Below are 54,723 nucleotides of genomic sequence, written 5' to 3' on the forward strand. Positions count from 1 at the left end.
TCCCGCTGAGCTAATCGCCCCGGTGTCCGGCCCGGTCTCCCCGGCGGAACGTCCTGAACAATACAGGTCGCAGGGGGTCTCCTTCAAACCGCCGAGTCCTCCTCCGACTCCTCCGCTGCCGCCAGTCGGGCGCGCAGCCCGCGCAGGCCGCGGCGCATCATCAGCGCGTGGTTGGCGCGGAAGAAGGGGCGGCCGGGGACGGCGAGGCGGCGCAGCAGGGCCTTGCGGGCCTCCACCTCCTGCTCGAAGAGGACGCGGGTGCCGCTGCCGTGGGCGAGTACGGTCCATCGCGCCCAGCCCTCCAGATCGCCGTGGAGAGCGACCTCCAGTACCCGCGCGACGGGGTCCTCGCGCACCCCGGTGGCGGTCAGCACCAGGTCGTAGGGGATGAGCGAGCGGATACGGGCGCTCCCGGTGCCGTCGGCGGTACGGGACGCCTGGCGGACCTGCGGCCACCAGCGGGGGTAGTCCTCGCCGGCCGCGAGTACCGCGTAGACGGTGTCCGGGTCGGCGCCGAGGTCCCAGTGGGTCCGGAAGCGGTAGCGGCACCAGTCCATCCACCCAGTGTGCTCCCGGCGCCCGGCAGGGGTCAGCCGTACGGCAAGGCCGCCGGCACCGATGGCCGGGAAGAGAGGCCCGCGGACTTCGGGAGACGGGAAAACGCCGAGGGGCCCGGAGGTGGAAACCTCCGGGCCCCTCGGCCTGGGTGGGCGATACTGGGATCGAACCAGTGACCTCTTCGGTGTGAACGAAGCGCTCTCCCGCTGAGCTAATCGCCCGGGCGCAGGCCCAACATTAGCGCATGTCAGGCCGTGCTCCTGACCAGCTGCGGCCGGTCGCCGGTCACTCGCTGATCTTCCAGGGCATCACGACGCCGAACTTCCAGATGTACACCGCCAGCGCGACCGCGCAGATCACCAGCGTGATCACGCTGAGGATGATGTTCCGCTTGCGCACCTTGGGGTCCAGCGCCCGCTGCGCCGCTTCCGTGACCTTGCGCTTGGTCCAGCGCAGCACCAGCTGGGCCCAGACGAACTCGGTCGCCCAGATCGCCATGCCGCCGAAGATCACGACCCAGCCGGGACCGGGCAGCGGCAGCATGATGATGCCGACGACCACGACCGCCAGACCCACGATGAAGACGCCGACCTGCCAGCTGCGGTGCAGCGCCCGGGAGCGCTGGATGAACTGCGGCGCCTTGGAGCCGAAAACCGGCTCTTCCTTGGCTCCGTCCCCCGTCGCGACAGTGGAGCCGGCCGCCGGGGCGGCTCCCCGCCGACCGTTACTCTCCGCATTCATATAACCCAACTTACCGGATTGGCTCGCCTCACCGGAACGGCGGTACCGGCGAGACGACGACTCGGCCGCCCGAGCTATCAGAACACCCACAAAACGGTCAGAGGGGTTTACAACGGCACCGTAGGTGGCATGTCGATTTCGCCGACGTGCGAATCCCCGAGCGCACACTGAGCGAAAGGCCCTGGCGCTTATGAACACCACGGTCAGCTGCGAGCTGCACCTGCGCCTCGTTGTGTCGAGCGAATCCTCACTGCCTGTACCTGCGGGCCTGCGGTATGACACGGCCGATCCTTATGCCGTGCACGCCACCTTCCACACCGGAGCCGAGGAGACGGTCGAGTGGGTTTTCGCCCGCGACCTCCTCGCCGAGGGCCTGCACCGGCCCACGGGCACCGGCGACGTCCGCGTCTGGCCGTCCCGCAGCCACGGTCAGGGCGTCGTCTGCATCGCCCTGAGCTCCCCGGAAGGCGAGGCATTGCTCGAGGCCCCGGCGCGGGCCCTGGAATCGTTCCTCAAGCGAACCGACGCCGCGGTGCCACCCGGCACCGAGCACCGCCACTTCGATCTCGATACGGAGCTCTCCCACATCCTGGCGGAGAGCTGAGGAGGCCCGCGCTGAGCTGAGACCGCCGTCCGACTCGGGGAGACGGCGGCAGACACAAGGCACAGCACAGGCGACGGTGCCGTCGCCGCGGAACACCGCGGCGACGGCACCGTCGTATGGCGAGCCGCTAGAGTCGGTCAGATCGAAGCCACCGCCGACCCGGCCCGGCCCGGCCAGGGAGCCAACCCGTGCTGATCAACCATGACACCCGGTGCGCGCTCGACGCGGTCGTCGACCTGGTGAACACCGCGCCGGAAGGTGAAGACCACGACGATCTCGCCGACCTCGACGGACTGCGCCGTTTCGTCGAGCGCAACAAAATCAGCGACGTCGGTTCCTTCGGCGATCGCGACCTGAGCGCGGTGCGGTCCGTCCGCGACCGATTCACCCAGGTCTTCCGCTCCCCGGACACCCGGTCCACCGCGGAGCTGCTCAACGCGATGGTCGCCGCCGCCGGCACCACGCCCCAGCTCACCAACCACGACGGCTACGACTGGCATGTCCACTACTTCGCGCCGGGCGCGTCGGTGGCCGACCACCTCGCCGCGGACGGCGGCATGGCGCTCGCCTTCCTCGTGGTGGCCGGGGAGCGCGAGCGGCTGCGGCGCTGCGAGGCGCCGGACTGCGGACGAGCCTTCGTGGACCTCTCGCGCAACCGGTCACGCCGCTACTGCGACAGCCGCACCTGCGGAAACCGGCTCCATGTGGCCGCCTACCGCGCGCGGCGCCGGGAAGCCGGGGAGTGACCACTGCCGGTTGTGCCGGCGCCGGCCCCTGCCCCGGGCCTTCACCAGCGGTACAGGTCGTGGACCGCGGTGAGCAGCAGCAGCCCTGCGATCACGCCGAGAAAGAGCATGAGCGGGGGCTGGGAGAGGGCGAACAGACAGCCGCGTGGCTCTCCGCTCGCCGGGACGGACGGTCGCTGAACGGGAGGTAGCTCCCCGGGTGTGTGCGGCATCTCGCCGAAGATCATCGCGTAGCGGTCCGGCGAGCCGCGACCAACACGCGGCGTTCGAGAGGTAGTTCGTCAGATCCCGTGTTTCTTCAGGATCGCCTCGATGTCGGAGAAGTCGTCCCCGCCGGTGCCCTTGGACGGCTTCTTCGCCTTGCCCCGGCCCGGCGAGCGTCCACCGCCGCGCTCGCCTTCCAGCGAGGGCGCCGAGGCCCGGGCGGCGAGCGCGTCACGGGTCCCCGTCTTGCCGTCCGGCTCGCCCTCACGGCGGCGTTCCACGGCGCGGGTCATGACCAGGAGCAGCCAGGCCAGGCCCAGCAGCACGAAGCCGAACCAGACGCTGGGGTGGAAGACGAGATCGGTGATCCAGTCGAGGATGCCGGTCAGGTTGAGGCCGATCGGGATCAGCGCGTACGCCGTGATCCGGGTGGCGGCCAGGAAACGCCTGCGGTAGGCGGTCATGAGGGCGATGCCCAGCCCGCCCGCGGACAGTGCGACGCACACGGTGTCGGTCAGCATCGGATCCTCCTGCCGGTGGTTGCTGTGCTTCCATCGTGCACCTCCCGGCGGCCGGCGGGCCACGAGGTCGCCCGGTCTCAGGGAGATCTCCGGGTCGTCCCTCCTCCCCCGGGACCGCCGCCGGGCCACCGAGGCGGTCCGCGAGTGCCCGGCGGGTGTCGGGCGGGTCCGACTGCCGGGGTGCCCCTACGGGCTGGAAGACTGGCCCCATGAACGACGCCGACCTGCCCCGCCCGCTCGTGCTCGAGGTGTGGTGCGAGCTGCAGTGCCCCGACTGCCGTACCGCGCTGGCCGACATCCACGCGCTGCGCGACCACTTCGCCGACCGCCTGGACATCCGGCTGCGGCACTTCCCGCTCGAACGCCACCGGCACGCCCACGCCGCGGCCCAGGCCGCCGAGGAGGCCGCCGCGCAGGGTCAGGGCTGGCGTTACGTCGAGGCGGTGCTGGAGCGCACCGAGGAGCTGGCCGAGCGCGGTGAGCAGCTGCTCGTCGAGGTGGCGGCGGAACTGGGCCTGGACGCCGAGGAGATGGACACCGCGCTGGTCGACGGCCGGCACATCCTGATCGTCGACGCCGATCAGGCGGAGGGCAAGGCGATCGGCGTGACCGGCACCCCGACGTATGTGATCGGCGGTGAGCGCCTGGACGGCGGCAAGAGCCAGGAGGGTCTGCGCGCCCGGATCGAGGAGATCGCCACCCGCCTGCTCGCCGAGTGACCGGCGGCCGCGGGAGATCCCCTAGATGAGCCGCTTGTACAGGTGGAACCGGGTCGGGCGGTACCCCAGCGACTGGTAGAGCCGCAGCGCCGGGGTGTTCCCGGCGAAGACGTGCAGCCCCAGGCTGTGCGCCCCGGCGATCAGGCACTCCCGCTCGGCGACCAGCATCAGGGTGCGGCCGTGCCCGTGCCCGCGATGCTCGGGGGCGACCTCCACGGAGTAGACGTACGCCTCGCCCGCGCCGTCCCGCCCGTCGCGCAGCGCGACCCACACGGTCCCCACGTCGGCGCCTTCGTGGGCGAGGACGCGCAGCACCGTCCCCGGGCCGGCCAGGCCCTGGGGCAGCAGCCGCGCGTAGTCGCCCTCGGCCTTGGCGCGGGCCTGCTCCTCGGGCACGCCGCGGGCCATCCACTCCCCGACGTAGCCCTCCCGCTCGTGCTCCAGCCACGCCGGGTACTCCGGCTCCCCCATGGCGCGGGCGGTGCTCTCCCGCGGCAGTGCCGGGAGCACGCCGAGCTGCTTGATCATGTTCCGGCCGCGCTCGCCGTAGCCGAGCGCGCCCGCCAGCCCCAGGGCCGTGGTCGCGGAGGCCGGGACGGTGATCTCGATCTGCTCGCAGCCCCAGCCGCGCAGCACCTCCTCCGCGGCGAGCGCGGCGATCGTGCCGCGGCCCCGGTGCCGGTCGGCCGGGTCGATGCTCAGTGACTCGATCCGGCCGACCGTGGGGCCGAAGCGGGAATCCGTGGTGAGGTCGACCCGGCCGACGGGGCGGCTGTTGACGCGGACCTCGTACGAGCGGGACCGCCCGCCGTCCGGTGTGGCGTGCTCGGGTGTGCTGGGCCGCAGGGTGGTGGTCACCTTCGAGTTGTACCTGCCCGGTGGCCGGGCGTCACCCCGATTACGCACATCACCAGCGGCGAACCGGCCGGTATCCGGTGGAATCAGGCGGGATCGGGCTCGGCGGCCGATCGCTCCGCGAAGATCCGCATGGCCTTGGCGGTCACCGGCCCCGGTGCCCCCGGCAGGCTGCGGCCGTCCACCCGCGTCACCGCCTGCACATCGCGCAGGCTGGAGGTGAGGAAGAGCTCCTGGGCCCGCTCCACCACCTCCAGGGGCAGGTCGGCCTCCTGGGCCCCGGCCCATTCGACCACCAGGGCGCGGGTGATGCCGGGCAGGCAGCCGGAGCTGACCGGCGGCGTGTACAGCTCGCCGTCGAGCACCACGAAGACGTTGGATCCGGTGCCCTCGCAGAGTTGGCCGACGGTGTTGGCGAACAGCGCCTCGGTGGCGCCCTGTTCGCCGGCCCGGGCCAGCGCGACGACGTTCTCCGCGTAGGAGGTGGACTTCAGGCCGGCCAGCGCGCCGCGCTCGTTGCGCGTCCAGGGGACGGTGATCACCTCGGTGGTCTCCGGGCGCCGGACGGCCGCGCCGATCGCGACGACCAGCGTCGGACCGGTCACGCCCCGGTCGGAGCCCAGCGGGGAGACCCCGCCGGTGTAGGTGATCCGCAGCCGTCCCAGGGGCATCGGGTTGGCCTCCAGTACGGCCGCGCAGGCGTGCCGCACCTCGTCCAGGTCCGGCTCGGGAAGCCCCAGGCCGCGAGCGGAGCGGGAGAGCCGCTCCAGGTGGCGGGTGAGGGCGAAGGGCCGGCCGTGCTCGGCCTTGAGCGTCTCGAAGACGCCGTCGCCGACGGTCATGCCATGGTCGAACACGGACACCGTCGCACTGTCCGCGTCACGCAGCGCCCCGTTGAGCCAGATCGTCACCGTGCAGTCCCCTCCGTCGGCTGATGTTCCGCCTCCGACGCTACCGCGAGCAGCCGCGCCGCCTTGAGTTCGGTTTCGTCCCATTCACGGTCCGGATCGGAGCCCCAGGTGATCCCGGCGCCGGTGCCGAAGCGGAGCACCGCCCCGGCCGGGTGGCCCGGGCGCGCCTCGGCCGTCCGGTCGATCCAGAAGGTGCGGATGCCGACGGCCAGCTCACCGCTGCCGCTGTCCGCGTCGACCCAGCCGATCCCGCCGCAGTACGGGCCGCGCGGGGCGGTCTCCAGCTCCTCGATGATCCGCAGGGCACTGGACTTGGGCGCTCCGGTGACCGAGCCGGGCGGGAAGGTGGCCGCGAGCAGCTCAGCCCAGCCGGCGTCCTCCGCCAGCTCGCCGCGCACGGTGGAGACGAGGTGGACCAGTCCCGGGTGCGGCTCGACGGCGCACAGCGCGGGGACGGTCACCGAGCCGGTGGCGCACACCCGGCCCAGGTCGTTGCGGACCAGGTCGACGATCATCACGTTCTCGGCGCGGTCCTTCTCCAGCAGATCGGCGGCGGTCCGGCCGGTTCCCTTGATCGGGCCGGACTCCACGGCCCGCCCGGTGCGCCGCAGATACAGCTCGGGCGAGGCGGTGGCGACCTCCACGCCGTGCGCGGGCAGCCGGACCGTCCCGGCGTAGGGGGCCGGGTTGCCGCGGGCCAGGAGCGCGGTGAGGGCGTCCACGTCCGCACGGTCCGGGTCGGGCAGCGGCGCGGAGAGCACGCGGCACAGGTTCGCCTGGTAGACCTCGCCGGAGGCGATGTACGCGCGTATGCGCCGCACCGCCGCGGTGTACGCGGCCCGGTCCAGCGAAGAGGTCCAGTCGGTCCGGGCCGGGCCGCGCCAGGCGCCGGGGACGGGCGCCGGGACCGGCTGGCTGCGCACGTCGCCGAAGCGCGCGCAGACCAGACCGCCCTCGAAGTCCGCGACCACCGCCCAGAAGCCGGTCGAATCCAGGGCCGAGGGGTCTCGGGTCACATCGCGCAGATCGGTGGCGACGAGGCCGCCGAACCTGGCCAGAGGCTCCGGCGCGCAGCGCCGCCGATCACGGGTGGTGGTGGGCGACAGGTGGTCCAGAGGGTGCAGGTCGTACACGTCTGCGAGTCTAGGTCGGAGCGGCCAGAGGCGCCCCGGGCGGGTGAACGAGAGGTGGCCGGCGAGCCTCCGGGGCAGCACGCTGGGCAAACGGAATTTGAGCTGGCCCAGGAATCCGCTAAAGTTCAACACGTCGCCGGGACGCGGAAGCGCCCCGGAAGAACGACACCTGCGGACGTGGCTCAGTTGGTAGAGCATCACCTTGCCAAGGTGAGGGTCGCGAGTTCGAATCTCGTCGTCCGCTCGAAGTGGGGGATTCCCGTCCCCCGCGATTGGTGGAGTGGCCGAGAGGCGAGGCAACGGCCTGCAAAGCCGTCTACACGGGTTCAAATCCCGTCTCCACCTCTGCGGACGATTAGCTCAGCGGGAGAGCGCTTCCCTGACACGGAAGAGGTCACTGGTTCAATCCCAGTATCGTCCACTGGGTCCGAGAGGACTCGCATGCGGGTCCTTCACCGGACCCACCCGCGCGATTAGCTCAGCGGGAGAGCGCTTCCCTGACACGGAAGAGGTCACTGGTTCAATCCCAGTATCGCGCACGCACCTGCGGTCTTCGTTTGAAGATCGCGGTCCCGAGGACGATTAGCTCAGCGGGAGAGCGCTTCCCTGACACGGAAGAGGTCACTGGTTCAATCCCAGTATCGTCCACACCGATCGGCCGAGGGCCGGAGCATCCGCTCCGGCCCTCAGTCGTATACCCGGGAAGATTCTCAGGAAGAGAAGAGCATGTGGCCCAGGGTCCGCCGGTGACCGTGGTGCCCGTGGTGGCCATGGTGCCCGTGGTGCTGCTGCGGGGCACCCCAGGCCGGGGCGGCGGGGTACGCCTGCGGGGCCGGGGCGGCCGGGGGCGGCGGGGCGGGCTGCGTCCACTGCGCCTCCAGCTGGGTCAGCGCCTCCAGCTCCCCGTAGTCGAGGAAGATCCCCCGACAGCCGCTGCACTGCTCGATCTGGACACCGCTGCGGTTGTACGTATGCATCGCAGCATGGCACTTGGGACACTGCATGTCCGCTCAACTCCTCATACATGGGACAGAACCGCCGCCGGGAACATCCTGGCGACGACGTCGAGTTCACCCTACGGCCTCAATCGAGGCAGATGATGCGGGCACAGGCGTCGACCATGGCCTGGGCCGCCTCCTCCAGGCCGGAGGGAGAGCCTTCGGCCTTGGCGAGGGCGGTGGCGGCGGACTGCACGGTCAGCGCCCGGGCGGGCACGTCCAGCGCGGGCCAGGGGTCGCCGTCCCGGCCCGCGCCAGGGCCGCCCGCCGCACGGTAGGCGGCGAGGAAGCGGTCCCAGTCGGCGGGCGCGAGCAGCCCGGCGGCGTACCAGGCGGCCGGGCGGGCCAGGTCCCAGGCGGGCACGCCGATGCCCAGGTCGTCGATGTCGATGAGCCGCCAGGGCCCGTCGGGCGCCGGGTGCCGCACCAGCTGGCCCAGGTGCAGATCTCCGTGGCAGACGACGTACGGCCCGGGGCCCGGGCCCTCGTCGCGGGCCCAGGGCGGCAGACCGGCCCAGGCCCGCAGCACGGTGCGGGCCGCGGCCGTGTCCCGGTTCGCGGACGCGGTGAGCCGGCGGACCGCCTGAGCGGCCTTGGCGGGGCCGCGCATCGGCGGCAGCGGCGTCGGCAGGTCGGTGTGCGCGAGGGAGTGCAGCCGGCCCAGGAGCGTCCCGGCTTCCGCCCAGGGCACCGCGTCCGGGTCCTCCGGGGAGACGGGCACGCCGTACGGCCACAGGGTCACGGTCCGCCCGCCGGGCAGCGGGGCGGTATCGGGGCTCAGGGGGGCCAGCAGGATGCCGGCGGCCCGGGGGTCCGCGGCGAGCCGGAGCCGGGCGGTGAGCGCGGCGGGCTCCTGGCCTCCGTAGGCCGCGGTGTCGGGGGCGTGTGCCTTGGCGACGACGGCCCCGCAGCGGATCACGGTGGCATCGGGCCGGTCGGCGAGCACCGTCGGCTGACCGGCGGGGGCGGTGGCACCTGCTGCGAGGCGGGGCGCCGCGGGGTGGCTGGGGGCGCTGGTGTCCTCCGCCTCGTCCGCCTCGTCCTCGGGTCGGTTGCCGGGAAGGCCGCGGTACGGCGGGGGTGGCGTGGGTTCGGCCCGCGCGGCCTGCGGGAACGCCCGGTGGGCGGCGTCGGCGAGCTGCCGTATGAGGGGCGGGGCGAGTTCGCCGGAGCCTGCGCGCACTGCTCCCCCAGGGTCGGTTGCCTCGTGTCGAGGGGATGCTACCTGGGGGCCCGATGGATCCCGTGGATTCAAGAGCTCGCGTGCGGACACGGCTCGATGCCCGGGCAGCCTCCCCAGGCCGCCCGGGCATTCGTGCCGTCCGCCGCACCCCCGTCCCCACGGGGTAATGGCCGGAAGTCCCCGGTCCGGGCCGCTCTCCCGGACCTGGGGCGCTCAGCGCCCCAGCATTCCCGCCACGGACGACGCTTGTGTGACGACGGCTTCCCAGCCGCCGAACACGACAGTGAGGAGGGTGGCCAGCGGCAGCACCATCGCCGCCGCGACCAGGGGATGACGCGTGCCCGGCTGCTGCCCGTGGCCGCTGAGCGAGCCCGTCCCGGCCACCGCCGGGGGAGCGTCGACGCCCTGGCGGCCTCGCGTCCTGAGGACCGTGCGTGCCGTGATGTCCGCCATCGCCCTCTCCTCCCTGTCACTTCCACAGCGGCGAGCGTCTGACCTCGGGGGACGAGTGCTGCGCCCGCCGCTTGATCTCAACAGTAGGCGCGGGGGCGGTCGTGGACGTCATGCCTTCGTACTGATTGCCGGGCCTCCAGGAGGATGATGTCCGGCCACTTCGCCTACTCCCCTGGGTGGAGACGCCCCGCCGGGTTCCCCGGGTCTTCCCGGAGGGGACGGCCGCCGCGGCGCGGAGGGCCGGCCACCGGTGCCGGGGCGGCCTCGGGCAGCGATGCCCGCAAGAGTGACTTCCCTCACGTGCGTTGTCCCTCGGCCGTGCTCCGCTCCGGCCCGTCGTCCGGGCCGACCCGGCGGCGGCCGATCCGTCCCCGCCAGGGCCCCGGACGCGCGGACGGCGACTGCCGGCTGATCCGCCATCCCGTCAACATCCCCTCCTTCCAACGGCTTTGAGGGGAGCGGTGGGCCAACCCCTCCGGCGGGTGGCCGATCGGCCGCCGGAGACGGCGGCGGGGGAACCTCTCTGACAATCCGTCGACCGACGCATGCGCGGCCTCGCAGCAAGCCGGGCGCTCAATCCGTAAGCTGGGGCACGTCAGACGCAGCGAAGGTTGAGAGTGGGGCCTCCCCACCGGAGGCAGGGGACGGACATGACGATGATGCGGCTCCGGCGCGAGGACCCGCGTGTCGTCGGCTCGTTCCGCCTTCACCGGCGGCTCGGCGCGGGTGGCATGGGGGTGGTGTACCTCGGCTCCGACCGGCGCGGGCAGCGCGTGGCGCTGAAGGTGATCCGCCCCGACCTCGCCGAGGACCAGGAGTTCCGGTCGCGGTTCGCCCGCGAGGTGTCGGCGGCGCGGCGGATCCGCGGCGGCTGCACGGCCCGGCTGGTCGCCGCCGACCTGGAGGCGGACCGGCCGTGGTTCGCCACGCAGTACGTGCCCGGGCCCTCGCTGCACGACAAGGTGAACGAGGACGGCCCGCTGCCCGCCGCTCAGGTCGCCTCGATCGGCTCGGCACTGGCCGAGGGGCTGTTGGCGGTGCATGACGCGGGTGTGGTGCACCGGGACGTCAAGCCCTCCAACATCCTGCTGTCCCCCAAGGGGCCGCGGATCATCGACTTCGGCATCGCCTGGGCCACCGGCGCCAGCACGCTGACCCATGTCGGCACGGCGGTCGGCTCGCCCGGCTTCCTCGCGCCCGAGCAGGTGCGCGGCGCCGCGGTGACCCCGGCCACGGACGTCTTCGCGCTGGGCGCCACGCTGGCGTACGCCTGCACCGCGGACTCGCCCTTCGGGCAGGGCAGTTCCGAGGTGATGCTGTACCGCGTGGTGCACGAGGAGCCGCAGTTGCTCGGGGTGCCCGACGCGCTGGCGCCGCTGGTCCACGCCTGCCTCGCCAAGGACCCGGAAGACCGGCCGAGCACACTCCAGTTGTCGCTGCGGCTCAAGGAGATCGCGGCCCGTGAGGCCCACGGGCACGGTCCGGCGGAGCCTCGTACGGATCTGCCCCGGCAGCAGCAGGAGCGGCCGACCGGGCGGCGCGCGGACGAGTACGCGCGGCAGCGCACCGAGCGGCGTGCCGCGGGCACGCCGACCTCGCGCCCGCATGCCACGCGTCCCTCCGCCCCGCGTACCGGCCCGGGCACGGCCGGGGGTAACGGCGCCCGCCCCTCCGGGCGGATTCCTCGCACGCGCCCCGCGGGCCGGACACCGTCCCGGCGCCCCGGTGGGCGGCCGCCGGCGCGCACCGGCGCGGGCGCGCGCCGGCCTGCCGGGCCGGACCGGCGGCTGCTGCGGCAGCGGCTGATCGTGTTCGTCGTGGTGACGCTGCTGGCCGCGCTCGGTATCGCGGCCGCGCAGGGCTGCCAGGGACCGACGCGCGGACTGGGCGACGAGCGGCCGCGGGTGCCGGCTCCGACGGCGCCGTCCTCGGCCCTGGCGGCTCCGGCCCTGGAGTTCCGGGCACCGGAGTTCCCGGCCGCGCCACTGCCGGACCCGGCCGCGGAAGCGGGCGAGGAGACCGGAGAGGTCTGAAGGCCCCGGTGCGGCCGGCCGAGGTGGCGACGCATGGTCACCTCCAGCGGCCGGCCGGGGTGGCGCCGTCGGGGTCAGCCCTGCGGCCGGCCGGTGGTGACGGCGTAGAAGGCGACGGCCGCGGCCGCGCCCACGTTGAGCGAGTCGACCCCGTGCGCCATCGGGATCCGCACCCATTCGTCGGCCGCCATCAGCGCCTGCCGGGAGAGCCCCTCGCCCTCGGCGCCCAGCATCAGGGCGACCCGGTCCAGCCGGTGCGGGGCGGCCTCGTCCATCGCGGTGGCCTTGGCGTCCGGGGTGAGGGCGAGCAGCGTGAGCCCGGCCTCGCGTACCGCGTCCAGTCCGCGCGGCCAGGTCTCCAGGCGCGCGTACGGCACCGAGAAGACGGCGCCCATCGACACCTTCACCGACCGCCGGTAGAGCGGGTCGGCGCAGTCCGGGGAGAGCAGCACCGCGTCCATGCCGAGCGCGGCGGCACTGCGGAAGATCGCGCCGATGTTGGTGTGGTCGTTGACCGATTCCAGGACGGCGACGCGTCGGGCGGTGCCGAGCAGTGACTCGGCCCCGGGCAGCGGCTTGCGCTGCATCGAGGCGAGGGCGCCCCGGTGGACGTGGTAGCCGGTGACCCGCTCGGCGAGCTCGGGGCTGACCGCGTAGACCGGCGCGGGCACCTCGTCGATGACGTCGCGCATCACATCGATCCACTTGGCCGACAGCAGCATCGAACGCATCCGGTAACCGGCCTGCCGGGCACGCCGGATCACCTTCTCGCCCTCGGCGATGAACAGGCCCTCGGCCGGTTCGCGCCGTCGGCGCAGGTCGACGTCGGTCAGGCCGGTGTAGTCGTGCAGGCGGGGGTCATCGGGGTCCTCGATGGTGATGAGTTCAGCCACGGGGTGATACTGCCTTGTCCTGGTTGTGGTGCCAACGACGCCTGGGGTCGGTCAACGGGTGGCTCGGCCGACGCCGATGCCGACGACGTCGCCGATCACGATGACGGCCGGCGGCCGCACGCCCTCGGCGACGACCCGCTCCCCCACCGTGGCCAGCGTGGCGTCGACCCGCCGCTGGGCGGCGGTGGTGCCCTCCTGGACGACGGCGACCGGGGTGGCCGCGTCCCGGCCGTGGGCCATCAGCGTGGCGGCGATCTTGCCGATCTTCTCGACGGCCATCAGCAGGACCAGGGTGCCGCGCAGCTTGGCGAGCGCCGCCCAGTCGACCAGCGAGGTCGGATCGTCCGGCGCGACATGGCCGCTGACCACGGTGAACTCATGAGCCACGCCCCGATGGGTGACCGGGATCCCAGCGGCGGCGGGCACGCTGATGGAGCTGGAGATGCCGGGCACGACGGTGCACGGGATGCCGGCCGCGGCGAGCGCCTCGGCCTCCTCCATGCCCCGGCCGAAGACGAACGGGTCGCCGCCCTTGAGACGCACCACGGCCTTGCCGGCCTCGGCGTGCTCGATCAGTGCGGCGTTGATGGCCTCCTGGGCCATGTACCGGCCGTAGGGAATCTTCGCGGCGTCGATGACCTCGACGTGCGGCGGGAGTTCGTCGAGCAGGTCGCGGGGGCCGAGCCGGTCCGCGATGACCACGTCGGCCTCGGCGAGCAGCCGCCGGCCGCGCACCGTGATCAGGTCCGGATCGCCCGGACCGCCGCCGACCAGGGCGACGCCGCCCGGCCTGGCCCGCCGGTGCGGCGCGCCGAGCGAACCGTCCCGCAGCCCTTCGACGACCGCGTCCCGGACCGCGGCCGAGCGGCGCGGGTCGTTGCCGGTGAGCACGGCGACCGTCACGCCCTCGCTGCGGCCGGTGGCCGGGGTCCATGCCGAGGCCGCCTCGGCGTCGTCGCTGCGCACGCACCACACGCGCCGCGCCTCGGCCTCCGCGGAGGCGGCCGCGTTGGCCTCCGGGTCATCGGTGGTGATCAGCGCGTACCAGGCGCCCTCGAAGTCGCCTTCCTGGTAGCGGCGGCGTTCCCAGCGGAGTTCACCGGCATCGGCCATGGCCTCGACGGAGGGGGTGGCGGACGGCGACACCAGCAGGACGTCCGCGCCCGCCGCGATCAGCGCCGGCAGCCGGCGCTGGGCGACCTGGCCCGCCCCGAGGACGACGACGCGCCGACCGGTCAGGCGCAGGCCGACGGGGTAAGCGAAGTTCTCGGGCATGGCGGTGCGGCTCTCCTCGTAAGGTCGCGCTGGCCGCTGCGGCACTGAAGCGGCTGGTCAACTGGGGACGACCGGCCCCCTGGCGCATACCCTACGACCTGCGGCGGCACCGTCGTATCCCCCCGCGCCTGCGGTGCGGATCACTCCGGGCACCGACCGGGCCGCGCGGCGTCAGGAGCCGGACCGGGCGGGGCGGGGCGGATGGTGCCGGATGGGCTGGGGGCAGGCCCGCGGGGGCCGGGGTGTCCAAGCCCATGCGGCCCCGGATCCGGCCGCGAGTCCGGGGCCGGATCCGTGTCCGGGCCGTGCGCCCGGCCCCCGCGGGAGGCCGCGGGGACGGGGCGGCTCGGGCGGTCAGCCCTTCTCGGTGACGCCGGCCGAGTCGAACGTCGCCACCTCGTGCATCGCCCGGGCGGCGCTCTGCACCACCGGCAGGGCCAGCAGCGCACCGGTGCCCTCGCCCAGCCGCAGATCGAGGTCGATCAGCGGCCGCAGCCCAAGCTTGGTCAGCGCCGCCCGGTGCCCGGGCTCCGCGCTGCGGTGACCGGCGATGCAGGCCGCCAGCGCCTCCGGTGCGATCGCGCGGGCGACCAGCGCCGCGGCGCCCGCGCTGACCCCGTCCAGGATCACCGGCGTGCGCAGCGAGGCGCCGCCGAGCAGCAGGCCGACGATGGCCGCGTGCTCCAGGCCGCCGACCGCGGCGAGCACGCCGATCGGGTCGGCCGGGTCGGGCTGGTGCAGCTCCAGCGCCCGGCGGACGACGTCGACCTTGCGGGCGTGCATCTCGTCGTTGATGCCGGTGCCCCGCCCTGTGACCTCGGCCGGGTCGGTGCCGGTGAAGACGGAGATCAGCGCCGCCGACACGGTGGTGTTGGCGATGCCCATCTCCCCGGTGAGCAGCGCCTTGTTCCCGGCGGCCACCAGGTCACGGGCGGTCTCGATGCCGACCTCGATGGCGCGCAGCGCGTCCTCGCGGCTCATCGCGGGCCCGACGGTGAAGTCGTCGGTGCCCGGGCGCACCTTGCGCGGCAGCAGGCCCGGCGTGCTGGGCAGCTCGCCCGCCACGCCGACGTCGATGACACACACCTCCGCGCCGACCTGGTTGGCGAAGGCGTTGCAGACCGCGCCGCCGCCCAGGAAGTTGGCCACCATCTGGCTGGTGACCTCCTGCGGCCAGGCGGTGACGCCCTGGGCGTGCACCCCGTGGTCGCCGGCGAAGATCGCCACGGCGGCGGGCTCCGGGATCGGCGGCGGGCACTTCCGGGACAGTCCGCTCAGCTGCGCGGAGATGATCTCCAGCATGCCGAGCGCGCCGGACGGCTTGGTCATGCGCTTCTGCCGCTCCCACGCCTCGCCGAGCGCCTTGGCGTCCAGCGGGCGGATGCCCCGGAGGGTCTCCTGGAGCAGGTCGTGCGGCTGCTCGCCGGGCAGCGCCCGCCGTCCGTACGTCTCCTCGTGGACGACCCACGACAGCGGACGGCGCTTGGACCAGCCGGCCTGCATCAGCTCGGGCTCGTCCGGGAACTCGTCGACGTATCCGACGCACAGATACGCCACGACCTCCAGATGCTCGGGCAGGCCCAGCTCGCGCACCATCTCGCGCTCGTCGAAGAAGCTGACCCAGCCGACGCCGAGGCCCTCGGCGCGGGCGGCGAGCCAGAGGTTCTCCACAGCCAGCGCGGAGGAGTACGGGGCCATCTGCGGCTGGGTGTGCCGGCCGAGGGTGTGCCGGCCGCCGCGCGTCGGGTCGGCGGTGACCACGATGTTGACCGGGGTGTCGAGGATGGCCTCGATCTTCAGCTGCTTGAACTGCTTGGCCCGCGCCTTGGGGAGGGACTTGGCGTATGCCTCGCGCTGACGGTTGGCCAGCTCGTGCATCGCCCGCCGGGTCTCCTCGGAGCGGATGACGACGAAGTCCCACGGCTGCGAGTGACCGACGCTGGGAGCGGTGTGCGCCGCCTCCAGCACCCGCAGCAGGACCTCGTGCGGGATGGGGTCGGCGCGGAAGCCGTTGCGGATGTCGCGGCGCTCGCGCATCACGCGGTGGACGGCCGCGCGCTCAGCCTCACCGTAGCCCTCGGCGGGCGGGCCGACCGGTGCGGCCGGCTGCGCCGGGAGGTCCTGGGGCGCCGCTGCGGCGTCCGCGCTCTCCGGAGCGGGCCGCGCCTGTGTCGGCTGCGGCTGGGCTCCCTCGACTTCCTGTGCCACGTCGGTGTCCGCTGCCGTCTCGCTGTCCTGAGCTGCCTCTTCTTGGTGGTCCGGTGCGCTGATCTCGGTGTCCTGGGTTGCCTCGGGGCTCTGCTGTGCCGGGGTGGCTTGCTCTGTCTCGGTGGCCTGCTCGGTTGCCCGGGCTTCCGGGCCCGGCTGGGCTTGCGGCTCCTGGGCCGCCGCCTCGGCGGGTGCCGGCTGGGCGGCGGGGCCGGCGTCGGCGGGTGTGCCGGCCGCGTCGGCGGGGGCGGCCTGGCCTGCGGCCTCTGCTGCCTCTGCTGCCTCTGCTGTTTCCGCTGTTTCCGCTGTTTCTGGGCCGTGCGCCTGGGCCGGAACCGGCTGCTCGGCGGCCGGAGCCGCCTCGACCACCGGCTCGGGTTCCGGCTGCGGGGCCGGACCCGGCGCGTCGGCGTCGGCCGGCCGCGGGGCAGCGGCCCCTTCGCCGGACTCGGCCCCGGCGGGGGCGGCTACCGGCTCGACGGCCGCGGGCACGACGGCTTCGGGCACCACGGTCGCGGGCACGACGGCTTCGGTCTCCGGTACGGCTTGGGGCTCCGGTACGGCCTCGGGCTCCGCGCCGGCTTCGGGCTCCGGTCCGGCGGCCGGGTCCGCGACCTCGGCCGACTCGGGTGCCACGGCCCCGGTCTGCTCCTGGGCCTGCTCCGCCGCCGCGTCCGGCGTGGTGGCCGCGTCGGCGGGCTGCTCCGCGACGAGGACCTGCTGTGCCACCGCGGGCTGCTCCTCCGCGGGCCCCTGCTGCTCGGCAAGCGGCTGCTGCCCGGTGGGGGTTCCGGGGGTCCCGTCGCCGGGCACCCCGGCCTCCGCGGTCTCCTCGACCGGCGCGGCCGGGGACTCGGCACCGGGGGCGACCGGCGCGGGCGCGTCGGGCGCCGCTCCCTGCGGGCCCTCGGCCGTCGCGGCCTCCTCGGCGCGCGGAGACGGGTCGGCGGCGGTGTGTATTGAATCGTCGGACCGCACGGGCGCAGGGGCGGCCTGCACGTCTGCCTGCTCGGCGTTGACGGCGGCGGGCGTGTCGGTGTCGACCTGCGCCGCGGCGGCATCCGGTTGCGCGGGTGCCACGGGCTGGGCGGCGTCGGCCTGCGCCGGAACCTGACCCGGGATCTGAGCCGGCGCCTGGGACGGGGCCGTGGCATCGGGCCGGGTCGGCGTGTCCGCCTGCGCGGCGGCGTCGGGCTGCCGCACCTGGCCGTCCGCCTGCGCGGCGGTGTCCGGCTGGACCGCGGCCTCCGTCTGTGCCGCGTCGCCTCCCGCCGCCGAGTCGTCGGCCTGCGCGGTGACACCCGGCTGCACGGTGACAACCGGCTGCACGGCGCTGCCGGGCTCTGCCGGGCCGTCGGCCGGGGACGGGCTCTCGGCCGTCGGCTCGCCGCCGGCCGCCGGGACGCTCTCCGCGCCTTCCGGGGTGGCCGGGGCGGCGTCGGGTACCGCGCCCGTACCCTCCGCGGACGGCTGTCCGACCGGGGTCTCGGCGGGCAGTTCGGCCGGAAGCGCGCCCGGCTGCTCCGGCATGCCCTGACCGGTCACCGCCGGCTGCGTCGCCTGAGGGGCGTCGGCCTGGGAGGGGACGGGCAGCGGCTGCGCGGACGGCTCCGCGTCGGCGGGCTCCGGCGCCTGCGGTCCGGGCACCGGTCCAGCGGTCGGGAGAGTCGGCTCGTCGGTGGCCTGTGCGGGTACGAACGCGACCGCCACGCCGTGCGGTTCGCCCGGCGGGCCGGGCTGGGCTGCCTGCGGCGGGACGTACGGACCGTCGGCTGCCGCGGGGCCGGGCAGCGAGGCTCCGGCGTGGGGCTGCTGGCCGGGCACGACCGACGCCCCGACCCCGACCGGGGTCTGGTCCGGCGCGCCCCACTCCATGCCCTCCTGCGGTGCGGCGGCGGCCGTGTCCGGCGGCAGGTCACCGGCAGGCACCGGGGCGGCCGGGACCTCACCGGGCAGCGGCTGTTCCTCGGCGACCGGCAGCCCCTCCCCCGTGGCAGCGTGCTCGGCGGCCGTCGCGGCGGCGTCCGTGCCAACCACCGGGGCGGCGGGCTCGCTCTGCGCCGGGTCGGCGGGCTGGGGGTCGAGACCGGGGGCCTGCCCCTGGGGGGCAACGGCCTGCTGCGGCTGGTCCGTCCAGGGCTCGCCCTGCGGGGGGAGCTCACCCGGCCGCGGACCGGGCAGCGGCTCGGCGGACTGCTCGGGCGGCGCGTCGAGGTACACGACCTCCCCCGACGGCGGGCCCTGCTGGGGGAAGGGGGCGGACTGGGTCATGGCGGGCGGAGCGGCGGCCGGGCCGCGGTCGGCGAGCGAGCGCACCACGGAGCCGGTGGGCGGATCCGGCACCGGCGGTCCCATGTGCAGCGGGCGGCGGGCCGGGCCGGCGGCAGCGGTCACCGGGCCCTGCTGCGGAGCGGCGGCCTGTGGGATCGAGGGGTCCGGGTACCCGGCCACGCCGGTGTCGTAGGCGGTGTCATAAGCGGTGTCATGGGCGGCGACGGACGGGTACGCGCCGGGCGCGGCGCTGCCGTCGGGCATACCGGGAACGGGGACGGGGACGCTCTCCGCGGGCTGCTGGTACTGCGGCTGGTGTTCGCTCCAGGCGCCCTGGGCGCCCGGCATCAGGAGCAGGTCGTCGTCGTAGCCGCCGGTGTCGTGCGCTCCGTCGGCGTGCTGCCCCGGGTGCGCTGCCTGGGCGTGCTGCGGATCGAGGTAGGTGTACGCGGAGTGCGGCGGAAGTCCGGGTTGTCCGCCTGCGTTCTCCGGCAGTCCCTCGTCCGGGACCTGGCCGGTGTCGGTCATGCGTTCCCCTCGCCCATCGCTAGTGCTCCTTCCAACCCGCCTACAGCAAGAACGAGCGTGCGCGGTGCGCGGCACGTTGCACGTCCCCGGCCCTGCCGTACCGCGGCCCGCCAAGAAGAGGGCGCATTCCGGCCATTGGCGTACAAAGTGCCGAACGCCGGGCGGCGGTACAGTCGGTACAACGATCCGCCAGCCTACCTGGCGCCCGGCTCGGGCAGGTCACGGGTGGGGCCTGTGACCACACAAAAGGAACCTGACGGCGCGCTCGCGCTCGGTCCATTGGCGGGTGTCCAGCTCCACCGACTGCAGCAGGACGCATTCGACGCCGTAACCCGCCTCGTGCAGCACCGCGCCGATGGCCTCGGCCCCGTCGCGGGTCGCGGCGTGCGTCACGATGCGCTCGGGTCGGCGGGCGGCGCAGGCGGCCACGGTCTCCGGTCCTCCGGCGGCGACGCGGACCACGTCCGGCTCGGGGAGGTCCTCCAGCACCTGCGGGGCGAGGCCGTGGACGACCTGGAGCTGGACGCCGAAGCGCCTGGCCAGGGCGGCGACCCGGCCGCAGGTGTCGGCGTCCCGGTCGACGGCGATGACCGCCGCGCCGAATCCGGCCGCCTCGACGGCGGCGGCCCCGCTGCCCGCGCCGATGTCCCAGACCAGGTCGCCCACCCGCGGCCCGAGGCGCGCGAGTTGCGCGGCGCGCAGCTGCGGGGACTCGTCCTCGCCCAGCACGGTGGCGTAGGCGGGGGCGGGCAGTGCCCAGCCGCGCAGGGCCGGCGGGTAACCAAGGTCACGTCCGGCGATCCAGCCGCCCTGGGCGTCGGTCCGGGAGTGGCCACGGCCGGGTGCGGGCGCCGGCCGGATGCCGCTGCCGCCGATGACGAGGACGACGTTCGGGTCGCGCCAGGTGTGGTCGGCGACCTTCTCGGAGGTGAGCACGGTCACCTCCTCCTGCTCGGTGCCGAGCGCCTCGCAGATGACGAAGGTGCGGTGGACGCCCTGGAGGAGCAGGGCGAGTTCGGCGGGGCCGGCGCCGGGTGAGGTGAGTACGGCGACCTTGGTGTGGGCGCGGCAGACGTTGACGGCGCGCCGCAGATCGCGGCTGTGGGCGACGACGACCTGGGCGTCGTCCCAGGGCATCCCGGCCCGGGCGAAGGCGGCGGCGACGGAGGAGACGGCGGGCACCACCTCGACCTCCAGGCCGTACTCGGGTGCGCGCAGGGTGCGTACGACGCCGAAGAAGCCGGGGTCGCCGTCTGCGAGGACCACGGCCGAGCCGCGGTGCTGGGCGATGCGGCGGGCGGCGAGGTCGACGCTGCCGAGCCGGATCCGCTCGGCGGCGGGCGGGATTTCGGGCAGCGCGAGATGGTGGGCGGCGCCGGCCACCAGGGTGGCGGCGGCGACGGCGGAGCGAGCCGCGTCCGTCAGCGGGGAGCCGTCCCAACCGATCACCGTGACCCGGTCGGCCATCGTCGTGTTCTCTCCCGGTCTTCTTCGCAGGTCGATCGCGGCGCATGGGCTCGCGGTGTGGGGCTGGCCCGAGCGTACCCCGGCGGCGTCGGACCGGCGGAGGCGGTCGCCTCAGCTCCACTCCGGATAGGCGGCGTAGCCGGAGCCGTCGGTGAGCTCCACCATCGCGCCTTCCAGGTCCTCCGGCAGCAGGCTCCAGACGATGAGGTCGGTGCGGATGTCCGTCCAGCCGCCGTCCTCGGTCTGGGTCCGGGCTATCCAGGCGTTGCGCAGCACGCCCTCGCTGATGCAGCCGATCTTCTGGGCGACCTGCTGGGCGGCGGTGTTGTCGGCGGGTGTGCGCAGTTCCATCCGCTCGAACTTCTGGTCGCCGAAGAGCCACCCGGCGACGGCGAGGACGGATTCCGAGGCGTAGCCCTCGCCGCGGGCCCAGGGGGCGGTGACGTAGGAGATCTCGCTGGAGCGGCAGCGCCAGTCGGTGTGGCTCAACTGGGCGATGCCGACCAGCCGCTGGGTGAGGAACTCGGTGACGGCGAAGACGATGCCCTGGCCCCCGGTGCGTATCGCGGGCGCGATCCGGGTGATCCAGGTGTGCGCGTCGGCGGTGGTGTACGGGTGCGGGACGGCGGTCCAGGCGGTCACGAGTTCGTCGTTCATCATGTCCGTCAGCTCGGGGGCGTCGGTGACGGTGAACGGGCGCAGCACCAGCCGGTCCGTGTTGATGGAGATGTCCGGGAAGGTGGATGTCATATGTCGCTCCGTAACCAGGGCCGAGAGGCCGTACGCGGGCCGGGGGCCATCGGGAGAGCCCAGCATGCAGTATCGGCCCGGTGACGTGCAGCAGGGATACCCATGACGCAGGGCTCCCGTCCGCTTCGACGGGAGCCCTGCGCCTGCGGGAACCGGCTCAGAAGGTGGCGATCACGGAGCCGTCGTAGGTGTCCGCGATGAACTTCTTCACCTTGGGCGAAGTCAGCAGCTTGGCGAGCTTCTTGACGTCCGGGTCGTTCTCGTGGCCCTTCTTGACGGCCAGCAGGTTGGTGTTCGGGTTGTCCTTGGGGGACTCCAGGAGCAGCGCCTGCTCGGCGGGCTTGAGGTCGGCCTCGATGGCGTAGTTGCCGTTGATGACGGCGGCGTCCACGTCCTCCAGGGAGCGCGGCAGCTGGGCGGCCTTCAGCTCCTTGAACTTCAGGCCCTTGGGGTTCTTCTCGATGTCCTTGGTGGTGGCGTTGGAGCCGGCGTCCTTCTTGAGGGTGATGATCTTGTTGGCGTCGAGCAGCCTGAGCGCACGGGCCTCGTTCACCGCGTCGCTGGGCACCGCGATGGTGGCGCCCTGCTGAAGGTCGTCGGCCTTCTTCAGGTCGTTGGAGTAGAGCCCGAGGGGCTCCAGGTGGATGGAGACCACCGAGACGATGTGGGTGCCGTTCTCCTTGTTGAAGTCGTCCAGGTACGGCTGGGTCTGGAAGTAGTTGGCGTCCACCGAGCCGTCTTCGAGCGCCGTGTTCGGCGTGACGTAGTCGGTGAACTCCTTGACCTTCAGGTCGAGGCCGGCGTCCTTGGCCAGGTTGTCCTTGACGTAGTTCAGGATCTCCGCGTGCGGGACCGGGCTCGCGGCGACGACGAACGCGTCGTCGTCGGTGTCCCCGCCGCAGGCGGTGAGCCCGAGGGTGAGGGCTCCGACAGCGAGGGCGACAGCGGTGATTTTGGCAGAGTTACGCACGAAAAGTGCCTTTCTTCCTGGGTGTACGGGCCCGCCGCGGGTGCCCGAGGACAGTCCGCGTGGAGTTCGGGTTCGGGGGGTTGGGCCGTGGGGGGTGCGAGGGGGGTTGCGGGGGCCGGGGGCCGGGGGCCGGGAGTCCCGGCCGGCCGGGTCAGGAGGACTTGGAGGCGGCGCGGCCGCGATGGGAGAGCAGCCGGGCGGCGAGGTCGCCCGCCAGCTGGATCAGGGAGATCACGACGGCGAGGATGCCGACGGTGATCCACATCAGGTCGGTCTCGAAGCGCTCGTATCCATAGCGGACGGCGAGGTCGCCGAGACCGCCCGCGCCGACCGTGCCGGCCATGGCCGAGTAGCCGATGAGCGCCACGATGGTGGTGGTGGCACCGGCGATCAGCGAGGGCAGCGCCTCGGGCAGCAGGACCTTGCGGACCACGGTCCAGGTGCTGCCGCCCATCGACTGGACGGCCTCGACCAGCCCGTGGTCGACCTCCCGGACGGAGGTCTCCACCAGCCGCGCGAAGAACGGGATGGCGCCGATGGCCAGCGGGACGATCGCGGCGTCCGGGCCGATCGTGGTGCCCACCACCCACCGGGTGAAGGACATCAAGGCGACCATCAGAATGATGAACGGCATCGAGCGGGCGATGTTCACGACCTGCCCGAGGACCTTGTTCACCAGGGTGTTCTGCAGCAGCCCGCCGCGGTCGGTGACGACCAGCAGCACACCGAGCGGCAGGCCGCCGAGGATGGCGATCAGGGCCGACCAGCCGACCATGTAGAAGGTCTCATCGGACGCCTGCTCCAGCAGGGGCTGCATCTCCGACCAGGTCACTTGGCACCTTCCTTGACCTTGAGCGCGGCGGTGTCGGCGAGCGGCGCGGCGTCGGCCGGCGCCGGGTGGGCGACGTCGGCCACGTCGACCTGGAGCCCCTGCTCGCGCAGGAAGCCGATGGGGACGACGTTCTCCTCGAAGCGGCCGGGCAGTTCGATGCGCATCCGGCCGACCTGCCGGCCCGCCACGGTGTCCATCGCGGCACCCAGGATCGAGATGTCGATGTTGTAGGTGCGGGCCAGCTCGGAGATGACCGGACGGGTGGCGGCCTCGCCGTGGAAGGTGACGTCGATGACGGTGCGGTCCGGGCCGGAAGGCTCGCCTCCGACCGGGAACAGCGCCCGCGCCAGCTCCGCCCCCGGGGTGGCGAGGAGTTCGGCGACCGTGCCGGACTCCACGATCCGGCCGCCGCGCATCAGCGCGGCCGAGTCGCAGATCGTCTTGACCACGTCCATCTCATGGGTGATCAGCAGCACGGTGAGGCCCAGCTGCTGGTTCAGGTCGCGCAGCAGCTGGAGGATCGAGCGGGTGGTCTCCGGGTCCAGGGCGCTGGTGGCCTCGTCCGAGAGCAGCACCTTGGGGTCACCGGCCAGCGCCCGGGCGATGCCCACGCGCTGCTTCTGGCCGCCGGACAGCTGGGCGGGGTAGGCCCTCGCCTTGTCGGAGAGGCCGACCAGGTCCAGCAGTTCCAGCGCCTTGCGCGAGCGCTCCTTGCCGGAGACGCCGAGGATCTCCAGCGGCAGCTCGATGTTTCCCTGCACGGTGCGCGCGGAGAGCAGGTTGAAGTGCTGGAAGACCATGCCGATGCGGCTGCGGGCCTGGCGCAGCGCCTTGCCGGCGCGCGGGCCGCGGCCGGCCAGCGCGGTGAGGTCCTGGCCGTCCACGGTGACCGTGCCGGAGCTGGGGCGCTCCAGCAGGTTGACGCAGCGGATGAGGGTGGACTTGCCGGCGCCGCTCTGGCCGAGGACGCCGTACACCTCTCCCTCGCGGACGTGCAGATCGACACCGTCGAGGGCGGTGACCTCGCGGCCTCGTGAGCGGTAGACCTTGGTGAGGCCCGTTGTGGTGATCACAGGGTTTCCGTCACTGTCGAGTGCGCGGCGGGGGTTGCCGCCGGGCACGGGGCATTCATTGCGGAACGCGGCATGTCAGGGCCCGCCGGCGGCGCGATGCGCGGTTGCGGGTTCTGGTGACGCGGTGCGGGTCAGTCCCCTCGGCCGGAGGCCGGAGCTGCCCGGGGCGGTGACGACGGGGACGTCATCGAGGCCGGCGGGGCTTGAGCTTCCTCGCCCGGATCCGGGCTCAGGGAGGGGAGATCTCGCTTCGGGGCGCGAGGCGCAGGCAGGGGCCCTCAGCAGTCACACATTCGACACATACAGCGAGCACCGGGCGTCGTGATCGCCTCGGTCGCAAAGGTGCGGGTGCTCGTCGTGGTCATGCGGGCAAGTAAAGCAGACAAGATGATGAAGCCATCAACCATGTCCGAATAGCGGACAGAGTCGGTCAGCATGTGGGCACGACGCCACCGGTACACGCCTCTGAGCAGCACGGATGCCCGCTCGGCCGCGCGCTCAGTCGCGCGCGGTGACCTCCAGCGTGTCCCCCGTGACCCGCACCGACACCGAGGACAGGTCCCGCACCACGGCATCGGCGTCCAGTTCCTCGCGGGCTCCGGTGGTGGCCAGGCCCACCGTCCGCATCCCCGCGGCGCGCCCCGCCCGGAGCCCGGCCGGGGCGTCCTCGAAGACCACACAGCGGGCCGGGTCCACCCCCAGCTGCCGCGCCGCCAGCAGATAGGGCTCCGGGTCGGGCTTGCCCCGGGTCACGTCGTCGGCGCTGACCAGCACCTTCGGCTGGATCCCGACCTCGGCCAGGCGTGCCTCGGCCAGCTGGCGGTTGGCGGAGGTGACCACCGCCCAGCGGTGGGCGGGCAGCGCGGCCGTCAGCTCGGCGGTGCCCGGCAGCAGGGTCACGCCGCCGGGGACGTCGTCGAGCTCCAGCTCGTCGATCCGCGCCCGGGCACCGGCCACCCGCTGCCGGGGCAGCAGATCGGCGATGACGGCGGCCGCCGGGCGGCCGTGCAGCTCGACGCGTGCGAAATCCTCGCGGGGGATGCCGTACTCACGGGACCAGCGGGTCCAGCAGCGGACCACCGATTCCATCGAGGAGACCAGCGTCCCGTCGTTGTCGAACAGCAGGGCATCGGCAGAGATCCTCAACGAAAGTCTCCCCTCGCGGAATCGACAGGCTGGGAGACCGCCACCCTACGCGTGGGCGCGGGGGCGGGCGCAACACCTTGTGCCGCGCGGATTAGCATCTCCCCCATGCCTGTCAAGCCCTGTCTGTGCCGCCATGCGACGCGGAGGTCCCGGTGATCGACGCAGTAACGGTCGCGCTCGGTGTGACCGCCCTCGCGCTGGCCGCGTGGTGCGGCTTCGCCGCGTACCGCGACGAGCCGACCAAGGACTGGCATCTGATCGGCATGGCCGTGGTGTCGGTGATCGGACTTGTCCAGCTGGTGATCGGAATCGTCCAGCTGACCCGCGGGGCCCACCCCGACCAGGGCACCGCGATCTTCATCGCGTATCTGATCGGCTCCGCCCTCGCCGTGCCGATCGGGGCCTTCATGTCCCTGGCGGAGCGCACCCGCTGGGGGTCGGCGACAGCCGCGGCCGCCGCCGTGGTGCTGGCCGTCCTGGAAGTGCGGCTGTTCGACATCTGGGGAGGCACCGGTGGCTGAGTCGGCGACGCGCAGGACGACGGCCCAGGGGTCCGGGCTCGGTCAGGGCCCCGGCCGGCTGCTGGTGATGTTGTACGGGGTGTTCACCGTCGCCGCGGCGTCCCGGTCCATCTACCAGCTGATCGCCCAGTACGAGGACGCCCCGCTGGCGTACATCCTCTCGGCGGTCTCCGCCGCGGTCTACGCCTTCATCACCCTCTCGCTGGTCCGCGGCGGCGAAGGAGCCCGCAAGGCGGCCCTGGTCTGCTGCGCCGCCGAGCTGCTCGGGGTCCTCACGGTGGGCACCTGGACGCTGGCCGACCGGTCCGCCTTCCCCGACGAGACGGTGTGGTCGGACTACGGTATGGGCTATCTGTTCATCCCGATCTTCCTGCCGGTGACCGGCCTGCTCTGGCTGCGCCGGGCCCGCGCCGAAGCCCGGACCGACCCCGCGGACTGAGACCGCCTCGCGGGACCGCCTCACGGGAAGCTTCGCGAGCTGAGACCGTCCCGCGGGCCGCGCGCATGCCGACGCCCGCCGGACACCGAGGCCGGCGGGCGCGGATGGGTTGAGCCGGAGCCCGGCTCAGGAGCCGGCGATCAGCACCGAGGCGCTCACCGGCTTCTCCAGCAGCACCAGGCTCAGCCGGCGGTTGATCTCCTCGGTGCCGATCGGGGCGTAGCCGTAGCGGCGGTACAGCCGCAGGTTGCCCTCGCTGCGGTGTCCGGTGAACAGCCGGTAGCGGGAGGCCGCCCGCTCCTGCGCCAGCCGCTCCTCGATGGCCGCCAGCAGCCGGCCGCCGAGACCGTGCCGCTGCATCCGCGGGTGGACGATGAGCTTGGCGATGGAGGCGGTGCCGTCGTCGTCGACGACGCCGCGGACCGAACCGACGACCTCCGTGCCGAGCCGGGCGACCAGCACGCAGCCTTCGCCCAGTTCGGTGCGGAGGTCCTCCAGGGACTGCGTCAGCGGCTCGATGGAGTAGTCGCCGTACAGTTCGGCTTCCCGCTGGTAGCAGAGGTACTGCAGCTTGAGGATCTGCTCGGCGTCGAGGTCGGTCGCCGCAGAGATGGTCACGCTCATGCCCATGGTGTGCATGCCTCCCCATGTTCTCGGTCCGCCCGGCCGGCGAGGGGTGCGGTCCGCGGGGAGCGGTCCCCGGTTCCTGGTACCCGGCAGGGTCGTATGGCTCTCACCGGAGGCGTCGTGAGGGTGTACGCCGACTCCGAGGCGCCGATTGTCACCTCCGCTCCTTTCCCCGGAGTTCAGGAGTCGCAACCTCCGCCGTGAGCATTCTGCGCAGGCAACCCAGACATCGGGAACGTACCGGGCCAAGGCTGCCCTGTGACATTCCCAACTCACGTGCGATCTCCCGGTAGGTCGGATCGGACCGGGACAGCAGCGCGGCCAGCAGACCGGGGCAGCGGCCCGGCAGCCGCGTCACCGCGGCATGCAGCGCCCGGCCGGTCTCGGCGTCCAGCGCCCGCCGCTCGGCGCAGGACTCGGGGCCGCTGGCCGGCCCGCCGCCCACCGGGTCGTACGGCACCTCCCGGCGCGCGCGGCGCCGGGCCCCGCGCGCCTCCGCCCGGACGGCGCCGCGCAGCCAGCGGGCCGGCTGCGGCGGCGGACCGGCGTTGCGGGTGTGCTCCAGCAGGCGTAACCACACGCTCTGTTCGAGGTCGGCCGGGTCGATTCCGGCGCCGTGCGCCTCGGCCTGCGCCTCGGCGGAGAGCAGTGGGCCCAGTTCCTCCAGAAGATCCATACCCGGCGGGACGTGGCCCTGCCGGGCACGGTTTCCGGCACGGCCACGCCTCACCCGTCCGGGGGCGGGCGATGCACCCGATTGACGCACTTCGGGCCGGGGCGCCCCGGTCTCAGGGCGCCCCGGACCATGGGGCGCGCCTTGCGGACCGGGGCGCCGTGGCGTCAGGACTTCTTCAGGAAGGCGTCCCGCGCCAGCAGTGCGGTGTCCGGGTTGTCGGAGAAGATGCCGTCGATGCCCGCCTCGAAGTACTTCTTCAGGGCGCCGAGAGCGTCTCCGTACGCGGCCGGGTCGGTGCCGCGCCGGAAGTCCGCCGGCAGGAAGGTGTTCTCGTTGCGGAGGGTGTACGGGTGGACGAGCAGCCCCTGGGCGTGCGCGTCGCGGACGAGGCCGGTGGGCTCGCCGAGCTTGCCCTGCTCGTCCTGGGCGATGACCTGCGGCAGCCAGGGGCCGATGCCCTGGGCGAAGCCGGCGATCCACTTCAGGCCCTCGGGCTTCAGCAGGTCGGCGGTGGTCCGCGGGTCGCCGGCCTCCACGAAGTCCCAGGGCTTGACGGACGGCTCGTCGAGCAGCACGACCTTGGGGCACCGCAGGCCCAGCTTGCCGAGCCGCTGGATGCTGCTGGGCTCGAAGGACTGCAGGAAGTTCGGGGAGCTGGCCTTGTCCCGGCCGTACCGGCGCAGCAGCTTGGCGACCCGCTCCTCCAGGCCCAGCCCCAGCTTGCGGAAGTAGGTGGGGTGCTTGGTCTCGATGTGCAGCCACACGCGGCGGCCCCGCTTGCGGCCCTCACGCTCGGCCCACTGGAGCACCTCCTCGAAGGTGGGCACCTCCCAGACCCCGTTGTAGAGGGTGTTGCGCTGGCGGGTGCCGGGGATGCGCTCCTTGGCGCGCAGCGTCTTCAGCTCCGCAAGGGTGAAGTCCTCGGTGAACCACCCGGTCAGCGCATGCCCGTCGACCGTCTTGGTGGTCTTGCGCCCGGCGAACTCGGGACGGTCGGCGACATCGGTGGTGGCCGTGATGTCGTTCTCGTGACGGCAGACCAGGTGCCCGTCCTTGGTCGGCACCACGTCCTGCTCGATGACATCGGCGCCCATGTCGAGCGCGAGCTGGTAGGAGCCGAGCGTGTGCTCGGGCCGGTAACCGCAGGCGCCGCGGTGGCCGATGACGGTCGGCACCGGCAGGTCGCGGGGCGCACCGGTGCCGGTGCGCTGCCCGGCCGTGGCGCCGCCTGCCGCGCCCAGTACCACCGCGCCCGCTCCGAGGGCCGCGGCCGCCCCCAGAAGGGTGCGCCGACCGGGCTGCTGCTCCTGCTGCATGAACACTCCTCGCATGATGTTGCTGATAGGCCCAGATGCCGATGCAATGATCGGCGTCGCGTCCGTGACCTGCCGGAAGACCCGCCGATCGTATGCGCGTTCGGCGTACTGGCGGGAGTCCTGGGGCCGAACGCGGAGGAAATCCGGTGCAACACCACGTGTCAGGTGTGTAAACCCGGTGTGCGGTCGGGCGGTACCCGCGAGTATCGTCCTCACCTGCGCTGGTGCGCGGTGCGCGGGATGCCCGTCCACCGGCCGCGCAGCGAAGACGACCACGACCGGAGGACCCGTTGTCCCGCATCTTCCTCAAGGCGACACTCGGAGTGCTGTTGCGCGTCCTGTTCCGCCCTCGCGTCGAAGGGGCGGAGCACATTCCGGCCGACGGCCCGGTGATCCTCGCCGGCAACCACGTCACCTTCATCGACTCGATCTTCCTGACGCTCGTCGTGAAGCGGCCGGTGTTCTTCATCGGCAAGGACGACTACGTCACCGGCAAGGGCGTCAAGGGCCGCCTGATGGCCTGGTTCTTCACCTCCGTCGGCATGATCCCGGTGGACCGGGACGGTGGCCACGGCGGTGTCGCCGCGCTGATGACCGGCCGCCGGGTGCTGGAAGAGGGCAAGGTCTTCGGGATCTACCCGGAGGGCACCCGCTCCCCCGACGGCCGGCTGTACCGGGGCCGTACCGGGATCGCCCGGCTGACCCTGATGACCGGCGCGCCGGTGGTGCCGTTCGCCATGCTCGGCACCGACAAGGTGCAGCCCGGCGGGCGGGGCCTGCCGCGCATCGCGCCGGTCACCGTCCGGTTCGGTGAGCCGCTGGACTTCACCCGGTACGAGGGGATGGACCGCGACCGCTATGTGCTGCGGGCGGTGACCGACGAGGTCATGAGCGAGGTCATGGAGCTCTCCGGCCAGGAGTACGTGGACGTGTACGCCACCAAGGCGCGGACGCAGAAGGCCGCCTGACCCGCTCCACCCAGACAACAGGCGTGGCCCGGCCCGCGGTGTGTTCCACCCGCGGTTCGGCCACGCCTGTGGCTTGTCGCCGCCTGTCGTTTCCTGTCGCCTGTGGCTGTCGTCGCCATGTGGCTTGTCGTTCTCCGGTGGCCCGCGGTCGGGCGCGGGCCACCGGAGGACGGATCACAGGGCCAGGCAGCGGGGCTGGAAGCCCGGATCTGCCGGGCCCGGGCGGCTGAGGGCGTTCAGCACCCACTGCGCGACCACCGGGTCCTTCGGGGACTGGTCGTGCATGAAGGGGTCGAGCGGGCAGCGGTCCTGGAGCGTGACGTTGGTGACGTACTCCGCGGGGCCGTTGAGGTGGGCGCTGGTGTACGGGATCACGACCTCGTCGTAGCGGGTGGCGATGACCGTGTAGTCGGGGCCGGCCGGCGTCTCGCTGCCGGAGTTGAGCCGCTTCATCAGGTCGGAGTCGGGGCGCTGGTCGAGGCAGGACGGGCAGAAGGTCCAGCCGGCCGGCAGGGCGAGCGGGTTCTTCGTGCCGTGGTTGGACGGGACGATGCCCACCAGGTCGTCGACCTTGTCCGCCCCACCCAGGAATTTCACGTAATAGCGGGGCATCATGCCGCCCTGGCTGTGCCCGACGAGGTCGACCTTCTCGGCCCCGGTCGCGGCGCGCACCGCCTCGACGAAGTCGCGCAGCTCGGCCGCCGCGTCCGGTATCGGGTCGGTTTCCAGGTGGCCGTAGTTGAAGGCGAAGACGCAGTAGCCGGCGTTCCGCAGCCGCGGCGAGAGCGTGAGCCAGTTCTCCCACATGTGCTTGAACGTGCCGTTGACCAGCACGACCGGCTGCGGGTGGGCGGAGTCGGTCTTACAGGACCAGTTGTTGGCGCCGGGCGGCGGAAGGTCCGTGCCCGAGGCGGCTGCCGGGGTCACTAAGGCGGTCAGGGCCAGGGTGGCCGCGGCGGCGGTGGCGAGAAGCGAACGAACCATCACGCGAAGACGCATGGATCCCCCTCCATCGTTGGCGAATGCTGATCGCCGGTCGACATTGTCGACCGGCGATCAGATATTTCCGGAGGGTTAACGGAGCGTCAATGAGTGCTGCGTCACTTCCGTACCTGTTACTGCTGGTTACCTGCGATGTGTCACTCTTCGTGCGCGCTGTCCGCCAGCTTCTGGCCCCGCAGCAGGAACCACGCGGCGACCGCGGCCACCAGCAGGACGGCCGCGCCCACCGCCGCGGCGCTCCGGAGCCCCTCGACGAACGCCTCCCGGGCGGAGGCGAGCAGCTCCGCCGCGGCGTCGCCGGGCAGGGCGGCGGCCGTCTCCACGGCGCCGCCGAGGGAGTCGTGCGCCTCGGCCGACGCCGCGGTGGACAGCCCCTCAGGGGCGGTGAAGTCGCGGTAGACCCCGGTCACGATGGAGCCGAGCACCGCGATGCCGAGTGCCGCGCCCAGTTCGTACGCCGTCTCCGAGACCGCCGAGGCCGAACCGGCCTGCTCCTTGGGCACGCTGGAGAGGATGACGTCCGCGGTGACGGTGAAGGAGAAGCCCGCGCCCACACCGACGACCAGCAGCGCGGCGCCCAGCAGCGGATAGCCGGTGCCGGGCTCCAGGGCGACCAGCGCGGCGAGCGCGAGGCCGACGGCCGCCAGTCCGCCGGAGACCACGGCCCGCACCGAGAAGCGGCGGGCCACTGATCCCGCGACCAGTCCGGCCGTCACCGCCCCGATGGCGGCGGGCAGTTCGGCCAGCCCGGCCTCCAGCGGGTCGCGGCCCTGCACCAGTTGCAGGAACTGGGAGAGGAAGAAGATCAGCCCGGCCAGGCCGAGGATGGTGAGCAGATCCGCCAGGATGGCGCCGGAGAAGCCGCGGTGCCGGAAGAGCCGCATGTCCAGCAGCGGCACGGGGAGGGTGAGCTGCCGCCGTACGAACCACAGCAGGGCGCCGAGGCCGATCGCGGCCGCGGCGGCCACGTCCCAGCGCATCCCGTACGCCGCCATCTCCTTGACCGCGTAGACCACGGCGACCACGCCGATCAGCGACAGGGCCACGCTGATCAGGTCCCAGGGGCCGGGCGCGGGGTCGCGTGACTCGGGCAGCAGCCGGATGCCGACCAGCACCAGGACCGCCATCACCGGCAGGTTGATCAGGAAGACCGAGCCCCACCAGAAGTGCTCCAGCAGGAAGCCGCCGACCACCGGTCCGACGGCCGCGCCGGCCGAGGCCGTGGCTCCCCAGATGCCGACGGCGAGGCTGCGCTCGCGGGGGTCGTGGAAGAGATTGCGGATCAGCGCGAGGGTGGCGGGCATCAGGGTCGCTCCCGCCACGCCGAGCAGCGCCCGCGCCACGATCATCATCTCGGGGCTGGTGGCGTAGGCGTTGAGCACGGAGACCGCGCCGAACGCGACCGAGCCGCACAGCAGCAGGCGCTTGCGCCCGATGCGGTCGCCGAGGCTGCCCATGGAGACCAGCAGTCCGGCGATGACGAAGGAGTAGACGTCGCCGATCCACAGCAGCTGGGTGCTGGAGGGCCGCAGGTCCTCGCTGAGGTAGGGGGTCGCCAGGCCGAGCACGGTCGCGTCGACGGCGACCAGCAGGACGGCGAGGACGAGCACGGCGAGGGCCAGCCAGCGCCCGCGCCGCAGCTCGGTTGCCGTTTCCGGTGTGAAGGTCTTGGCCGTCATCGGGCCGCACCTCGCCGGGCTCCGCCGAGCAGCAGCTCGACGACCATGTAGTCCATCTCCTTGGCCGCCAGCCGCCCGTCCTGGACGGCCCAGGCGGCCGCGGCGATCAGCCCGTACAACGCCTCGGTCAGCCAGGCCGGGGTCAGATCGATGCGGATGGCCCCTTCCTCCTGCCCGCGGCGGAAGAGTGCGGCCACTCGGGCGTCGAGCCGGGCCCAGCCCGCGTTGATGTCCTCGCCCTCGAAGAGCTGGTTCTCGGTGTAGAGGAAGGCGAGGAATCCGGAGACCGGACGCACTGCGGCGATCATGCGCCGCAGTGCGTCGATGGTGTCGCCTTCCTCCAGCCCGGCGGCGTCCAGCGCGGCCTCGAGCTGCTCGATCCCGAGGTCTTCCAGGGCCCGGATGAGCGCGTCACGCCCGGCGAACTGCCGGTGGAGCGTGGCACGGCTGATCCCGGCGGCCCTGGCGATCTCGTCCATGGACGCGGTCGATTTCCGGGTGAGCAGGGCGGCGGCTTCGCGGAGCACATGGGCACGGTCGACGGTCATGAGACGACTATAGCCCGCCTGAGACATCCATGTCTCAATCTGTACGATGCCGCCGCAGGCGCGTGTCCTGGCCTGCTACCCGCTCGCCGCAGCTCAGCGCTGAGCGTCGGCCCAGTTGCGCTGGATGACCAGATCCGACTTGACCTCGGCGAGCTGGATGGCGACGGCGGAGGGGGCGGTGCCGCCGCGGCCACTGCGTGCCGCCAGGGCGCCGGGGACGTTGAGGACGCTGCGGACCTCTGGGGTCAGGTGCGGAGAGATCTTCGCGAACTGGTCATCGGTGAGCTGGTCCAGCTCGATGCCCTGCTCCTCGCACTCCTTGACGCACTCCCCCGCGACCTCGTGGGCGACCCGGAAGGGCACACCCTGCTTGACCAGCCACTCGGCGATGTCGGTGGCGAGCGAGAAACCGGCGGGGGCCAGCTCCTCCATGCGCTCGCGGTTGACGGTGAGCGTCGCCATCATGCCGGTGAAGGCCGGGAGGAGGATCTCCAGCTGGTCACAGGAGTCGAAGACCGGCTCCTTGTCTTCCTGAAGGTCCCGGTTGTACGCGAGCGGTAGGGCCTTGAGGGTGGCCAGCAGGCCGGTGAGGTTGCCGATCAGCCGGCCGGACTTGCCGCGCGCGAGCTCGGCGATGTCCGGGTTCTTCTTCTGCGGCATGATCGAGGAACCGGTGGAGAAGGCGTCATGCAGGGTGACGAAGGAGAACTCCTTGGTGTTCCAGATGATGACCTCCTCGGCGATCCGGGAGAGGTCGACGCCGATCATGGCGGTGATGAACGCGAATTCGGCGACGAAGTCGCGCGCGGCCGTGCCGTCGATGGAGTTCGCCGCGGAGCCGCGCTCGAAGCCGAGGTCCCGGGCCACCGCCTCCGGGTCCAGCCCGAGCGAGGAACCGGCCAGCGCGCCGGAGCCATAGGGCGAGACGGCGGTCCGCTCGTCCCACTGCCGCAGCCGCTCGGCGTTCCGGGACAGCGCCTGGACGTGGGCGAGCACATGGTGGGCGAAGAGCACCGGCTGGGCGTGCTGGAGGTGCGTCCGACCGGGCATGGCCACGTCGGGGTGGGCTTCGGCCAGGCCGACCAGCGCGTCCTGGAGATCGGTGAGGAGTCCGCCGATGATCCGGGCGTGGTCCCGCAGATACATGCGGAAAAGGGTGGCCACCTGGTCGTTCCGGGAGCGGCCGGCGCGCAGCTTACCGCCGAGGTCGGGGCCGAGCCGCTCCAGCAGGCCGCGCTCCAGGGCGGTGTGCACGTCCTCGTCGGCGATGGTGCCGACGAAGCTGCCGGAGGCGACATCGGCTTCGAGCTGGTCGAGTCCGGCGATCATGCGGTCGAGCTCGTCGGCGGTGAGCAGCCCCGCGGTGTGCAGCACGCGCGCGTGGGCGCGGGATCCGGCGATGTCGTACGGCGCGAGCCGCCAGTCGAAGTGGACGGAGGCCGACAGCTTGGCCAGGGCCTCCGCGGGCCCGTCGGCGAACCGACCGCCCCAGAGCCGGACGTCTTTGTTCTCGTTGCTGCTCACGCGCGGTGCTCCTGCAGTGGGTACGGATTCGTCGCCGGGTGTGGGCCGGTGGCCGCCGCGCTTGCCTACCCCACGCCATCGCGCGGGCTACCCAAGCGCGGCGGGTTGCCGCTACGCCAGATCCCGCTTCGCGGCGATCTTGGAGGACATGCCGAAGATCTCGATGAACCCCTTCGACAGCGACTGGTCGAAGGTGTCGCCGGTGTCGTAGGTGGCCAGGTTGAAGTCGTAGAGCGAGGCGTCGGACTTCCGGCCGGTGACGACGGCGCGGCCGCCGTGCAGGGTCATGCGGATGTCGCCGGTGACGTGCTGGTTGGCCTCGTTGATGAAGCCGTCCAGCGCCCGCTTGAGCGGGGAGAACCACAGACCGTCGTAGACCAGCTCGCCCCAGCGCTGCTCGACCTGGCGCTTGTACCGGGCCAGCTCCCGCTCGACCGTGACGTTCTCCAGCTCCTGGTGGGCGGTGATCAGCGCGATGGCGCCGGGCGCCTCGTAGACCTCGCGGGACTTGATGCCCACCAGCCGGTCCTCGACCATGTCGATCCGGCCGATGCCCTGGGCACCGGCGCGCTCGTTGAGCTGCTGGATGGCCTGGAGCACGGTGACGGGCTTGCCGTCGATGGCGACCGGAACACCTTCCTTGAAGGTGATGACGACCTCGTCGGGGTCACGCAGAGTCGCCGGGTTCTCGGTGTACTCGTAGATGTCCTCGATGGGGGCGTTCCAGATGTCCTCCAGGAAGCCGGTCTCCACGGCCCGTCCGAAGACGTTCTGGTCGATGGAGTACGGGGACTTCTTGGTGGTCGCGATCGGGAGGTCCTTCGCCTCGCAGAAGGCGATGGCCTTGTCGCGCGTCATGGCGTAGTCACGGACCGGAGCGATGCACTTGAGATCCGGGGCGAGGGAGGAGATACCTGCCTCGAACCGCACCTGGTCGTTGCCCTTGCCGGTGCAGCCGTGGGCGACGGTCGTGGCGCCGTGCTTCCTGGCGGCGGCGACGAGGTGCTTGACGATCGTCGGACGGGAGAGGGCGGAAACCAGCGGGTACCGGTCCATATAGAGGGCGTTGGCCTTGATCGCCGGGAGGCAGTACTCGTCGGCGAACTCGTCCTTGGCATCCGCGACCTCGGCCTCGACGGCACCGCAGGCCAGGGCGCGCTTGCGGATGACGTCCAGGTCCTCGCCGCCCTGGCCGACGTCCACGGCAACGGCGATGACCTCGGCGCCGGTCTCCTCGGCGATCCAGCCGATGGCGACGGAGGTGTCCAGTCCGCCCGAGTAGGCGAGTACGACGCGCTCGGTCACGGGTTTCTCCTTACAGTCCATGCGCTGATGGGTATAAGTATGCACTCCACCGTATGTTTCGTCAACGAGACCCGCGCGGACGCGCCCGACCGCCGCCGCGCACCACCTCCGCCAGCACTCCGGCGTGCCCGTGATCGGGATCCTTGGTCGCGGTCAGCAGGGTCAGCGGGCCGGCCACGGCACGCTCCCTCAGCCGCCCCACCGCGGCGCACCCCGCCGGATCGGCCAGCTCGGCGCGGTAGCGCTCGGCGAAGGCCGTGAACTTCTCCGGGGCGTGCCCGAACCATCGGCGCAGCTCGGCGGAGGGGGCGGCATCCTTAGCCCACTCGTCCAGACGCGCATCACTCTTCGCCAGACCGCGTGGCCACAGTCGGTCGACCAGCACCCGCGCGCCGTCGTCCGGCTCGGGCGGGTCGTAGACGCGGCGGACGCGGATTCCGTCGCCCTCGGCCATATCTCCATGGAAGCACCGCCCCTTCAGGGAAGCGCCACTCCGCGCGCCCGACCGGAACGCCCTGCGCCGCACAGGAAAGCGACACCTCTCCAAAACCGACAAAAGGTTTATCCTGGAAGGAGTCGCGGCCCGCCCGAGAAGCGGACGGACCTGGGTAGTTGAGTGCTTTAATACCGCCCAGTCGGGTGTCAGGACCGCATGGCGGCTCGCCAGGTGTCTCCTCCTCAGATGGACGGTCACTCACGCTGACGCCGTGTCCGCCCGCGGCCGCGACGGCGCACGACGCGGATGGACGGAGGTGAAACCGGATGCGCGCGTACGAACGTCCCACGCTGACCGCGGTCGGCTCTTTCACCAAGGTGACGGGGCTGTTCTTCTTCCTGGTCAAGAGGACGGGGCCGCCGGACATTCTGGGCCGGCACCGCCTGATCGGCTGACACACCGATCGGCTGACGCACTGACCGCAGAGTGAACGAAACCCAGCTGAACCGGACCGATGACGGCCGGGATCAGACCGATGGCGGGCGTCCGAACGCCTGCCATCGGAGTGGAAGGGGGCAGTTCAGTGGTGGGACCCGATGGCGCCGCCGGTGCGCGCTCATGGTTCGTCGCCCTTCCGGATCACGCCGCGGCCGCTCCCCTGGCCGAAGCGCTGCGAGGCCGCGCCGATCAGCGGATCAGCCATCCCTCCGGCCGCCCCTGGCTCGTCGGGCGGTGGGACCCCGACGCCCTCGCCGTCGGACGACGGGGACGCAACACCATCGCGGTACTGGGTCAGCACGCCCTCACCGAACGCGAACTCACCGAAGCCGCCGGAGGGTTGCGGGAGCCCGCCGACCTCGACGCGTGGGCGGCACGGCAGGCCGGCGGCCTGCACCTGATCGCCTCGGTGGCCGGCCGGGTGCGGGTCCAGGGCGCGGTCAGCGGCTTTGGGCGGGTGTACTCCGCGGAGGTGCGAGGGTCACCGAACGCCCCCTCGCTGACGGTTGCTTCGGACCGGGCGGACACCCTGGCATCGCTGCTCGGCGCCTCGCCGGACGAACGCCGCCTCGCCCTGCACCTGCTCGACCCACCCGTTCTTCCCCCGCTGACGGACCGGCCGGTGTGGCACGGAGTCCGTCATCTGCCCACGGACAGCTGCCTGGTGCTCGACGAGGACGGCCGGTCGTACGCGTCTCGTTGGTGGATTCCGCCGGAGCCCCGCCTGTCCATGGCCGACGGGGCCGCCGCGCTGCGCGAAGCGCTGGCGGCGGCGGTGGCAGCGCGGACCAGGGGCAAGGCCCTGATCAGCAGCGATCTCAGCGGCCTCGACTCGACCTCGGTGTGTTCGCTGGCGGCCCGGGGCGGCACCCGGGTGGCCGCCTTCACCGCGGCCAGCCCGGACCCCCTCGATGACGATGTCTCCTGGTCGGCGCGGACCGCCGCCGCGCTGCCCGGCGTCGAGCACCGGGTGATCCCGGCCGAGGAGGTGCCGCTGATCTACCAGGACCTGCTGGAGCTGGACGAGCCGATGGACGAGCCCTGTCCGGCCATCGCGGACTACGCGCGCTGGCTCACCATCGCCCGCCGGGCCGCCGCGCGCGGCTCCACGCTCCATCTGACCGGCTTCGGCGGGGACGAACTGCTCAGCGGGTCGCCCGCCCATCTGCGGTCGCTGCTGACCACCCGTCCGGCGTTCGCCCTGCGGCAGTTGCGCGGGCTCGCCGCCCGGTACCGCTGGCCGCGCGGGCTGATGCTCCGGCAGTTGTGGGACACCCGCAGCTACCCCGCCTGGCTGCTGGGGACGGCCGACGGGCTCACCGGCGGCCCGCCCGCCGAGGACACACCGCCGGTCGGCTGGGGCCCGGCGCCGCTGCTGCCACCGTGGGTGACGCCGGAGGCGGCGGAGGGCGTGCGGGAGTTGATCCGCGCCGAGGCGCCCACCGCCGAGCCGCTGGGGCGGCACCGCGGGAACCACGGGGATCTGCTGGGAATCCAGGACGCCGCTCGTCCGATCCGCCAGATCGCCTGGCTGGCGTCCCGCGCCGGTGTCACCCTCGCCGCCCCCTACTGCGACGACCGGGTGCTGGAGGCGGCGCTGTCGGTGCGGCCCGAGGTGAAGTACGACCCCTGGCACTACAAACCGCTGCTGCTGGCGGCGATGCGCGGCATCGTCCCCGACGAGGTCCAGGCGCGCCGGACCAAGGCGGGCGGCATCTGCGATCTGGACGTCGCTCTGCGGGAGAACCGGCCGGACCTGCTGCGGCTGTGCGAGGAGTCGTACCTCGGCAGGCTGGGGCTGATCGACACCGCCCGGCTGGCCGAGCTGCTCCGCCACCCCTTGGAGGCCGGGACCCATGACCTGCACGGCGCGCTCTACCAGACGGTGGCCTGCGAGGTGTGGCTGCGCACGCTGCACCGGTCGGAAGCGGTCGGCGCCGGGACGCGCGCCCGGACCGGCGGCCGGACGGACACCGCGAGCGAAGGGGCCGGACCATGACGCTCAGACTGCGCGGCGGGGTGTCCACCGCCGACACCGACCACGGGATCGCGCTGCTCGACGAGGACAGCGGCGAGTACTGGAACCTCAATCCGACCGGCGCCCAGGTGCTGCGCACCCTGCTCGCCGGCGGCACCGCGGAGCAGGCGGCGCGGGAGCTGACCGAGTCCTACGAGGTGGACCTGGACAGCGCCCGTGCGGACGTCACGGAGCTGCTGCTGGCGCTCTACTCCTCGGGGGTGGTGGAGGATCCGGACCGGCCTCCGCCGCATCCTCCCCGGCGACGGTGGCGAAGGAGGGAGCGGGCCGGGTGAGCCAGACCATCTCCTACGATCCGGGCTCGGTGCCGCTGCGGCGGCGGGCCCTCACCCACCTCGTCGTGGGCTGCGCCCGGTTGCTCGCCAGGCGCCCGCCGCGCCGGATCCGCGGGGTGCTGGTGCGGATCAGCCGTAACGCCCGGCCCGCCGGGTACGCCGAGACCAAGGCGGCACGGGACGCGGTGACCGCGGTCAGTCTCGCCTGTACGGGCCCCGAGGGCTGTCTGCCCCGGTCGCTGGCGACGGCGCTGCTCTGCCGGGTCCACGGCGAGTGGCCGACCTGGTGCGTCGGCGTGCGGCGGATGCCGCCGTTCGGCGCGCATGCCTGGGTGGAGGCCGAGGGGGTGGCGGTCGGGGAGGACCATCCGCCCGACTACTTCCGGACGTTCTTCACCGTCCCCTGAGCCCTGACCATGGCCCACGCGTCCCAGAACACCACCAGCGCCGGGGAGCGGTCGGCGCCCCGGGCGGTGCTGCGCGCGCTGCGCGGCAGCTGGCGCTGGATCTGCGGGGCGGTGGCCCTGACCCTGCTCGGTTCGGCGCTGGGTCTGCTCCAGCCCCTGGTCGTCAAGCGGGTGATCGAGGCGTCGGCCTCGCACCGGGGCCTGGGTGGCTACATCGCGGTGCTGGTCGCCCTCTTCGTCGCCCAGGCGGCGGTGGAGGGGATCGCCCGCTATGTGCTCGCCCGGACCGGTGAGGGGGTCGTCCTGGGCATCCGGCTGGGGCTGATCGATCATCTGCTGCGGCTGCCGATGCGGACGTACGACCGGCATCGGATCGGTGATCTGATCTCGCGCACCAGCGCGGACAGCACGGCGCTGCGGCTGCTCATCGCGGAGGGCTTCACCGACGCGGTCAGCGGCACCATCGGGCTGCTGGGGGTCATCGTCTTCATGGTCTGGCTCGACTGGCTGCTGTTCCTCATCGTGCTGGGGATGATCGTGGTGGGGGCGCTCTGTGTCGGCTCGGTGCTCAGCGGGATCGGGCGGGCCTCGCTCCGCGCTCAGCAGGCCATCGGCGCGATGACCGCGGAGCTGGAGCGGGCGCTGGGCGCGATCCGCACCGTGCGGGCCAGCCGTGCCGAGCGGCGGGAGGCGGAGCGCATCGCGGGACACGCCAGGTCGGCGTATCGGGCGAGTGTCCGGGTGGGAAAGCTGGACGCGATGGTCGCGCCGGCCCTGGAACTCACCCTGCACGGCTCGTTCCTGGTGGTCATGCTGGTCGGCGGCGTGCGGGTGGCGGGCGGCCATGGCTCGGTCGCGGACCTGGCGGCCTTCCTGCTCTACATGCTCTATCTGGTCGGCCCGGTCGGTTCGGTCTTCCAGGCGGTGAGCACCATGGAGCAGGGCACCGGCGCGCTGCGGCGCATCACCGAGGTGCTGGACCTGCCGGGCGAGCAGGAAACCGCGTCCGGCGGGCCGTCGGTTCCCGCCGAGCCGCGGCGGGACGCGCCGGTGCTGGAGTTCCAGGACGTGTGGTTCGGCTACGACGCGCGGCGGCCGGTGCTGCGTGGGGTGTCCTTCCGGGTGCCGCGGCAGGGTCATGTGGCGCTGATCGGCAGCTCGGGGGTGGGCAAGTCGACCGTCTTCGCGCTCACCGAGCGTTTCTACGATCCGGACCGTGGCCGGGTGCTGTTCGAGGGCCGGGATGTGTGCGGGCTGGGCCGTGAGGAGCTGCGGGCGCGGATCGGTCTGGTGGAGCAGCATGCTCCGGTGCTCTACGGCACGCTGCGGGAGAACCTGCTGTACGCCGCGCCGGACGCCGGGAGGGAGGAGCTGGACCGGGTGGTCGAGCTGGCGCATCTGACCGGGCTGGTCTCGCGGCTGCCGCGCGGGCTGGACACGGAGGCCGGCGAGCACGGGATGGCGCTGTCGGGCGGGGAGCGTCAGCGGATCGCCATTGCCCGGTCGCTGCTGACGCGGCCCAGCCTGCTGTTGCTGGATGAGCCGACGGCCCATCTGGATGCCGTGAACGAGGCTGCGCTGCGCCGCTCCATCCGGCGGATTTCCGCGGAGTGCTCGCTGCTGGTGATCGCTCACCGCTTCTCGACCATCAGGGCGGCGGATCTGATCGTGGTGCTCGACGGCGGCGAGGTCGCCGCCGCCGGCACCCATGAGGAGCTGATGCGCTCCAGCGAGACCTACCGGCTGCTGGTGCGTGCCCAGCAGACCGAGCACGCCCACCCCGGTTAGGGGTGCGCTGCCCGGCCGGGGCCCGCCGCTGCCCGGTCTATCGGGCCTTCTGTGCCAGGCGCAGCAGATGGTCCGCCAGCGCCTGGCCGCCGGCCGGGTCTCGGCTGATGAGCAGCAGGGTGTCGTCCCCGGCGATGGTGCCAAGGATGGCCTGCAGCTCGGCCTGGTCGATGGCCGAGGCCAGGAACTGGGCGGCGCCCGGCGGTGTACGCAGCACCACGAGGTTGGCCGATGCCTCGGCGGAGATCAGCAGCTCGCCGGAGAGCCGGCGCATCCGCTCCTCCTTGGCGGATTCGCCCAGGGGTGCCTGCGGGGTGCGGAATCCGCCCTCGCTGGGCACCGCGTAGATCAGCTCGCCGCCGGTGTTGCGGATCTTCACGGCGCCCAGTTCGTCGAGGTCCCGGGAGAGGGTGGCCTGGGTGACGGAGAGCCCGTCGTCGGCGAGCAGCTTGGCGAGCTGGCTCTGCGAACGCACCGGCTGCCGGTTGAGGATGTCCACGATCCGGCGGTGGCGGGCGGTGCGGGTCTGCGGTACGGCCTGCCCGGCGACGGCCTGCGCCGCCGCGGCGTCCCGCGCCGCGCTGTCCCGTAGCTCGTTGTGCTGCGCCTCGGTCATGGTCTCGTCAGTCTCCGGATTGTCGTTCCCCGTGGTCGGCCCGGCCCGCCTGGTGGGCGGCGTCCAGGACGGCGGGGAGAGCCCGGAGGAATGCGTCCACGATCTCGTCGTCGACGACGAGCGGCGGGGCGAGCCGGATGACGTCCGGCGCGACCGCGTTCACCAGGAGTCCCGCGTCCTGAGCCGCCTGCTGCACCTGCTGTGCGAGGGACTCTGTGAGCACGATACCCAGCAGCAGGCCGGAGCCGCGGACCTGGCCGACCAACGGGTGGCCGAGTGCGGTGATTCCCTCGCGCAGCCGCTCCCCGGCGCGCTTGACGCGGTCGAGGATGCCGTCGGCGGCGATGGTGTCGAGAACGGCGAGCGCGGCGGCGCAGGCGACCGGGTTTCCGCCGAAGGTGGAGCCGTGCTGACCGGGTGTCAGCAGCTCGGCCGCGGGTCCGAAGGCGATGGTGGCTCCGATGGGGAGTCCGCCGCCCAGACCCTTGGCGAGGGTGAGGATGTCGGGTTCGACGCCTTGGGCCACATGCTCGAACCAGTGGCCCGTTCGGCCGATACCCGTTTGGATCTCGTCGAGGACCAGGAGGGTGCCGGTGGCCCGGGTGATCTCGCGTGCCGCGGCCAGGTAGCCCGCCGGCGGGACGACGACGCCGTTCTCGCCTTGGATCGGCTCGATGATGACCAGGGCGGTGTCGGTGGTGACGGCCGCGCGCAGCGCTTCGGCGTCGCCGTACGGCACATGGGTGACGTCGCCGGGCAGCGGCCGGAACGGGTCCTGTTTGGCGGGCTGGCCGGTGAGCGCGAGGGCACCCATGGTGCGGCCGTGGAAGCCGCCGAGGGTGGCGACCATGTGTGTGCGGCCCGTGCGGCGGCCGATCTTGATGGCGGCTTCGACGGCTTCGGTGCCGGAGTTGGCGAAGTAGACGCGGCCTGGTCGGCCGAGGAGCTGGAGGAGTCGTTCGGCGAGGGCGACCGGCGGCTCGGCGATGTAGAGGTTGGAGACGTGGCCGAGGGTGGCGATCTGGTCGGAGACGGCCCGGACGACGGCGGGGTGGGCGTGGCCGAGGGCGTTGACCGCGATTCCGCCGATGAAGTCGAGGTATTCCCGGCCGTCCGCGTCCCAGACGCGGGCGCCCTCGCCGTGGGTGAGGGGCAGTCGGGGGGTGCCGTAGTTGTCCATCAGGGCGCCCTGCCAGCGCTGTGTCAGCTCGGTGTTGGTCACAGCTCTGGCTCCTTGGGGTGTGTGGCGTCGGGCAGCACCATGGTGCCGATGCCCTCGTCCGTGAAGATCTCCAGCAGGATGGAGTGCTGCACTCGTCCGTCGATGACGCGGGCGGTTCCGACGCCGTTGCGGACGGCGTACAGGCAGCCCTCCATCTTGGGCACCATGCCGCTGGCCAGCTCGGGCAGCAGCCTCTCCAGCTCGCTGGCGCTGAGCTGGCTGATCACGTCGTCGCTGTGCGGCCAGTCGGCATAGAGCCCTTCGACGTCGGTGAGGACCATCAGGGTCTCGGCGCCCAGGGCGGCGGCGAGGGCTGCGGCGGCGGTGTCGGCGTTGACGTTGTAGACGTGGCCGTCGTCGGCGCTGCGGGCGACGGAGGACACCACGGGGATGCGGCCGTCGTCGAGCAGGGCCTGGATGACGCCGGTGTTGATGTCGGTGACCTCGCCGACCCGGCCGATGTCGACCTGCTCGCCCTCGATTTCGGCGTACCGCTTGGTGGCGGTCATGGTGTGCCCGTCCTCACCGGTGAGGCCGACGGCGAGCGGACCGTGCTCGTTGAGCAGGCCGACCAGCTCGCGCTGGACCTGCCCGGCGAGCACCATGCGGACGACGTCCATCGCTTCGGGGGTGGTGACGCGCAGCCCGGCCTTGAACTCCGACTCCAGGCCCAGCCGGTCCAGCTGCGCGCTGATCTGGGGTCCTCCGCCGTGCACCACGACGGGGCGCAGGCCCGCGTGGTGCAGGAAGACCACGTCCTGGGCGAAGGCGGCCTTGAGCTCCTCGTCGACCATGGCGTTGCCGCCGAATTTGATGACGACGGTCTTGCCGTGGTGGCGGGTGAGCCAGGGCAGCGCCTCGATGAGGGTGCGCGCCTTGGGCAGTGCGGTGTGCTTCCGAGTACTCATGAGGAGTACGCGCTGTTCTCGTGGACGTAGTCGGCGGTGAGGTCGTTGGCCCAGATGACGGCGGACTCGGAGCCGGCGGCGAGGTCCGCGGTGATGCGGACTTCGCGGTACCGCATGTCGACGAGCTCGCGGTCTTCGCCGACGGAGCCGTTCTTGCAGACCCAGATGCCGTTGATGGCGACGTTGAGCTGGTCGGGCTCGAAGACGGCGGAGGTGGTGCCGATGGCGGAGAGCACCCGGCCCCAGTTGGGGTCTTCGCCGTGGATGGCGCACTTGAGGAGGTTGTTGCGGGCGATGGAACGCCCGACCTCGACCGCGTCCTCCTCGCTGGCCGCGCCGATGACCTCGATGCGGATGTCCTTGGAGGCGCCTTCCGCGTCACCGATCAGCTGCCGCGCCAGGTCGTCGCAGACGGTGCGGACGGCTTCGGCGAACTCGTCCTCCTCGGGCACGGCACCGGAGGCTCCGGAGGCGAGCAGCAGCACGGTGTCGTTGGTGGACATGCAGCCGTCGGAGTCGACCCGGTCGAAGGTGGTGCGGGTGGCGGCGCGCAGCGCGGAGTCGAGTCCGGGGGCGTCCACGTCCGCGTCGGTGGTGAGGACCACCAGCATGGTGGCGAGGCCGGGGGCGAGCATGCCCGCGCCCTTGGCCATGCCGCCGACGGTCCAGCCGGCCGGGCTCTGCACCACGGCGGTCTTGTGCACGGTGTCGGTGGTCTTGATGGCGATGGCCGCCTTCTCGCCGCCGTGCGCGGACAGCTCGGTGGCGGCCTGGGCCACACCCGGCAGCAGCTTGTCCATGGGCAGCCGGATACCGATCAGCCCGGTCGAGGCGATCGCGACCTCGCCGGCACTGTGGCCGAGGACTTCGGCGGCCTTCTCGGCGGTGGCGTGCGTGTCCTGGAAGCCGAGCGGGCCGGTGCAGGCGTTGGCCCCGCCGGAGTTGAGGACGACCGCGGAGACCTGTCCGCCCTTGAGGACCTGCTCGGACCAGAGGACCGGGGCCGCCTTGACGCGGTTGGCGGTGAAGACGCCCGCGGCGGCGAGGCGGGGGCCGTTGTTGACCACAAGGGCGAGGTCGGGGTTGCCGTTCTCCTTGATGCCCGCGGCGATGCCGGCCGCGGTGAATCCCTGTGCTGCCGTGACGCTCACGGTGCCACTCCGATCGTGGAAAGTCCGGTGTCCTCGGGGAGGCCGAGGGCGATGTTCATGCTTTGGACCGCGCCGCCGGCGGTGCCCTTGGCGAGGTTGTCGATGGCGCTGATGGCGATGATCCGGCCGGCCGCCTCGTCGAGGGTCACCTGGATCTGGGCGGCGTTGGAGCCGTAGACGGCGGCGGTGGCGGGCCACTGCCCCTCGGGGAGGAGGCGGGCGAACGGCTCGGCGGCGAGCGCCTTCTCGTACGCCTCGCGCAGCCGGCTGCCGGTCACTCCGGGCCTGGCCTTGGCGGTGCAGGTGGCGAGAATGCCGCGGCTCATCGGCGCGAGGGTCGGTGTGAAGGAGACGGAGACCGGCTCACCGGCGGCCGCGGAGAGATTCTGGATCATCTCGGGGGTGTGCCGGTGCGCGCCGCCGACGCCGTACGGGCTCATGGAGCCCATCACCTCGCTGCCCAGCAGGTGCGGCTTGGCCGCCTTGCCGGCGCCCGAGGTACCGGAGGCGGCGACGATCACCGCCTCCGGCTCGGCGAGTCCGGCGGCGTACGCGGGGAAGAGCGCGAGCGAGACCGCGGTCGGATAGCAGCCGGGGACCGCGACCCGCTTGCCGCCCCGCAGCGCGTCACGCGCGCCGGGCAGCTCGGGCAGTCCGTACGGCCAGGTCCCGGCGTGGGCGGAGCCGTAGAACTTCTCCCACGCCGCGGCGTCACGCAGCCGGAAGTCGGCGCCGCAGTCGATGATCAGCACCGCCTCGCCGAGCTGCTCGGCGACGGCCGCGGACTGGCCGTGCGGCAGGGCCAGGAAGACGACGTCGTGCCCTGCCAGGGCCTCCGGCGTGGTCGGCTCCAGCACTCGGTCCGCCAGCGGCAGCAGGTGCGGCTGCAGGCCGCCCAGACGCTGACCGGCGTGGGAATGACCGGTCAGAGCACCGATCTCCACGCCAGGGTGGCCCAGCAGCAGGCGCAGCAATTCGCCGCCCGCGTATCCGCTTGCTCCGGCCACTGCCGCTCGTACTGTCATGGAACCTCCCTCTCGGAGGTATGACTATACGGTGCTCGGCAGTTTTATGCAATGGCTCCGATCAGTGGCCGATTACGCGGTTGGCTTCGAGGACGCGGTGCATGCCCACCGAGACAGGGGCGGTCTCGGTGAATCCGAATTTGGCGTAGAGGTGGCGGGCGTCCCCGTCGGCGATGAGGGAGACATAGGCACCCGCCGGGCCCCGGCGCTCCAGCTCGGCGGTCAGCTCGGCCATGATCCGCTTGCCCAGGCCCTGGCCCTGGTGTTCGGGGAGGACGCAGATGTCGACGATCTGGAAGAAGCACCCACCGTCGCCGACGACGCGGCCCATGCCGACCGTTTCGGCGCCGTGGTGCAGGGTGACGCCGTACCAGGTGTTGGGCAGCCCGACCACCGCCGCCTCGGCCGGCCTGACACCGAGGCCGCTGGCGGCGCGCAGATGGCAGTAGGTCTCGACCGTCGGAACGCCGGCTCGGACTTCGTAATAACCGTCGGAGTGAGTCATGCCTTACAGCTTAGGTGGAGCCCGGCGGCGACCGAGGTGACAGTCAGGCGGCCAGGCCGCGGTAGGCGGCGCCCAGTCGGCGTACGCCCTCGGCGAGTTCGCCGGGGCCGGCGGCGGATGCGAAGCTCAGCCGCAGATGCGGCGCGGGAGGCTCGGCGCAGAAGTAGGGCCGCCCCGGGGCCACCGCCACACCGGCGCGCAGCGCGGCGGCGGCCAGGGCGGCCTCGTCCGTGCCGTCCGGCAGGCGAAGCCACACATGGAATCCGCCGGAGGGCACGTGCGGGATCGACGCCACCCCGGAGAGCTCCTGGTGGACGGCGGTCACCAGCGCTTCGCGGCGGGCACGCAACTCGGCGGCGATACGGCGCAGATGGCGCGGCCACACCGGCGCCCCGACCAGTTCCAGGGCGGCCTCCTGGAGGGGGCGGGGGACGAAGAAGCTGTCCACGACCTGGATGGCCCGGACGCGCTCCAGCGCCGGGCCGCGGGCGGCGAGCGCGCCCACCCGCAGGCTGGGCGAGGTGGCCTTGGTGAGGGAGCAGACGTGCACCACGGCGCCGTCGGGGTCCTCGGCGGCCAGCGTGCCGGGCAGCGGAGCGGCGTCCTCGTGGACCAGGCGGCGGGCGAAGTCGTCCTCGATGACGAACGCCCCGGCCTGGTGGACCACCCGCAGCACCTCGGCGCGGCGCTCGGCGGAGAGCGAGGCGCCGGTGGGGTTCTGGAAGAGCGGCTGGCAGACGAAGACCCGGGCGCCACTGGCCTGGAAGGCGCGGGCGAGCAGGTCGGTGCGTACGCCGTGGGCGTCCACCGGCACCGGGACCGGGCGCAGCCCCGAGGCCCGGGCGACGGCGGCCATTCCGGGGTAGTTCGGTGATTCCACCAGCACGGGCGCGCCCGGGCCGGCCAGCGCGCGCAGCGCGGCGGCGAGGGCGCTCTGCCCGCCCGCGGTGATCAGCACGTCGGACGCGGCGATGGTGCCGGCCGCGCCGCCGATCTGGCGCGCGAACCAGCTGCGCAGCTCCGGCAGGCCGTCGGTCGGCGGGCGGCCCCAGGCGCCGGGCCGGCGCCCCGCCCTGGCGAGCGCGGCGGCCATGGCCCGCTCGGGCTGGAGGGTGGGGTGCAGATAGCCGCCGTTGAGCTCGATGACGCCGGGCGGCGGAGCGGCGAGCGTGGCGAGCACGCCGGAGGCGTCCACCGAGCGCGGTACAGCTTCGCCGGGGGCCTCGGCGCTGAGCGCGACCTCCTGCCAGGAGGTGTCGCCCGGGCGCGCCCCGGGGCGGGGGCGGTCGGCGCGGAAGGCTCCGGCGCCGGGGCGGGTGACGACCAGCCCCTCGGCCGCGAGGCCGGCCAGCGCGCGGGAGACGGTCACCGGGCTCACCCGGAAGCGCTCGACCAGCACCCGACTGGAGGGCAGCTTCTCACCCGGTGAGTAGCGGTTCAGCTCCGATCGGAGGATATCGGCCAGCTCAGCCACACTGCTACGCTCGTGCATGACAGCACACGATAGCGCTATCCCGTCCGCGGCGATAACAGTGCACATGGAGCGCCGGGCGGGCGATCACGGTCCGGACGCCTCCCCTCCGGCTCCCGCGCCGACCCGGACGGCCGAGCCGCCCCAGGCGTCCGGGCAGACCCAGGCGTCCGGGCGGACCACGACGGCCGAGCCGGCCACGATGCCCCCGGCAGCCCAGGCGACCCGTGCGGGAAGAGCCGGTGTGCTGCTGGCCGGCCTGGGAGTGGCCGCGTTCTCGCTCACCTTCCCGGCGACGGCGTGGGCGCTGGAGGGGCTGGGGGCCTGGTCCGTCACCTCGGTACGGATGGTGCTGGCCGGGCTCATCGCGGCCGGCGCCCTGATCGCGCTCCGCGTGCCGCTGCCCGCCCGCGCCCACCGGCCCGGGCTGCTCGTGGTGGCCGCCGGTGTGGTGGTGGGCTTTCCGCTGCTGACCACCCTGGCGCTGCGGACGTCGACCACCTCGCACGCCGCGGTGGTGGTGGGTCTGCTGCCGCTGACCACGGCCGCCTTCTCCGCGGTACGCACCGGGGCGCGGCCCTCCCGTACCTTCTGGGCGGCGGCGCTGACCGGGGCCGCGGTGGTGATCGGCTTCGCGGTGCAGGAGAGCGGTGGGGCCCCGACCACCGGCGATCTGTATCTGTTCGCGGCACTGCTGGTCTGCGCGGCCGGCTACACCGAGGGCGGCCGGCTGGCCGGGCGGATGCCCGGCTGGCAGGTGATCGCCTGGGCGCTGGTCGGCTGCCTGCCGCTGTCGCTGGTGGCCGCGTCGATCGCCCTGTCGGTCGAACCCGCCCGGCTGACCGGCCACACGGTCGCCGGGATCCTCTGGCTCGCCGCCGGGTCGCAGTTCCTGGGGCTGGTGGTCTGGTATCGCGGCATGGCCGCCATCGGGGTGGCCAGGGCGAGCCAGTTGCAGCTGGCGCAGCCGTTGCTCACTCTGGTGTGGTCGGTACTTCTCCTCGACGAGCGACTCACCATGGCCGCACCGGTCGCCGCCGTCGCGGTGCTGGTGTGCATCGGCGTCACCCAGCGGGCACGGGTGTGACGCGCCGAGGCGGAGTTCCGGTACCCGCCGTGGGCCCGCGACCACGGATCGCATTCCCCCCGGGGAGCCGGACAGGAGGTTCAAGGCTGATGCATGCGAGCAAGGGTGACCATCTGGTGAGGCACGGCCGGATCGTCGGCCAGGAGGACCATGACGTGGAGGTCGTCGAGGTGCTCGGCACCAACGGCGGCCCGCCGTACCGGGTCCGCGCCGAGAACGGACACGAGTCGATCATTTCACCGGGCCCGGACTGCGTGGTGGACCACCGGAAGGACAGGGAACGACCGGCGTGACGCTCTGATCCGGCACGCGCCCGCCCGGGCCCGCCGCCCCGCCCCGCTCCGCCTTGCGGGGCGCGGGGCGCGCGGGCGCGGGGCGGCCACGGCGCTCAGCGTGGCGGGCGCACCCGGGCCGGGTAGTGGTCGGCGACCACGCGTCCCATGGCGCCGATCCGGTCCCGTACGACTTCCTTGGCGGAGAAGAAGACATTGCCGCGCACTTCGCGGAAGTCCCGGTCGAAGGCGAGGTGGCGGGAGAGTTCGGCCGGATCCTGCCAGGCCGCGGGCTGCGCCGGGTCCCCCGCCTTGTAGAGGGCCTCGCCGATGTACAGGTCCACGCCGGTGCCCCGGACGGTCTGGGACCACCAGGGGACCAGCTTGGCGTAGTCCGCCGCTTGGAACCCGATGTTCCAGTAGACCTGGGGCACGATGTAGTCGATCCATCCCTCGCGGATCCACTTGCGGGTGTCGGCGTAGAGGTCGTCGTAGGTCTGCACCCCGGCGCGGGTGTCGGAGCCCAGCGGGTCGGTGGCCTTGTTGCGCCAGACGGCGAACGGGCTGATCCCGAACCGCACCCGCTTGTTCAGCTTCTTGATCCGTAGCGCGGTCTGCCGGACCAGCCGGTCGGTGTTGTCGCGCCGCCAGGCAGCCCGGTTGGGGAAGTCGCCGCCGTAGCGCGCGTACGCCGCGTCGTCGTCGAACGCCTGGCCCGCCACCGGATAGGGGTAGAAGTAGTCGTCCCAGTGCACGGCGTCGATGTCGTAGCGGGCGACCGCGTCCAGCATCGCGTCCTGGACGAAGCGGCGGACCTCGGGCAGCCCCGGGTTGTAGTAGAGCTTCCCGCCGTACGGCACCACCCACTGCGGGCGCAGCCGGGCGGGGTGGTTGGCGACCAGCCGGGAGGGGTCGTCGTGGAGGGCGACGCGGTACGGGTTGAACCAGGCGTGCAGCTCCAGGTCGCGGGCGTGTGCCTCGCGCACCGCGGTGCCGAGCGGGTCCCAGCCCGGGTTCCGGCCCTGCACGCCGGTGAGGTACTCCGACCAGGGCTCGTACGGCGACGGCCACAGCGCGTCCGCGGTCGGCCTGACCTGGAAGATCACGGCATTGAGCCGGCGTTCCACGGCCGCGTCGAGGAAGGCGAGGAGCTCCGCGCGCTGCCGGGCGGCCGGCAGCCCGGCCTTCGACGGCCAGTCGCGGTTGGCGACGGTGGCCAGCCACATCCCGCGGAACTGCTTCTTCCGGCGTCGGCCGGCGCCCGGGTCCGCGGCCTGTTCCTCCGCCTGGGGTGTGGTCCGGTCGGCGGCCTGGTGCGCCGCCGCCTCGCCGGGGACGGCCGCCGCGGCCAGCATTCCGGCGGCCGCGGCGGTCAAGCCTCTGCGCGTGATCTGACCCATGATCGCTCCCTGATCGTGTGTCACGTCCGGTGTCGCGTCCCGCTGATGATGCGCGGCGGCGGCCCGCCCGGCAATCCTCCATCCGGGTCCCCGGTACGACGATCACCCCGGCCGCACTGCGGCGAGGGACCGGGCCGATGCCCACGGCCCGGCGGCTTCCGGCCATGACGATCGCTCGACCGCGGCTGTGGCGACCGAGGGTGAGAGCGCTCCCAGAGGCGCCCGGCGGGAGAGTCCGCCACCCCGGCGGAGTAACGTCTCCGACGAGGCGGGCACCGGAATCACACGGATCCCGCCGGCCCGTTGATCAGCGAAAGGCACGAGGTGACAGACTCAATGGCCGACATTGCGCGCGTCGGAGTGGTGGGCTGCGGCCAGATGGGGGCGGGCATCGCCGAGGTGTGCGCCCGTTCCGGACTGGACGTCATGGTCGCCGAGACCACCGGCGAGGCCCTGGAGCTGGGCCGTACGCGCCTGACCACCTCGCTCGGCAAGGCCGCCGAACGCGGCAAGATCACCGAGGAGGAGCGGGACGAGGCGCTCGCCCGCCTGAGCTTCACCACCGACCTGGGCGAGTTCGCCGACCGCGACCTGGTCATCGAGGCAGTGGTCGAGAACGAGCAGGTCAAGACGGAGATCTTCCAGATCCTCGACCAGGTGGTCACCCGTCCGGACGCGATCCTGGCCTCGAACACCTCCTCCGTCCCGCTGGTCAAGCTCGCGGTCGCCACCTCGCGGCCGGACCAGGTGATCGGCATCCACTTCTTCAACCCGGCTCCGGTGCAGAAGCTGGTGGAGCTGATCCCCGCCCTCACCACCGGCGAGGAGACCATCAAGCGCTCCGAGGCGCTGGTGCGGGACCTGCTCGGCAAGCACGCGATCCGCGCGCAGGACCGCTCGGGCTTCATCGTCAACGCCCTGCTGATCCCGTACCTGCTCTCCGCCATCCGGATGTTCGAGTCGGGCATCGCCAGCCGCGAGGACATCGACAACGGCATGGAGCTGGGCTGCGCCCACCCGATGGGCCCGCTGAAGCTGGCCGACCTCATCGGCCTGGACACCATCGCGGCGATCGCCGATTCGATGTACGCGGAGTTCAAGGAGCCGCTCTACGCCGCTCCCCCGCTGCTCCAGCGCATGGTGGACGCGGGCCGGCTGGGCCGCAAGACCGGCTCGGGCTTCTACCCGTACTGACCGGCCCGCCAGGACCGTCCGGCCGGAGCGAGCCTCCACCCGGGGCGGGGTCCTGACCGGGGCGGGGTCCTGACCGCCGCCTGAGCCCGGCACCGGCCACCGCCGGGGCCGGGCTCCGTCGCACCCGATCCGGTGTGTCGAAGCGGGATATATCAGGAGATCGGACTTATCGTCCGGCGCATGCCGTCATCGCAGTACCGGGGTACCGGCAGCGCGGCCCGGACCCCCGCACGGAGCCGGTTGCAGCGGCTGGGCGAATGGTGTGCCCGCCACTTCGTCCTGGTCATCGTGGCCTGGGTGGTCGCGGTGGCCGGCCTGCACGGTCTGCAGCGCGCCTTCGGCGGCGACTACTCCGACGACTTCGACCTCTCCGGCTCTCAGTCGCAGAAGGGGCTGGAAGCGCTCCGGAAGCACGCGCCCCAGCAGGGCGGGCAGAGTTCCACCGTCGTGCTGCATGACGCGAGCAAACCGCTCACCGACTTCCCCAGCCAGATCGGCCAGGCGGTCGACGCGCTGGCGAAGCTTCCGCACGTCACCTCCGCGCAGAATCCGCTGACCGCCCCTCAGCAGGGGCAGAGCTCCTCGGGCACGAGCTCCTCGGGCAAGAGCTCGTCCGACTCGTCCGACCGGGGAACGTCGGGCCAGGGAACGTCAGGTCAGGGTGCGTCGGGCCAGGGGTCGAAGCCGGCCGGGCCGCTGTCGGCCGACGAGAAGACCGCCTACATCACCCTGAGGTTCGACACCAACCCCTCGACCCTGGACGAGTCCTACCTCGACGGCGTCGACAAGGCCGTCGCCCCCCTGCGGTCCGCGGGCATTGACGTCGAATACGGCGGACCGCTCGGCGAAGTCGCCCGGCCGACCGCCAACGACCTGGCCAGCGAGGTGGTCGGGTTCGCGGTGGCGATCGTGGTGCTGCTGATCGGCTTCGGCAGCGTGCTGGCCGCGGCCTTCCCCCTGCTGTCCGCGCTGCTTGCCGTGCTGGCCGGGCTGGGCTGCCTGAGCCTGATCGCCGCCGCGTCCACCTTCGCCGAGGTCTCACCGACCCTGGCCACCATGATCGGACTGGGCGTCGGCATCGACTACGCCCTCTTTCTGATCACCCGGCACCGGCAGCGCCTGATGGACGGCCGGGATCCGGTGACCGCCGCCGGGGAGGCGATGACCGGCAGCGGGCGGGCGGTGCTGGTCTCCGGCTGCACCGTCATCATCGCGCTGCTCGGGCTGAACGCCTCGGGCGTGGACTTCATCGGCAGACTCGGAGCCGCCGCCGCGATCACCGTGGTCACCGCGGTCCTCGGCGCGCTCACCCTGGTCCCGGCGCTGCTGGGGCTGGCGGGCCGCCGGCTCGACCGCTTCCGGGTGCGGACCCCCATCGCGGAGACCGAGGCCGAGCCGGGCGCCCCGGCGCACGGCACCTGGCACGCTTACGCCCAGCGGGTGGAGCGTCGCCCGTGGACCTATCTGGCCTGCGGGGTCGTGGTGCTGGGGGTGCTGGCCATCCCGCTGTTCTCCATCCAGCTGGGGCACATCGATGACGGCGCGGACCCCACCAGCTTCACCGACCGGCGGGCCTTCGACCTGATCAGCGACGGGTTCGGGCCGGGCACCAACGGGCCGCTGACCGTCGTCATCGACCAGAGCCAGGTCTCCGGCTCCCAGCGCCCGGACCTGCTGAACCAGGTGACGAAGGCCCTCGGCGACCTGCCGCACACCGCGTCGGCCAGTCCTGCGCAGGCCATCGGGGACAACGGCGATGTGCTGACGTCGACGGTGATCCCGGCGGATCGTCCGCAGGACTCCTCCACCACCGATCTGGTGAACCATCTGGCGGACGACGTCCTTCCGAAGGCCACCGCCGGCACTCCGGCCAAGGGGTACGTGACCGGTTCGACCGCCGCCCAGGTGGACTTCCGCGACCTCATCGCCGCGCGGCTGCCGCTGATCATCGCGGTCGTGGTCGGCCTCGCCTTCGTGATCATCCTGATCGTCTTCCGCGGCATGCTCGTCGCCGTGAAGGCCGCGCTGCTCAATCTGGTGTCCATCGCCGCCTCGTACGGGGTGGTGGTGGCGGTGTTCCAGTGGGGCTGGGGCGGGCCGGCGCTGGGGGTCTCCGGCGACGTGCCGATCGAGAGCTACGTCCCGATGATGATGTTCGCCATCGTCTTCGGGCTGAGCATGGACTACGAGGTGTTCCTGCTCTCCCGGGTGCAGGAGGCGTGGCTGCGCACCCAGGACAGCAAGGGGAGCGTCGCCCATGCGCTGGAGATCACCGCACGCGTGATCACCTGCGCCGCGCTGATCATGGTGAGCGTCTTCGCGGCCTTCATCATCAGCGACACCATCGTGGTCAAGATGCTGGGGCTGGGTCTGGCGGTGAGCGTGCTGGTGGATGCCACCGTGGTCCGGCTGCTGCTGGTGCCGGCGGTGATGACCCTGCTGGGCCGGTACGCGTGGTGGACGCCCCGTCTGCTGGACCGGGTGCTGCCGCACCTGGACGTGGAAGGCGGCGGGGGCGGCCGGTCCTGAAGGACGGCTGGTACGCGACGGGGCGCACCTCACGTGTGGGTGAGGTGCGCCCCGGTCGGCGGGTGCCCGGCGGGTGTCCCCCGCGCGGGGTCAGGCGCCGCGGAGTACGGCTCCGGTGCGCTCGACCGCGGTGGCCACGGCGGCGTCGCGGGCGGCCGAGGCCTCCTCCGCCGTCAGCGTCCGGTCGGGCGCGCGGAAGCGCAGCGCGTAGGCCAGGGACTTCT

53 protein-coding genes and 7 tRNA genes (2 of these 60 running past the window's edge) are annotated in these 54,723 nt (G+C 72.7%); 21 read left to right on the plus strand and 39 right to left on the minus strand.

Annotated elements, in window-relative coordinates; all coding sequences use genetic code 11:
- The 4 genes from AC4BDD_RS04450 to AC4BDD_RS04465 form a co-directional block, all read right to left on the minus strand.
- Nucleotides 1-20: transfer RNA gene (locus AC4BDD_RS04450), tRNA-Val, on the minus strand (it extends 52 nt beyond the left edge of the window).
- 63 nt (nt 21-83) lie between these two features.
- Nucleotides 84-557 carry an SRPBCC family protein gene (locus tag AC4BDD_RS04455; RefSeq protein WP_490689650.1) on the minus strand — a complete coding sequence of 158 codons (474 nt, stop codon included), beginning with the start codon at nt 555-557 and terminating at the stop codon, nt 84-86.
- A 150-nt stretch (nt 558-707) separates the two neighbouring features.
- Nucleotides 708-779 (minus strand) — tRNA-Val (locus AC4BDD_RS04460).
- A gap of 64 nt (nt 780-843) precedes the next feature.
- Nucleotides 844-1,299, minus strand: coding sequence for a TIGR02611 family protein (locus tag AC4BDD_RS04465; RefSeq protein ID WP_490689651.1), 456 nt, complete (start codon nt 1,297-1,299; stop codon nt 844-846).
- Between the two features lie 190 nt (nt 1,300-1,489).
- Between AC4BDD_RS04465 and AC4BDD_RS04470 the strand changes: the two genes are divergently transcribed.
- Together AC4BDD_RS04470 and AC4BDD_RS04475 are read left to right on the plus strand one after the other, a co-directional pair.
- On the plus strand, nt 1,490-1,903 hold the full coding sequence (locus AC4BDD_RS04470; protein WP_003959770.1) for an SsgA family sporulation/cell division regulator: 414 nt from the start codon (nt 1,490-1,492) through the stop codon (nt 1,901-1,903).
- Between the two features lie 188 nt (nt 1,904-2,091).
- Nucleotides 2,092-2,649 (plus strand): CGNR zinc finger domain-containing protein, encoded by a 558-nt coding sequence (locus AC4BDD_RS04475; RefSeq protein WP_490689652.1) that lies wholly within the window; start codon nt 2,092-2,094, stop codon nt 2,647-2,649.
- A gap of 41 nt (nt 2,650-2,690) precedes the next feature.
- Here AC4BDD_RS04475 and AC4BDD_RS04480 read toward each other — a convergent pair whose 3' ends face one another.
- On the minus strand, nt 2,691-2,861 hold the full coding sequence (locus AC4BDD_RS04480) for a hypothetical protein (RefSeq protein ID WP_490689653.1): 171 nt from the start codon (nt 2,859-2,861) through the stop codon (nt 2,691-2,693).
- A gap of 69 nt (nt 2,862-2,930) precedes the next feature.
- Complete coding sequence (locus AC4BDD_RS04485; RefSeq protein ID WP_490689654.1) at nt 2,931-3,374, minus strand: hypothetical protein; 444 nt, start codon at nt 3,372-3,374, stop codon at nt 2,931-2,933.
- 209 nt (nt 3,375-3,583) lie between these two features.
- On the opposite strand from AC4BDD_RS04485, the gene AC4BDD_RS04490 reads away from it, so the two are divergent.
- Nucleotides 3,584-4,093, plus strand: coding sequence for a DsbA family protein (locus AC4BDD_RS04490; protein WP_490689655.1), 510 nt, complete (start codon nt 3,584-3,586; stop codon nt 4,091-4,093).
- A gap of 21 nt (nt 4,094-4,114) precedes the next feature.
- Here the strand turns inward: AC4BDD_RS04490 and AC4BDD_RS04495 are convergent, their stop codons facing one another.
- From AC4BDD_RS04495 to AC4BDD_RS04505, 3 genes are all read right to left on the minus strand, one after another.
- Nucleotides 4,115-4,951 (minus strand): GNAT family N-acetyltransferase, encoded by an 837-nt coding sequence (locus AC4BDD_RS04495; RefSeq protein WP_490689656.1) that lies wholly within the window; start codon nt 4,949-4,951, stop codon nt 4,115-4,117.
- A gap of 83 nt (nt 4,952-5,034) precedes the next feature.
- On the minus strand, nt 5,035-5,859 hold the full coding sequence (locus AC4BDD_RS04500; protein WP_490689657.1) for an aminotransferase class IV: 825 nt from the start codon (nt 5,857-5,859) through the stop codon (nt 5,035-5,037).
- Nucleotides 5,856-6,992: a chorismate-binding protein gene (locus AC4BDD_RS04505; protein WP_490689658.1), complete on the minus strand. Its 1,137-nt coding sequence runs from the start codon at nt 6,990-6,992 to the stop codon at nt 5,856-5,858. Before AC4BDD_RS04505 ends, AC4BDD_RS04500 begins: the two co-directional genes overlap by 4 nt.
- A gap of 171 nt (nt 6,993-7,163) precedes the next feature.
- Between AC4BDD_RS04505 and AC4BDD_RS04510 the strand changes: the two genes are divergently transcribed.
- From AC4BDD_RS04510 to AC4BDD_RS04530, 5 genes are all read left to right on the plus strand, one after another.
- A tRNA-Gly gene (locus tag AC4BDD_RS04510) sits at nt 7,164-7,236 on the plus strand.
- Nucleotides 7,237-7,266: 30 nt separating this feature from the next.
- Nucleotides 7,267-7,337: transfer RNA gene (locus tag AC4BDD_RS04515), tRNA-Cys, on the plus strand.
- Between the two features lie 4 nt (nt 7,338-7,341).
- A tRNA-Val gene (locus AC4BDD_RS04520) sits at nt 7,342-7,413 on the plus strand.
- A 46-nt stretch (nt 7,414-7,459) separates the two neighbouring features.
- Nucleotides 7,460-7,531, plus strand: a tRNA-Val gene (locus tag AC4BDD_RS04525).
- A 37-nt stretch (nt 7,532-7,568) separates the two neighbouring features.
- A tRNA-Val gene (locus tag AC4BDD_RS04530) sits at nt 7,569-7,640 on the plus strand.
- A 62-nt stretch (nt 7,641-7,702) separates the two neighbouring features.
- Here the strand turns inward: AC4BDD_RS04530 and AC4BDD_RS04535 are convergent.
- The 3 genes from AC4BDD_RS04535 to AC4BDD_RS04545 form a co-directional block, all read right to left on the minus strand.
- A complete protein-coding gene (locus tag AC4BDD_RS04535; RefSeq protein ID WP_490689659.1) occupies nt 7,703-7,996 on the minus strand; it encodes a TFIIB-type zinc ribbon-containing protein in 294 nt (97 codons plus the stop codon).
- A 79-nt stretch (nt 7,997-8,075) separates the two neighbouring features.
- Entirely contained in the window at nt 8,076-9,173 is a 1,098-nt protein-coding gene (locus AC4BDD_RS04540) for a phosphotransferase enzyme family protein (protein ID WP_490689660.1), read from the minus strand.
- A gap of 213 nt (nt 9,174-9,386) precedes the next feature.
- A complete protein-coding gene (locus AC4BDD_RS04545; RefSeq protein WP_490689661.1) occupies nt 9,387-9,626 on the minus strand; it encodes a hypothetical protein in 240 nt (79 codons plus the stop codon).
- A gap of 650 nt (nt 9,627-10,276) precedes the next feature.
- Between AC4BDD_RS04545 and AC4BDD_RS04550 the strand changes: the two genes are divergently transcribed.
- Entirely contained in the window at nt 10,277-11,659 is a 1,383-nt protein-coding gene (locus AC4BDD_RS04550; protein WP_490689662.1) for a serine/threonine-protein kinase, read from the plus strand.
- A gap of 74 nt (nt 11,660-11,733) precedes the next feature.
- On the opposite strand, the gene AC4BDD_RS04555 is transcribed toward AC4BDD_RS04550, so the two are convergent.
- The 9 genes from AC4BDD_RS04555 to AC4BDD_RS04595 all read right to left on the minus strand — a co-directional run bounded on the left by AC4BDD_RS04555 (nt 11,734) and on the right by AC4BDD_RS04595 (nt 25,072).
- Nucleotides 11,734-12,552, minus strand: a complete 819-nt coding sequence (locus tag AC4BDD_RS04555; protein WP_490689663.1) for a TrmH family RNA methyltransferase — start codon at nt 12,550-12,552, stop codon at nt 11,734-11,736.
- Nucleotides 12,553-12,603: 51 nt separating this feature from the next.
- Nucleotides 12,604-13,827, minus strand: coding sequence for a uroporphyrinogen-III C-methyltransferase (gene cobA / locus AC4BDD_RS04560; RefSeq protein ID WP_490689664.1), 1,224 nt, complete (start codon nt 13,825-13,827; stop codon nt 12,604-12,606).
- A gap of 354 nt (nt 13,828-14,181) precedes the next feature.
- A complete protein-coding gene (gene cobT / locus AC4BDD_RS04565; protein ID WP_490689665.1) occupies nt 14,182-18,834 on the minus strand; it encodes a nicotinate-nucleotide--dimethylbenzimidazole phosphoribosyltransferase in 4,653 nt (1,550 codons plus the stop codon).
- A gap of 219 nt (nt 18,835-19,053) precedes the next feature.
- On the minus strand, nt 19,054-20,301 hold the full coding sequence (gene cbiE / locus AC4BDD_RS04570) for a precorrin-6y C5,15-methyltransferase (decarboxylating) subunit CbiE (protein ID WP_490689666.1): 1,248 nt from the start codon (nt 20,299-20,301) through the stop codon (nt 19,054-19,056).
- Between the two features lie 111 nt (nt 20,302-20,412).
- Nucleotides 20,413-21,051 carry a GNAT family N-acetyltransferase gene (locus AC4BDD_RS04575; protein ID WP_490689667.1) on the minus strand — a complete coding sequence of 213 codons (639 nt, stop codon included), beginning with the start codon at nt 21,049-21,051 and terminating at the stop codon, nt 20,413-20,415.
- Nucleotides 21,052-21,208: 157 nt separating this feature from the next.
- The gene (locus AC4BDD_RS04580) at nt 21,209-22,021 is read right to left on the minus strand and encodes a MetQ/NlpA family ABC transporter substrate-binding protein (RefSeq protein ID WP_490689668.1); all 813 of its coding nucleotides are present in this window, start codon (nt 22,019-22,021) and stop codon (nt 21,209-21,211) included.
- Between the two features lie 151 nt (nt 22,022-22,172).
- Nucleotides 22,173-22,853: a methionine ABC transporter permease gene (locus AC4BDD_RS04585; protein WP_490689669.1), complete on the minus strand. Its 681-nt coding sequence runs from the start codon at nt 22,851-22,853 to the stop codon at nt 22,173-22,175.
- On the minus strand, nt 22,850-23,926 hold the full coding sequence (locus AC4BDD_RS04590) for a methionine ABC transporter ATP-binding protein (protein WP_490689670.1): 1,077 nt from the start codon (nt 23,924-23,926) through the stop codon (nt 22,850-22,852). Before AC4BDD_RS04590 ends, AC4BDD_RS04585 begins: the two co-directional genes overlap by 4 nt.
- 498 nt (nt 23,927-24,424) lie before the next feature.
- Entirely contained in the window at nt 24,425-25,072 is a 648-nt protein-coding gene (locus AC4BDD_RS04595) for an HAD family hydrolase (RefSeq protein WP_490689671.1), read from the minus strand.
- 152 nt (nt 25,073-25,224) lie between these two features.
- Between AC4BDD_RS04595 and AC4BDD_RS04600 the strand changes: the two genes are divergently transcribed.
- Nucleotides 25,225-25,593, plus strand: coding sequence for a hypothetical protein (locus AC4BDD_RS04600; RefSeq protein WP_490689672.1), 369 nt, complete (start codon nt 25,225-25,227; stop codon nt 25,591-25,593).
- Nucleotides 25,586-26,032 carry a hypothetical protein gene (locus tag AC4BDD_RS04605; RefSeq protein WP_490689673.1) on the plus strand — a complete coding sequence of 149 codons (447 nt, stop codon included), beginning with the start codon at nt 25,586-25,588 and terminating at the stop codon, nt 26,030-26,032. Before AC4BDD_RS04600 ends, AC4BDD_RS04605 begins: the two co-directional genes overlap by 8 nt.
- Before the next feature lie 126 nt (nt 26,033-26,158).
- Here the strand turns inward: AC4BDD_RS04605 and AC4BDD_RS04610 are convergent, their stop codons facing one another.
- From AC4BDD_RS04610 to AC4BDD_RS04620, 3 genes are all read right to left on the minus strand, one after another.
- On the minus strand, nt 26,159-26,662 hold the full coding sequence (locus AC4BDD_RS04610; protein WP_490691657.1) for a GNAT family N-acetyltransferase: 504 nt from the start codon (nt 26,660-26,662) through the stop codon (nt 26,159-26,161).
- A gap of 151 nt (nt 26,663-26,813) precedes the next feature.
- Entirely contained in the window at nt 26,814-27,335 is a 522-nt protein-coding gene (locus AC4BDD_RS04615; protein ID WP_490689674.1) for a sigma-70 RNA polymerase sigma factor region 4 domain-containing protein, read from the minus strand.
- A 164-nt stretch (nt 27,336-27,499) separates the two neighbouring features.
- The gene (locus AC4BDD_RS04620; RefSeq protein WP_490689675.1) at nt 27,500-28,651 is read right to left on the minus strand and encodes a glycerophosphodiester phosphodiesterase; all 1,152 of its coding nucleotides are present in this window, start codon (nt 28,649-28,651) and stop codon (nt 27,500-27,502) included.
- 290 nt (nt 28,652-28,941) lie between these two features.
- Between AC4BDD_RS04620 and AC4BDD_RS04625 the strand changes: the two genes are divergently transcribed.
- Nucleotides 28,942-29,619 carry a lysophospholipid acyltransferase family protein gene (locus AC4BDD_RS04625; RefSeq protein WP_490689676.1) on the plus strand — a complete coding sequence of 226 codons (678 nt, stop codon included), beginning with the start codon at nt 28,942-28,944 and terminating at the stop codon, nt 29,617-29,619.
- A 174-nt stretch (nt 29,620-29,793) separates the two neighbouring features.
- Here the strand turns inward: AC4BDD_RS04625 and AC4BDD_RS04630 are convergent, their stop codons facing one another.
- The 6 genes from AC4BDD_RS04630 to AC4BDD_RS04655 form a co-directional block, all read right to left on the minus strand.
- Entirely contained in the window at nt 29,794-30,618 is an 825-nt protein-coding gene (locus AC4BDD_RS04630) for an alpha/beta fold hydrolase (RefSeq protein ID WP_490689677.1), read from the minus strand.
- A 140-nt stretch (nt 30,619-30,758) separates the two neighbouring features.
- On the minus strand, nt 30,759-32,300 hold the full coding sequence (locus AC4BDD_RS04635; protein WP_490689678.1) for an MFS transporter: 1,542 nt from the start codon (nt 32,298-32,300) through the stop codon (nt 30,759-30,761).
- Nucleotides 32,297-32,848: a TetR/AcrR family transcriptional regulator gene (locus tag AC4BDD_RS04640; protein WP_490689679.1), complete on the minus strand. Its 552-nt coding sequence runs from the start codon at nt 32,846-32,848 to the stop codon at nt 32,297-32,299. Before AC4BDD_RS04640 ends, AC4BDD_RS04635 begins: the two co-directional genes overlap by 4 nt.
- A gap of 93 nt (nt 32,849-32,941) precedes the next feature.
- Nucleotides 32,942-34,372 (minus strand): argininosuccinate lyase, encoded by a 1,431-nt coding sequence (argH, locus tag AC4BDD_RS04645; protein ID WP_490689680.1) that lies wholly within the window; start codon nt 34,370-34,372, stop codon nt 32,942-32,944.
- Nucleotides 34,373-34,483: 111 nt separating this feature from the next.
- A complete protein-coding gene (locus tag AC4BDD_RS04650; protein WP_490689681.1) occupies nt 34,484-35,677 on the minus strand; it encodes an argininosuccinate synthase in 1,194 nt (397 codons plus the stop codon).
- A 61-nt stretch (nt 35,678-35,738) separates the two neighbouring features.
- A complete protein-coding gene (locus tag AC4BDD_RS04655; RefSeq protein ID WP_490689682.1) occupies nt 35,739-36,131 on the minus strand; it encodes a DUF488 domain-containing protein in 393 nt (130 codons plus the stop codon).
- A gap of 308 nt (nt 36,132-36,439) precedes the next feature.
- Between AC4BDD_RS04655 and AC4BDD_RS04660 the strand changes: the two genes are divergently transcribed.
- From AC4BDD_RS04660 to AC4BDD_RS04680, 5 genes are all read left to right on the plus strand, one after another.
- The gene (locus tag AC4BDD_RS04660) at nt 36,440-36,568 is read left to right on the plus strand and encodes a keywimysin-related RiPP (RefSeq protein WP_490689683.1); all 129 of its coding nucleotides are present in this window, start codon (nt 36,440-36,442) and stop codon (nt 36,566-36,568) included.
- Between the two features lie 128 nt (nt 36,569-36,696).
- On the plus strand, nt 36,697-38,610 hold the full coding sequence (locus AC4BDD_RS04665; RefSeq protein WP_490689684.1) for an asparagine synthase-related protein: 1,914 nt from the start codon (nt 36,697-36,699) through the stop codon (nt 38,608-38,610).
- Entirely contained in the window at nt 38,607-38,924 is a 318-nt protein-coding gene (locus AC4BDD_RS04670) for a lasso peptide biosynthesis PqqD family chaperone (RefSeq protein WP_490689685.1), read from the plus strand. The genes AC4BDD_RS04665 and AC4BDD_RS04670 overlap by 4 nt, the downstream gene beginning before the upstream one ends.
- Nucleotides 38,921-39,331, plus strand: coding sequence for a lasso peptide biosynthesis B2 protein (locus AC4BDD_RS04675; protein ID WP_490689686.1), 411 nt, complete (start codon nt 38,921-38,923; stop codon nt 39,329-39,331). The genes AC4BDD_RS04670 and AC4BDD_RS04675 overlap by 4 nt, the downstream gene beginning before the upstream one ends.
- A 9-nt stretch (nt 39,332-39,340) precedes the next feature.
- A complete protein-coding gene (locus AC4BDD_RS04680) occupies nt 39,341-41,119 on the plus strand; it encodes an ABC transporter ATP-binding protein (protein WP_490689687.1) in 1,779 nt (592 codons plus the stop codon).
- 37 nt (nt 41,120-41,156) lie between these two features.
- Here the strand turns inward: AC4BDD_RS04680 and AC4BDD_RS04685 are convergent, their stop codons facing one another.
- The 7 genes from AC4BDD_RS04685 to AC4BDD_RS04715 form a co-directional block, all read right to left on the minus strand.
- Nucleotides 41,157-41,735, minus strand: coding sequence for an arginine repressor (locus AC4BDD_RS04685; RefSeq protein ID WP_490689688.1), 579 nt, complete (start codon nt 41,733-41,735; stop codon nt 41,157-41,159).
- Between the two features lie 7 nt (nt 41,736-41,742).
- Nucleotides 41,743-42,957 carry an acetylornithine transaminase gene (locus AC4BDD_RS04690; protein ID WP_490689689.1) on the minus strand — a complete coding sequence of 405 codons (1,215 nt, stop codon included), beginning with the start codon at nt 42,955-42,957 and terminating at the stop codon, nt 41,743-41,745.
- Nucleotides 42,954-43,865: an acetylglutamate kinase gene (argB, locus tag AC4BDD_RS04695; protein ID WP_490689690.1), complete on the minus strand. Its 912-nt coding sequence runs from the start codon at nt 43,863-43,865 to the stop codon at nt 42,954-42,956. Before argB ends, AC4BDD_RS04690 begins: the two co-directional genes overlap by 4 nt.
- Nucleotides 43,862-45,016 (minus strand): bifunctional glutamate N-acetyltransferase/amino-acid acetyltransferase ArgJ, encoded by a 1,155-nt coding sequence (argJ, locus tag AC4BDD_RS04700; protein ID WP_490689691.1) that lies wholly within the window; start codon nt 45,014-45,016, stop codon nt 43,862-43,864. The genes argB and argJ overlap by 4 nt, the downstream gene beginning before the upstream one ends.
- The gene (argC, locus tag AC4BDD_RS04705) at nt 45,013-46,041 is read right to left on the minus strand and encodes an N-acetyl-gamma-glutamyl-phosphate reductase (RefSeq protein ID WP_490689692.1); all 1,029 of its coding nucleotides are present in this window, start codon (nt 46,039-46,041) and stop codon (nt 45,013-45,015) included. Before argC ends, argJ begins: the two co-directional genes overlap by 4 nt.
- A gap of 61 nt (nt 46,042-46,102) precedes the next feature.
- A complete protein-coding gene (locus AC4BDD_RS04710) occupies nt 46,103-46,546 on the minus strand; it encodes a GNAT family N-acetyltransferase (protein WP_490689693.1) in 444 nt (147 codons plus the stop codon).
- Nucleotides 46,547-46,589: 43 nt separating this feature from the next.
- Entirely contained in the window at nt 46,590-48,038 is a 1,449-nt protein-coding gene (locus tag AC4BDD_RS04715) for an aminotransferase-like domain-containing protein (RefSeq protein ID WP_490689694.1), read from the minus strand.
- Here AC4BDD_RS04715 and AC4BDD_RS04720 point away from each other — a divergent pair.
- Both AC4BDD_RS04720 and AC4BDD_RS04725 read left to right on the plus strand, forming a co-directional pair.
- The gene (locus tag AC4BDD_RS04720; protein WP_490689695.1) at nt 48,037-49,104 is read left to right on the plus strand and encodes a DMT family transporter; all 1,068 of its coding nucleotides are present in this window, start codon (nt 48,037-48,039) and stop codon (nt 49,102-49,104) included. The two genes, AC4BDD_RS04715 and AC4BDD_RS04720, sit on opposite strands and share 2 nt — an antisense overlap.
- Before the next feature lie 89 nt (nt 49,105-49,193).
- On the plus strand, nt 49,194-49,397 hold the full coding sequence (locus tag AC4BDD_RS04725) for a DUF1918 domain-containing protein (RefSeq protein WP_490689696.1): 204 nt from the start codon (nt 49,194-49,196) through the stop codon (nt 49,395-49,397).
- Between the two features lie 95 nt (nt 49,398-49,492).
- Here the strand turns inward: AC4BDD_RS04725 and AC4BDD_RS04730 are convergent, their stop codons facing one another.
- Nucleotides 49,493-50,776 carry a glycoside hydrolase family 10-like protein gene (locus AC4BDD_RS04730; protein WP_490689697.1) on the minus strand — a complete coding sequence of 428 codons (1,284 nt, stop codon included), beginning with the start codon at nt 50,774-50,776 and terminating at the stop codon, nt 49,493-49,495.
- Nucleotides 50,777-51,112: 336 nt separating this feature from the next.
- Between AC4BDD_RS04730 and AC4BDD_RS04735 the strand changes: the two genes are divergently transcribed.
- The gene (locus AC4BDD_RS04735; RefSeq protein ID WP_490689698.1) at nt 51,113-51,970 is read left to right on the plus strand and encodes a 3-hydroxybutyryl-CoA dehydrogenase; all 858 of its coding nucleotides are present in this window, start codon (nt 51,113-51,115) and stop codon (nt 51,968-51,970) included.
- A 180-nt stretch (nt 51,971-52,150) separates the two neighbouring features.
- The gene (locus AC4BDD_RS04740; RefSeq protein WP_490689699.1) at nt 52,151-54,499 is read left to right on the plus strand and encodes an MMPL family transporter; all 2,349 of its coding nucleotides are present in this window, start codon (nt 52,151-52,153) and stop codon (nt 54,497-54,499) included.
- A gap of 90 nt (nt 54,500-54,589) precedes the next feature.
- Here AC4BDD_RS04740 and pheT read toward each other — a convergent pair whose 3' ends face one another.
- Nucleotides 54,590-54,723 carry the final stretch of a phenylalanine--tRNA ligase subunit beta gene (pheT, locus tag AC4BDD_RS04745; RefSeq protein ID WP_490689700.1) on the minus strand. The gene runs 2,380 nt beyond the window's last position, so the window shows 134 of its 2,514 coding nt (coding positions 2,381-2,514); the start codon falls outside the window, past its right edge; it ends in the stop codon at nt 54,590-54,592.

It is taken from the genome of Streptomyces sp. JLBT605 (assembly GCF_058215555.1).

Bases quoted from the DNA above. Each gene is read 5' to 3' on its own strand.
- AC4BDD_RS04730 (WP_490689697.1), bottom strand. From the start codon at position 50,776: ATGGGTCAGATCACGCGCAGAGGCTTGACCGCCGCGGCCGCCGGAATG.
- AC4BDD_RS04635 (WP_490689678.1), bottom strand. From the start codon at position 32,300: ATGACGGCCAAGACCTTCACACCGGAAACGGCAACCGAGCTGCGGCGC.
- AC4BDD_RS04660 (WP_490689683.1), top strand. From the start codon at position 36,440: ATGCGCGCGTACGAACGTCCCACGCTGACCGCGGTCGGCTCTTTCACC.
- AC4BDD_RS04535 (WP_490689659.1), bottom strand. From the start codon at position 7,996: ATGCAGTGTCCCAAGTGCCATGCTGCGATGCATACGTACAACCGCAGC.
- AC4BDD_RS04455 (WP_490689650.1), bottom strand. From the start codon at position 557: ATGGACTGGTGCCGCTACCGCTTCCGGACCCACTGGGACCTCGGCGCC.
- AC4BDD_RS04670 (WP_490689685.1), top strand. From the start codon at position 38,607: ATGACGCTCAGACTGCGCGGCGGGGTGTCCACCGCCGACACCGACCAC.
- cobA (WP_490689664.1), bottom strand. From the start codon at position 13,827: ATGCCCGAGAACTTCGCTTACCCCGTCGGCCTGCGCCTGACCGGTCGG.
- AC4BDD_RS04470 (WP_003959770.1), top strand. From the start codon at position 1,490: ATGAACACCACGGTCAGCTGCGAGCTGCACCTGCGCCTCGTTGTGTCG.
- AC4BDD_RS04485 (WP_490689654.1), bottom strand. From the start codon at position 3,374: ATGCTGACCGACACCGTGTGCGTCGCACTGTCCGCGGGCGGGCTGGGC.
- cobT (WP_490689665.1), bottom strand. From the start codon at position 18,834: ATGACCGACACCGGCCAGGTCCCGGACGAGGGACTGCCGGAGAACGCA.
- AC4BDD_RS04655 (WP_490689682.1), bottom strand. From the start codon at position 36,131: ATGGCCGAGGGCGACGGAATCCGCGTCCGCCGCGTCTACGACCCGCCC.
- AC4BDD_RS04575 (WP_490689667.1), bottom strand. From the start codon at position 21,051: ATGACATCCACCTTCCCGGACATCTCCATCAACACGGACCGGCTGGTG.
- AC4BDD_RS04490 (WP_490689655.1), top strand. From the start codon at position 3,584: ATGAACGACGCCGACCTGCCCCGCCCGCTCGTGCTCGAGGTGTGGTGC.
- AC4BDD_RS04480 (WP_490689653.1), bottom strand. From the start codon at position 2,861: ATGCCGCACACACCCGGGGAGCTACCTCCCGTTCAGCGACCGTCCGTC.
- AC4BDD_RS04640 (WP_490689679.1), bottom strand. From the start codon at position 32,848: ATGACCGTCGACCGTGCCCATGTGCTCCGCGAAGCCGCCGCCCTGCTC.
- AC4BDD_RS04465 (WP_490689651.1), bottom strand. From the start codon at position 1,299: ATGAATGCGGAGAGTAACGGTCGGCGGGGAGCCGCCCCGGCGGCCGGC.
- AC4BDD_RS04550 (WP_490689662.1), top strand. From the start codon at position 10,277: ATGACGATGATGCGGCTCCGGCGCGAGGACCCGCGTGTCGTCGGCTCG.
- AC4BDD_RS04630 (WP_490689677.1), bottom strand. From the start codon at position 30,618: ATGCGTCTTCGCGTGATGGTTCGTTCGCTTCTCGCCACCGCCGCCGCG.
- AC4BDD_RS04720 (WP_490689695.1), top strand. From the start codon at position 48,037: ATGACAGCACACGATAGCGCTATCCCGTCCGCGGCGATAACAGTGCAC.
- AC4BDD_RS04685 (WP_490689688.1), bottom strand. From the start codon at position 41,735: ATGACCGAGGCGCAGCACAACGAGCTACGGGACAGCGCGGCGCGGGAC.
- AC4BDD_RS04610 (WP_490691657.1), bottom strand. From the start codon at position 26,662: ATGGGCATGAGCGTGACCATCTCTGCGGCGACCGACCTCGACGCCGAG.
- argB (WP_490689690.1), bottom strand. From the start codon at position 43,865: ATGAGTACTCGGAAGCACACCGCACTGCCCAAGGCGCGCACCCTCATC.
- AC4BDD_RS04735 (WP_490689698.1), top strand. From the start codon at position 51,113: ATGGCCGACATTGCGCGCGTCGGAGTGGTGGGCTGCGGCCAGATGGGG.
- AC4BDD_RS04715 (WP_490689694.1), bottom strand. From the start codon at position 48,038: ATGCACGAGCGTAGCAGTGTGGCTGAGCTGGCCGATATCCTCCGATCG.
- AC4BDD_RS04740 (WP_490689699.1), top strand. From the start codon at position 52,151: ATGCCGTCATCGCAGTACCGGGGTACCGGCAGCGCGGCCCGGACCCCC.
- AC4BDD_RS04615 (WP_490689674.1), bottom strand. From the start codon at position 27,335: ATGGATCTTCTGGAGGAACTGGGCCCACTGCTCTCCGCCGAGGCGCAG.
- cbiE (WP_490689666.1), bottom strand. From the start codon at position 20,301: ATGGCCGACCGGGTCACGGTGATCGGTTGGGACGGCTCCCCGCTGACG.
- argC (WP_490689692.1), bottom strand. From the start codon at position 46,041: ATGACAGTACGAGCGGCAGTGGCCGGAGCAAGCGGATACGCGGGCGGC.
- AC4BDD_RS04620 (WP_490689675.1), bottom strand. From the start codon at position 28,651: ATGCAGCAGGAGCAGCAGCCCGGTCGGCGCACCCTTCTGGGGGCGGCC.
- AC4BDD_RS04545 (WP_490689661.1), bottom strand. From the start codon at position 9,626: ATGGCGGACATCACGGCACGCACGGTCCTCAGGACGCGAGGCCGCCAG.
- AC4BDD_RS04725 (WP_490689696.1), top strand. From the start codon at position 49,194: ATGCATGCGAGCAAGGGTGACCATCTGGTGAGGCACGGCCGGATCGTC.
- AC4BDD_RS04710 (WP_490689693.1), bottom strand. From the start codon at position 46,546: ATGACTCACTCCGACGGTTATTACGAAGTCCGAGCCGGCGTTCCGACG.
- AC4BDD_RS04680 (WP_490689687.1), top strand. From the start codon at position 39,341: ATGGCCCACGCGTCCCAGAACACCACCAGCGCCGGGGAGCGGTCGGCG.